The 57,671-nt window shown below is 38.9% G+C and carries 57 protein-coding genes, 1 pseudogene and 2 riboswitches (1 of these 60 running past the window's edge); of the genes and pseudogenes, 18 read left to right on the top strand and 40 right to left on the bottom strand.

Annotated elements, in window-relative coordinates; translation table 11 throughout:
• Positions 1–111: 111 nt before the first annotated feature.
• Genes LKW28_RS17775 through LKW28_RS17785 form a run of 3 tightly spaced genes read right to left on the bottom strand, consistent with a single transcriptional unit; the run spans position 112 to position 2,564 of the window.
• Positions 112–765, bottom strand: a complete 654-nt coding sequence (locus tag LKW28_RS17775; protein WP_229141788.1) for a TetR/AcrR family transcriptional regulator — start codon at positions 763–765, stop codon at positions 112–114.
• Between the two features lie 18 nt (positions 766–783).
• Positions 784–1,845 carry an ABC transporter permease gene (locus LKW28_RS17780; RefSeq protein WP_229141789.1) on the bottom strand — a complete coding sequence of 354 codons (1,062 nt, stop codon included), beginning with the start codon at positions 1,843–1,845 and terminating at the stop codon, positions 784–786.
• On the bottom strand, positions 1,842–2,564 hold the full coding sequence (locus LKW28_RS17785) for an ABC transporter ATP-binding protein (RefSeq protein ID WP_229141790.1): 723 nt from the start codon (positions 2,562–2,564) through the stop codon (positions 1,842–1,844). The genes LKW28_RS17780 and LKW28_RS17785 overlap by 4 nt, the downstream gene beginning before the upstream one ends.
• A 207-nt stretch (positions 2,565–2,771) precedes the next feature.
• Between LKW28_RS17785 and LKW28_RS17790 the strand changes: the two genes are divergently transcribed.
• The gene (locus LKW28_RS17790) at positions 2,772–3,035 is read left to right on the top strand and encodes a phage holin family protein (protein ID WP_229141791.1); all 264 of its coding nucleotides are present in this window, start codon (positions 2,772–2,774) and stop codon (positions 3,033–3,035) included.
• Positions 3,036–3,118: 83 nt separating this feature from the next.
• On the opposite strand, the gene LKW28_RS17795 is transcribed toward LKW28_RS17790, so the two are convergent.
• On the bottom strand, positions 3,119–3,535 hold the full coding sequence (locus tag LKW28_RS17795; protein ID WP_229141792.1) for a hypothetical protein: 417 nt from the start codon (positions 3,533–3,535) through the stop codon (positions 3,119–3,121).
• Positions 3,536–3,602: 67 nt separating this feature from the next.
• The gene (locus LKW28_RS17800) at positions 3,603–4,661 is read right to left on the bottom strand and encodes an LLM class flavin-dependent oxidoreductase (RefSeq protein WP_229141793.1); all 1,059 of its coding nucleotides are present in this window, start codon (positions 4,659–4,661) and stop codon (positions 3,603–3,605) included.
• A gap of 239 nt (positions 4,662–4,900) precedes the next feature.
• Here LKW28_RS17800 and LKW28_RS17805 point away from each other — a divergent pair, with 239 nt between their 5' ends.
• From LKW28_RS17805 to LKW28_RS17815, 3 genes are all read left to right on the top strand, one after another.
• The gene (locus LKW28_RS17805; protein ID WP_229141794.1) at positions 4,901–5,446 is read left to right on the top strand and encodes a sigma-70 family RNA polymerase sigma factor; all 546 of its coding nucleotides are present in this window, start codon (positions 4,901–4,903) and stop codon (positions 5,444–5,446) included.
• Positions 5,421–6,770 carry a DUF4179 domain-containing protein gene (locus tag LKW28_RS17810; protein ID WP_229141795.1) on the top strand — a complete coding sequence of 450 codons (1,350 nt, stop codon included), beginning with the start codon at positions 5,421–5,423 and terminating at the stop codon, positions 6,768–6,770. Before LKW28_RS17805 ends, LKW28_RS17810 begins: the two co-directional genes overlap by 26 nt.
• Before the next feature lie 167 nt (positions 6,771–6,937).
• Positions 6,938–7,300 (top strand): hypothetical protein, encoded by a 363-nt coding sequence (locus tag LKW28_RS17815; protein WP_229141796.1) that lies wholly within the window; start codon positions 6,938–6,940, stop codon positions 7,298–7,300.
• A 352-nt stretch (positions 7,301–7,652) separates the two neighbouring features.
• On the opposite strand, the gene LKW28_RS17820 is transcribed toward LKW28_RS17815, so the two are convergent.
• Complete coding sequence (locus LKW28_RS17820) at positions 7,653–8,726, bottom strand: branched-chain amino acid aminotransferase (protein ID WP_229141797.1); 1,074 nt, start codon at positions 8,724–8,726, stop codon at positions 7,653–7,655.
• A gap of 235 nt (positions 8,727–8,961) precedes the next feature.
• Positions 8,962–9,067: riboswitch (SAM riboswitch) on the top strand.
• 107 nt (positions 9,068–9,174) lie between these two features.
• Between LKW28_RS17820 and LKW28_RS17825 the strand changes: the two genes are divergently transcribed.
• Positions 9,175–9,627, top strand: a complete 453-nt coding sequence (locus LKW28_RS17825) for an OsmC family protein (protein ID WP_229141798.1) — start codon at positions 9,175–9,177, stop codon at positions 9,625–9,627.
• Positions 9,628–9,967: 340 nt separating this feature from the next.
• Here LKW28_RS17825 and LKW28_RS17830 read toward each other — a convergent pair whose 3' ends face one another.
• The gene (locus tag LKW28_RS17830) at positions 9,968–10,954 is read right to left on the bottom strand and encodes a Gfo/Idh/MocA family protein (protein ID WP_229141799.1); all 987 of its coding nucleotides are present in this window, start codon (positions 10,952–10,954) and stop codon (positions 9,968–9,970) included.
• A gap of 192 nt (positions 10,955–11,146) precedes the next feature.
• On the opposite strand from LKW28_RS17830, the gene LKW28_RS17835 reads away from it, so the two are divergent.
• Entirely contained in the window at positions 11,147–11,926 is a 780-nt protein-coding gene (locus tag LKW28_RS17835; protein ID WP_229141800.1) for an ABC transporter ATP-binding protein, read from the top strand.
• A gap of 37 nt (positions 11,927–11,963) precedes the next feature.
• Here the strand turns inward: LKW28_RS17835 and LKW28_RS17840 are convergent, their stop codons facing one another.
• Complete coding sequence (locus tag LKW28_RS17840) at positions 11,964–13,367, bottom strand: tyrosine phenol-lyase (protein WP_229141801.1); 1,404 nt, start codon at positions 13,365–13,367, stop codon at positions 11,964–11,966.
• A 336-nt stretch (positions 13,368–13,703) separates the two neighbouring features.
• The gene (locus LKW28_RS17845) at positions 13,704–14,204 is read right to left on the bottom strand and encodes a cupin domain-containing protein (RefSeq protein ID WP_229141802.1); all 501 of its coding nucleotides are present in this window, start codon (positions 14,202–14,204) and stop codon (positions 13,704–13,706) included.
• 151 nt (positions 14,205–14,355) lie between these two features.
• Between LKW28_RS17845 and LKW28_RS17850 the strand changes: the two genes are divergently transcribed.
• Positions 14,356–14,523 (top strand): hypothetical protein, encoded by a 168-nt coding sequence (locus LKW28_RS17850; RefSeq protein ID WP_229141803.1) that lies wholly within the window; start codon positions 14,356–14,358, stop codon positions 14,521–14,523.
• A gap of 47 nt (positions 14,524–14,570) precedes the next feature.
• On the opposite strand, the gene LKW28_RS17855 is transcribed toward LKW28_RS17850, so the two are convergent.
• Complete coding sequence (locus LKW28_RS17855; protein WP_229141804.1) at positions 14,571–15,773, bottom strand: ornithine--oxo-acid transaminase; 1,203 nt, start codon at positions 15,771–15,773, stop codon at positions 14,571–14,573.
• A gap of 342 nt (positions 15,774–16,115) precedes the next feature.
• Between LKW28_RS17855 and LKW28_RS17860 the strand changes: the two genes are divergently transcribed.
• The gene (locus LKW28_RS17860) at positions 16,116–17,543 is read left to right on the top strand and encodes a sigma-54 interaction domain-containing protein (protein WP_229141805.1); all 1,428 of its coding nucleotides are present in this window, start codon (positions 16,116–16,118) and stop codon (positions 17,541–17,543) included.
• A gap of 121 nt (positions 17,544–17,664) precedes the next feature.
• A complete protein-coding gene (locus tag LKW28_RS17865; protein WP_229141806.1) occupies positions 17,665–18,279 on the top strand; it encodes a hypothetical protein in 615 nt (204 codons plus the stop codon).
• 142 nt (positions 18,280–18,421) lie between these two features.
• Here the strand turns inward: LKW28_RS17865 and LKW28_RS17870 are convergent, their stop codons facing one another.
• From LKW28_RS17870 to cyoE, 8 genes are all read right to left on the bottom strand, one after another.
• Entirely contained in the window at positions 18,422–19,564 is a 1,143-nt protein-coding gene (locus LKW28_RS17870; protein WP_229141807.1) for a trans-sulfuration enzyme family protein, read from the bottom strand.
• A 133-nt stretch (positions 19,565–19,697) separates the two neighbouring features.
• Entirely contained in the window at positions 19,698–20,258 is a 561-nt protein-coding gene (locus LKW28_RS17875) for a hypothetical protein (RefSeq protein WP_229141808.1), read from the bottom strand.
• A gap of 3 nt (positions 20,259–20,261) precedes the next feature.
• Complete coding sequence (locus tag LKW28_RS17880; protein ID WP_229141809.1) at positions 20,262–20,894, bottom strand: SCO family protein; 633 nt, start codon at positions 20,892–20,894, stop codon at positions 20,262–20,264.
• A 95-nt stretch (positions 20,895–20,989) separates the two neighbouring features.
• A complete protein-coding gene (locus LKW28_RS17885) occupies positions 20,990–22,681 on the bottom strand; it encodes a cbb3-type cytochrome c oxidase subunit I (protein ID WP_229141810.1) in 1,692 nt (563 codons plus the stop codon).
• A 14-nt stretch (positions 22,682–22,695) separates the two neighbouring features.
• Positions 22,696–23,169 carry a cytochrome c oxidase subunit II gene (locus LKW28_RS17890; RefSeq protein WP_229141811.1) on the bottom strand — a complete coding sequence of 158 codons (474 nt, stop codon included), beginning with the start codon at positions 23,167–23,169 and terminating at the stop codon, positions 22,696–22,698.
• An 11-nt stretch (positions 23,170–23,180) separates the two neighbouring features.
• Positions 23,181–23,330, bottom strand: a complete 150-nt coding sequence (locus tag LKW28_RS17895; protein ID WP_229141812.1) for a hypothetical protein — start codon at positions 23,328–23,330, stop codon at positions 23,181–23,183.
• 290 nt (positions 23,331–23,620) lie between these two features.
• On the bottom strand, positions 23,621–24,226 hold the full coding sequence (locus LKW28_RS17900; protein ID WP_229141813.1) for a class I SAM-dependent methyltransferase: 606 nt from the start codon (positions 24,224–24,226) through the stop codon (positions 23,621–23,623).
• Positions 24,227–24,300: 74 nt separating this feature from the next.
• Positions 24,301–25,203 (bottom strand): heme o synthase, encoded by a 903-nt coding sequence (gene cyoE / locus LKW28_RS17905; RefSeq protein WP_229141814.1) that lies wholly within the window; start codon positions 25,201–25,203, stop codon positions 24,301–24,303.
• A gap of 315 nt (positions 25,204–25,518) precedes the next feature.
• Between cyoE and LKW28_RS17910 the strand changes: the two genes are divergently transcribed.
• Complete coding sequence (locus LKW28_RS17910) at positions 25,519–25,968, top strand: hypothetical protein (protein WP_229141815.1); 450 nt, start codon at positions 25,519–25,521, stop codon at positions 25,966–25,968.
• Positions 25,956–26,243: a YxcD family protein gene (locus LKW28_RS17915; protein ID WP_229141816.1), complete on the top strand. Its 288-nt coding sequence runs from the start codon at positions 25,956–25,958 to the stop codon at positions 26,241–26,243. The genes LKW28_RS17910 and LKW28_RS17915 overlap by 13 nt, the downstream gene beginning before the upstream one ends.
• Positions 26,244–26,464: 221 nt before the next feature.
• Here the strand turns inward: LKW28_RS17915 and LKW28_RS17920 are convergent, their stop codons facing one another.
• Positions 26,465–27,655, bottom strand: coding sequence for a sensor domain-containing diguanylate cyclase (locus LKW28_RS17920; protein ID WP_229141817.1), 1,191 nt, complete (start codon positions 27,653–27,655; stop codon positions 26,465–26,467).
• A gap of 124 nt (positions 27,656–27,779) precedes the next feature.
• A riboswitch (cyclic di-GMP riboswitch) is annotated at positions 27,780–27,864 on the bottom strand.
• Between the two features lie 405 nt (positions 27,865–28,269).
• On the opposite strand from LKW28_RS17920, the gene LKW28_RS17925 reads away from it, so the two are divergent.
• The 4 genes from LKW28_RS17925 to LKW28_RS17940 are packed head-to-tail and all read left to right on the top strand — an operon-like array spanning position 28,270 to position 32,050.
• Positions 28,270–29,379: an ABC transporter ATP-binding protein gene (locus tag LKW28_RS17925; protein WP_229141818.1), complete on the top strand. Its 1,110-nt coding sequence runs from the start codon at positions 28,270–28,272 to the stop codon at positions 29,377–29,379.
• On the top strand, positions 29,369–30,187 hold the full coding sequence (locus LKW28_RS17930) for an ABC transporter permease (RefSeq protein WP_229141819.1): 819 nt from the start codon (positions 29,369–29,371) through the stop codon (positions 30,185–30,187). The genes LKW28_RS17925 and LKW28_RS17930 overlap by 11 nt, the downstream gene beginning before the upstream one ends.
• Positions 30,177–30,980, top strand: coding sequence for an ABC transporter permease (locus tag LKW28_RS17935; protein ID WP_229141820.1), 804 nt, complete (start codon positions 30,177–30,179; stop codon positions 30,978–30,980). The genes LKW28_RS17930 and LKW28_RS17935 overlap by 11 nt, the downstream gene beginning before the upstream one ends.
• Complete coding sequence (locus tag LKW28_RS17940; RefSeq protein WP_229141821.1) at positions 30,977–32,050, top strand: ABC transporter substrate-binding protein; 1,074 nt, start codon at positions 30,977–30,979, stop codon at positions 32,048–32,050. The genes LKW28_RS17935 and LKW28_RS17940 overlap by 4 nt, the downstream gene beginning before the upstream one ends.
• A 71-nt stretch (positions 32,051–32,121) precedes the next feature.
• Here the strand turns inward: LKW28_RS17940 and LKW28_RS17945 are convergent, their stop codons facing one another.
• From LKW28_RS17945 to LKW28_RS18000, 12 genes and pseudogenes are all read right to left on the bottom strand, one after another.
• Entirely contained in the window at positions 32,122–34,230 is a 2,109-nt protein-coding gene (locus LKW28_RS17945) for an MMPL family transporter (RefSeq protein ID WP_229141822.1), read from the bottom strand.
• A gap of 115 nt (positions 34,231–34,345) precedes the next feature.
• Positions 34,346–34,921, bottom strand: a complete 576-nt coding sequence (locus LKW28_RS17950; protein ID WP_229141823.1) for a TetR/AcrR family transcriptional regulator — start codon at positions 34,919–34,921, stop codon at positions 34,346–34,348.
• 268 nt (positions 34,922–35,189) lie between these two features.
• Positions 35,190–35,354 (bottom strand): annotated as a pseudogene (locus LKW28_RS17955) (amidohydrolase); the annotation flags it as partial.
• A 226-nt stretch (positions 35,355–35,580) separates the two neighbouring features.
• The gene (locus LKW28_RS17960; protein WP_229141824.1) at positions 35,581–36,624 is read right to left on the bottom strand and encodes a sensor domain-containing diguanylate cyclase; all 1,044 of its coding nucleotides are present in this window, start codon (positions 36,622–36,624) and stop codon (positions 35,581–35,583) included.
• A 283-nt stretch (positions 36,625–36,907) separates the two neighbouring features.
• A complete protein-coding gene (locus tag LKW28_RS17965) occupies positions 36,908–37,150 on the bottom strand; it encodes a hypothetical protein (RefSeq protein WP_229141825.1) in 243 nt (80 codons plus the stop codon).
• Positions 37,151–37,173: 23 nt separating this feature from the next.
• On the bottom strand, positions 37,174–38,550 hold the full coding sequence (rlmD, locus tag LKW28_RS17970; protein WP_229141826.1) for a 23S rRNA (uracil(1939)-C(5))-methyltransferase RlmD: 1,377 nt from the start codon (positions 38,548–38,550) through the stop codon (positions 37,174–37,176).
• Between the two features lie 134 nt (positions 38,551–38,684).
• Positions 38,685–39,590, bottom strand: coding sequence for a diacylglycerol kinase (locus LKW28_RS17975; protein ID WP_229141827.1), 906 nt, complete (start codon positions 39,588–39,590; stop codon positions 38,685–38,687).
• 211 nt (positions 39,591–39,801) lie between these two features.
• On the bottom strand, positions 39,802–40,755 hold the full coding sequence (locus tag LKW28_RS17980) for a hypothetical protein (protein WP_229141828.1): 954 nt from the start codon (positions 40,753–40,755) through the stop codon (positions 39,802–39,804).
• A complete protein-coding gene (locus tag LKW28_RS17985) occupies positions 40,755–41,849 on the bottom strand; it encodes a hypothetical protein (protein ID WP_229141829.1) in 1,095 nt (364 codons plus the stop codon). The genes LKW28_RS17980 and LKW28_RS17985 overlap by 1 nt, the downstream gene beginning before the upstream one ends.
• Positions 41,846–42,289, bottom strand: coding sequence for an anti-sigma factor family protein (locus tag LKW28_RS17990; protein WP_229141830.1), 444 nt, complete (start codon positions 42,287–42,289; stop codon positions 41,846–41,848). The genes LKW28_RS17985 and LKW28_RS17990 overlap by 4 nt, the downstream gene beginning before the upstream one ends.
• Positions 42,290–42,832 carry a sigma-70 family RNA polymerase sigma factor gene (locus LKW28_RS17995; RefSeq protein WP_229141831.1) on the bottom strand — a complete coding sequence of 181 codons (543 nt, stop codon included), beginning with the start codon at positions 42,830–42,832 and terminating at the stop codon, positions 42,290–42,292.
• A gap of 141 nt (positions 42,833–42,973) precedes the next feature.
• Positions 42,974–43,231, bottom strand: a complete 258-nt coding sequence (locus LKW28_RS18000) for a DUF3949 domain-containing protein (RefSeq protein WP_229141832.1) — start codon at positions 43,229–43,231, stop codon at positions 42,974–42,976.
• A 206-nt stretch (positions 43,232–43,437) separates the two neighbouring features.
• On the opposite strand from LKW28_RS18000, the gene LKW28_RS18005 reads away from it, so the two are divergent.
• A complete protein-coding gene (locus LKW28_RS18005) occupies positions 43,438–44,061 on the top strand; it encodes a lysozyme inhibitor LprI family protein (RefSeq protein ID WP_229141833.1) in 624 nt (207 codons plus the stop codon).
• Between the two features lie 106 nt (positions 44,062–44,167).
• Here LKW28_RS18005 and LKW28_RS18010 read toward each other — a convergent pair whose 3' ends face one another.
• The 4 genes from LKW28_RS18010 to gatC all read right to left on the bottom strand — a co-directional run bounded on the left by LKW28_RS18010 (position 44,168) and on the right by gatC (position 48,197).
• The gene (locus LKW28_RS18010) at positions 44,168–44,728 is read right to left on the bottom strand and encodes a GNAT family N-acetyltransferase (protein WP_229141834.1); all 561 of its coding nucleotides are present in this window, start codon (positions 44,726–44,728) and stop codon (positions 44,168–44,170) included.
• Positions 44,729–44,989: 261 nt separating this feature from the next.
• On the bottom strand, positions 44,990–46,420 hold the full coding sequence (gene gatB, locus LKW28_RS18015) for an Asp-tRNA(Asn)/Glu-tRNA(Gln) amidotransferase subunit GatB (RefSeq protein ID WP_229141835.1): 1,431 nt from the start codon (positions 46,418–46,420) through the stop codon (positions 44,990–44,992).
• Positions 46,421–46,434: 14 nt separating this feature from the next.
• The gene (gene gatA / locus LKW28_RS18020) at positions 46,435–47,892 is read right to left on the bottom strand and encodes an Asp-tRNA(Asn)/Glu-tRNA(Gln) amidotransferase subunit GatA (RefSeq protein WP_229141836.1); all 1,458 of its coding nucleotides are present in this window, start codon (positions 47,890–47,892) and stop codon (positions 46,435–46,437) included.
• Between the two features lie 14 nt (positions 47,893–47,906).
• Positions 47,907–48,197, bottom strand: coding sequence for an Asp-tRNA(Asn)/Glu-tRNA(Gln) amidotransferase subunit GatC (gene gatC / locus LKW28_RS18025; protein WP_229141837.1), 291 nt, complete (start codon positions 48,195–48,197; stop codon positions 47,907–47,909).
• A 194-nt stretch (positions 48,198–48,391) separates the two neighbouring features.
• Here gatC and LKW28_RS18030 point away from each other — a divergent pair, with 194 nt between their 5' ends.
• Positions 48,392–48,709 (top strand): thioredoxin family protein, encoded by a 318-nt coding sequence (locus LKW28_RS18030; protein ID WP_229141838.1) that lies wholly within the window; start codon positions 48,392–48,394, stop codon positions 48,707–48,709.
• A 60-nt stretch (positions 48,710–48,769) separates the two neighbouring features.
• Here LKW28_RS18030 and putP read toward each other — a convergent pair whose 3' ends face one another.
• Positions 48,770–50,284, bottom strand: coding sequence for a sodium/proline symporter PutP (gene putP, locus LKW28_RS18035; RefSeq protein ID WP_267498058.1), 1,515 nt, complete (start codon positions 50,282–50,284; stop codon positions 48,770–48,772).
• A gap of 463 nt (positions 50,285–50,747) precedes the next feature.
• On the opposite strand from putP, the gene LKW28_RS18040 reads away from it, so the two are divergent.
• Complete coding sequence (locus LKW28_RS18040; RefSeq protein WP_229141839.1) at positions 50,748–51,050, top strand: iron-sulfur cluster assembly accessory protein; 303 nt, start codon at positions 50,748–50,750, stop codon at positions 51,048–51,050.
• 52 nt (positions 51,051–51,102) lie between these two features.
• On the opposite strand, the gene pruA is transcribed toward LKW28_RS18040, so the two are convergent.
• From pruA to pcrA, 4 genes are all read right to left on the bottom strand, one after another.
• The gene (gene pruA, locus LKW28_RS18045; RefSeq protein ID WP_229141840.1) at positions 51,103–52,650 is read right to left on the bottom strand and encodes an L-glutamate gamma-semialdehyde dehydrogenase; all 1,548 of its coding nucleotides are present in this window, start codon (positions 52,648–52,650) and stop codon (positions 51,103–51,105) included.
• A gap of 159 nt (positions 52,651–52,809) precedes the next feature.
• Positions 52,810–54,033 (bottom strand): CamS family sex pheromone protein, encoded by a 1,224-nt coding sequence (locus LKW28_RS18050; RefSeq protein ID WP_229141841.1) that lies wholly within the window; start codon positions 54,031–54,033, stop codon positions 52,810–52,812.
• A 13-nt stretch (positions 54,034–54,046) separates the two neighbouring features.
• Entirely contained in the window at positions 54,047–56,053 is a 2,007-nt protein-coding gene (gene ligA, locus LKW28_RS18055) for an NAD-dependent DNA ligase LigA (RefSeq protein WP_229141842.1), read from the bottom strand.
• Positions 56,054–56,099: 46 nt separating this feature from the next.
• On the bottom strand, positions 56,100–57,671 hold the 3' portion of the coding sequence (gene pcrA, locus LKW28_RS18060) for a DNA helicase PcrA (RefSeq protein WP_229141862.1). Its footprint extends 660 nt past the window's final position; only the last 1,572 of its 2,232 coding nucleotides appear in the window; its start codon lies beyond the right edge, outside the window; it ends in the stop codon at positions 56,100–56,102.

Consider the following 57,671-nt stretch of genomic DNA (forward strand, 5'->3'; position numbering starts at 1 on the left):
GAAAAAGTGTTAAATTTAATATGGATAGGTGTTTTATATATGTCTCATTTGGCTAGGTCAGTTCAGGGCAAGGCTTTGTTTATTGTCACGTTCATGCGCCTTGCGCTTTTCTTAATTTCGAATACCATCCATGACAAAACGGATAAGGTGATCTGCTTCTTGGTCAATATCCATCGTGCCTTGATATGGCAGCAGAACAAAATTCGTGACTAGGAAGCCACCGAATGTCGTCATTAGCATTTTTAACAATTTGTTTGTTGGGATGTCTTTTATTTCCCCTCGCTCCTTAAACAGCTCAATGGCTTGAGTAATTCGTTTTACCACACTACCAGCAAAAAATGGAGCAATTTCCTGCCGCAGTGAGTCATTATATAATAATTCCTTCACAATGATTTGAAAGATTTCTCTATTTTCAATAACGAATTCAATCCTGTTTTTAAAAAGACCCTTTAAGAAGTCTTCGAAATGAAGAGTTTCCTCAGTTAAAACTTCCTTAAACACATTCTCAGCCATTCCCGGTAATGCCCCTTTTAAAAAGGGAAGGATAACGGAAAGCAATAAATTATCCTTCGTACCATAATGACGAAAAATGGTGCCTTCTGCTACTCCAGCAGCTTTGGCAATCTCATTTGTTGAAGTGTTTGCATACCCTTTTTCTGCAAACATTTTGATCGCTGTTTCAATGATTTTCTGCTGTTTATCGGTTTGCTTTTTTGATAGTTTGGTTTGTTCAATTAGGGCATCTAATAGATTATCCTTAGACAAATTCTTTCACTTCCTTACCTACAATACACGGTATTTTTTCAGTGCAAATACGTTTAATATGATAAAGAGAGTAGCGAATATTACCAATGCCAGAAGGTTTAAACTAATATCAGCAAATCCTAAGCCTTGGTACATGACTCCCTTTAATGCATCTGCAGCATAATATAGTGGCATGACTTTCGCGATAGCTTGGAGCCAATTTGCCATTCCTTCGAGTGGGATGATTCCTGAAAAGAAGATCTGTGGAATGACAGCTACTGGAATGAATTGTACCATTTGGAATTCAGAAGCCGCAAAAGCAGACAGTAAAATTCCTAAGGATAACGCAACCAGCGCCAATAGCAGGTTGATCACGAGTACGTTCCAGATTGAACCGACTAAAGTCACGTCCAATACCGTAATAGCGAAAAAGACAACGATCATCGTTTGGATAATCGCGAAAACTCCGAATCCGACTAAATAGGCTGTGACAATTTCCCCTCTTCGAATCGGCGTTGACAATAAGCGCTCCAACGTTCCAGTGGTTCTCTCTTTTAACAACCCAATTCCAGAAATTAAAAAGACAAAGAAGAAGACAAAAAAGCCAATTAAAATGGGACTTAATACATCAAAAAAAACCGTTTCATCACTACCGTACACGTAGTTTGTTTCAAGTTCAATTTTTGGCAATTGGCCCAGGTTTGGTATTTGGCTAACTAACTTTTCCTGTGCCTGTGCAGCAAACACCCGATTCACCTTCATTTGTAAGGCTTTTGTTGATGATGGGTCACTGTTAGTTAGTGTAAGAACGATTTGTTCATTTTCCATTACCAGCAATCCATCAAGATCGTGTTCAAGAATAGTTTCCTCTGTTTTTGTGTCTTGCTCAAACTTTACGATATCAATATCATTTTCTTTCAGTGCTTCTATGAGCGACTCATCAACATTTACAACCCCCAAGACTGGTTCTGGTGAATCTCCGTTAAACATGACATACATAAGGGATAAGATAAGAAGTGGAGCAACAAATAATAAAGCCAGCGTCCGTTTGTCACGAAGAAGCTGCTGAAAGATTCTTTTTATGAGCGCAATGATTCTCATTGTTTCACTCTCCCCGCTTGTAAAAATACCTCATCAAAATTTCTTGCATGGTATGTTTCTTTCAATTCGGTTGGTGTGCCTCTTGTTAAAATTTGTCCATCCCGGACCATCGCAATATAATCGCAACGTTCTGCCTCTTCCATGACATGGGTTGTGACAATAATTGTTTTTCCTTCCTCTTTCAATCGAATTAATTCATTCCAAATATTTAGTCTTAGCTCAGGGTCAATTCCAACAGTTGGTTCATCTAAAATGAGCATTTTTGGATTTTGAATTAAGGCGATAGCTAGAGACAACCGGCGTTTCATCCCGCCAGAGTAAGCAGAGACCTTTTTATTTAAATCATCGGTCAGGTTCACAAGCTTTGCAGTATAAGCAATTCGTTCTTTTGTTTGAGCTCGATTTAATTTATAAAGTGAAGCAAAAAATGCGAGATTTTCCTTCCCTGTTAGCTCTGTGTAAAGGGCGTCGGATTGGGCCATATAACCAATATCCTGCATCAGCTCCAAATTAGGTATTTTCTTTCCTAACACTTGAATGGATCCTTCATCAGGTGAGTCCATCCCTACTATCATTTTGACTAATGTTGTTTTACCCGCTCCTGAAGGACCGATAAATCCATAAATGGTCCCTTCCTCGATAGTAAGGTCGATTTGATTTAATACGATTTTCTTTCCAAAGCTTTTACTAACCTTTTCAACTTCTACCGTATTGGCCATTAAAATGCCTCCCTTTTACATTCATTCCTATTAGGGAACTTCCGCATAAATAAATAAGTGAGTGAGTGATTACTCATATTATGATCCGGATTTTATCTCTAGTCAATATAAAATGAGTGCCCACTCACAATTTTTTTTGAATATTGGACATCCGAACACGCACTTTTTCTTCTCGTTCATACGATATACGAAAGGGAGGTGACATCGATGGACTTGCTGCAATTTTTAAATGAAAATTATTATATGTTAGTTCCTGTTCTTTGGGTGATTGGTTATTTCCTAAAGGCAACGCCTACTATTCCGAACTGGTCAATTGCATGGATTTTATTAGGGGTTTCTTTAGTGGGAGGCGCATTTTTTTATGGGTTTACAGCCGAAGCTCTCTATAATGGCGTGATTGCTGCTGGAGTTGCTGTATTCGGTCATCAATTATATAAACAAACGGCTGAGGCAAAGACTAAAAAAATATAAAACACACGAACGCACTAATCTATTTTCCACTCATAAAAAAAGCAAAACGCTTGGTGCTCCCAAGCGTTTGTTTTGTTTGCTATTTATTGATTTTTGTACCAGACAAACCAGCCTTTATCTTTGCTTTTGGATACAAAGATTTGGCCTTCTGATGCAACGTCACTTTTTCCTTCCCATCTAGGAAAATGCAATGTAACTAACCAGGACTTATCTGCCACTTCTTGTCCACAATAATTGGAGGACATTTGATATTCCTTCGCCACCTTATCATCTAACGGCTGTGCTGTAACGACTTCCCAATCAGCATAGTGATTTAAGTAATCACTATCTCCGAACGTACGAGGGATAATGGTTTCTAATGCCTTTAAGAGCTCATCTTTATAAACAATCGTAGCATTCTCTAACTGGCTCACATTAGGACATTCAACATTCGCTTGTGCACCGACATGGTATGGGAAAAAGATAACAAGAGTAAGCAGGGATATTACTATTTTTTTCATATTATTCACCTCAGAAGTAATATCCCAATTATTCTCATCACTTATTCATATTTTTTCCAATTAATTTTTACTTCGCTTTGTTTTCAGCTTCCCACTTTGCAACTTCTTCTCTGACGCGCGGTGCTACTTCTTTGCCCAAAAGTTCAATAGAGCGCATGACATCCTCATGCGGCATTGTGCCGACAGGGCAATGCAGCATAAACCGGGTCACCCCTACATTTTTACGTAAGTCTATAATTTTATTGGCAACATATTCAGGGTCACCCACATACAACGCCCCTTCAAAGCTGCGGGCAAAATCAAAGTTTTCACGTGTATAGGGTCCCCAGCCACGCTCTTTTCCTAATTTACTCATCGCTTGGGCGGTTGATGGGAAGAACTTATCCGCAGCTTCTTCCATCGTTTCCCCAACGAACCCGTGGGAATGAGAGGCCACTGCTAATTTTGAAAAATCATGCCCTGCATGAGCAACAGCCCTCTTATATAATTCAACAAGCGGGGCAAATTGAACTGGTCTCCCTCCGATGATCGCCAGCACTAGCGGCAATCCCAATAATCCTGCACGAACGACTGATTCCTGGTTTCCGCCACTTCCAATCCAGATTGGTAATGGATCTTGAACAGGGCGTGGATAGACCCCGCGGTTATTGATTGATGGTCGATGCTTCCCTTGCCAGGTTACTTTTTCAGACCTTTGAATGTGGAGCAAGAGATCTAATTTCTCTTCAAAGAGTTCATCGTAATCTTGTAAATCATAGCCAAACAGCGGGAATGATTCGATGAAGGAACCTCTTCCTGCCATAATTTCAGCGCGACCATTTGAAATGGCGTCAAGTGTTGAAAAATCCTGAAACACGCGAACTGGATCCGCAGAGGAAAGCACAGTAACCGCACTTGTTAAGCGAATTTTCTTCGTTTGTGATGCTGCCGCCGCAAGCACCATTGCTGGAGCAGAAGCTGCGTAATCCTCTCGATGATGTTCCCCTACCCCAAATATATCCAAGCCTACTTGATCCGCTAGCACAATTTCCTCGACTACATCAAGAATTCTCTGTGCATGACTGATGACCTCGCCTGTTTTCGGATCTGGTGTTGTCTCAACAAAAGTACTAATTCCTATTTCCAATGGTTGTACCCCCAATTTTGGATTTCTACTATATATTAACTACCTCCATTATTTATTAATGTTAGTTCTGATGCAAATTTTTAGGATTTGGGTGAGTGATCATTAAAAAATGAATGGAACGAAAGAGAATGATACCAAGTCTAATAAGTAGACAGTTGTTTAGATCCGGACTAGCAATAATGTCTATAAGGATAGATTCATAGTAAAATAAACCTAATGAAGGGGGGATTCCTGTCCAAATGTCTATTTTCAAATCATTTTATAAGCGGTCAAATTCAGATGAATATTCCTTTGAGGCACTCATCAAAAAGGAGCAGGAAAAACTCTATAAAGTTGCCTATTCCTATGTAAAAAATGAGCAAGACGCATTAGATATCGTACAAGATGCAATCATTAAGGGCTTGAAATCCTTTGATAGGTTGAAAGATATTGATTATTTTTCTACTTGGATTACTCGGATCCTAATAAATACAGCTATCGATCATATCAGAAAATCCAAAAAGGTTATTCCCCTCGAAACGGACTGGTTCGATTCTGGGCGGAATGAAGAAAATAATGCAATTATGACAATGGATATTGAACTTATATTTGAAAAGCTAAAGCCACAACAAAAAACATTAATTTTATTACGTTTTTATTATGGTTACTCCATCAACGAAATCTCTGAAATTCTCGGCAAACCCGAGGGTACCATTAAGTCCCAATTACATCGGACACTGCAATTGGTAAAAGATAAACTTGAAAACGGAGGAGATACATATGGAAAAGCTTCATCAAGATATTAAAAGTATGGTAGATCACGTTTCCGTCCCTACTGATAAGCTTAATGAAACTGTCCAAACAGCCCTATCATCTGGAAAAAGGCAGCGAAAACGCCATTTGCTTCAGGTGCCACATGTAATGGCTAGTATTGCTTCCTTATTTATTTTAGCAATTGGTGGGGTATTATTTGCTTCATATTATCTTGGAACAGTCGAAAAAGAAGTCCCTATGAGTGGTAATGAAGGAACTGCTCACACCGATAGTATTTTTTATAATGTTGGTGATGCTGGACTTAAACGAATGGCAACAGAAGGAAAAACAAAGAATCTTTCACTTGAATCGGAGGACCAGGGATTAAAAGTAATTCTTGAGGAAGGGTATCTGGATAGCCAACGAATGGCAATCTCCTATCGTTTAGATCTAACTGGTGCAATGGAATTCATTAAAGAAACTTCTATTTCGTTAGACCTGTATGTTAACGGAAAATATAAGGGTAACCATGGCTACAGTGGAATGCATACAAATACAATGTTCAATACAGGTGATATCTTCCATTTTGAAACATCAGAAGGGTTTCCCGAACATCCAGAAATCGAAATTCGGGTTACATCCATCAATAATGTTGAGGGAAATTGGGTTTTTACCTTTGATTTAGATAAGGAAGATGAGTATATTAAAAAATCGAATGTTGCTGAAAAAGGAGATAAAAAAGGCAACTACTTTACTGTCAACCAAGCACGTCTTACTCCATCTCATTTACAACTAAACGCAAGAACAACATTAATGTTAGAGAAATCCTATACTAATTTAAGTCATTTTGAATTATCAGTTGTTGCACTTGATCCGAACGGAACCAAATATTTAGAGGATTACAACAGAAGAAGCAGTAATGATTCATATCAACTAGAAGAACCTGAACTAACAATAAATGAAAAAGTCGAAATTCCGAGAAGAACAGACTCTTACTTTTATAAAATTGTTCCATATATAGTGACATATAAGGGAGAAAAGGTTAGTGACAACGGATATGTATGGGATGAGATTACTGCTCCTTTCAAACAGGGATCGATTCTGGAAACTGATTCTAAGATTATGGTGGTTGAAATTAAAGATAAGCCTGGTGAGACTATCGTTTATTATGAAATGAACAGCTTATTGCCGATTTTCCCAAAAATAATAGATTCCAATCATGATACAGAATATCGAGCAATTTCTTATCAACAACAAGATAGTCTTTATGAGGTAACCTATCAGAAAGTAAAGAATCCAGATTCCTTACAATTTCTAATGTATGATGCTGCCTATGAAGTATTTTCTGATTTAGAAGTTGAAATCGACTTAAAATAATATGAGGGCCAACTCACACGGGTTGGCCGCTAAATTTATTTGTTATAAAATCTATAAATTTGGAATATTATTGTATAATTGTAAAACCTTTTACTATATATTACGTATAAATATATAGAGAGTACTTTTTTCCTCCCCCAATAGCATTTCTAATAGGAGTGATGAAAATGCAATTAGTTCCTGAAAAGTTTCGTGAACCACTTTCACATTTTAAATTCAGCATATTTGAAACCGAAGCTCTTAGCACATTCTTCTCAGCTTTCCGGCTTAAAAGCTATTTCCTGCTTCTCCTCTCCCCCATTGGTTTAGGAGCATCAGCATACTTAGCTAAAATGTCTATTGAGGCTGGATCACTCGGTACTTCGATCGGATTGTTTTTACTAAGTCTATTAGTCTTACTACCTTGGACATTAGTACCTATCACATTCCTATTTACAACCTTCCAGACAAAGACATGGAAGCGTATACTATCGTGGGTATATGTCAGTCTGCTCATCGCATCTTATATTTATTGGCTGGTTTTCTTTTAAAATAAAAGATTGTAATCTTTATGTCTATTAAAATGGGTCAGTCCACTTTGGGCTGACCCTAAAATCTTTATGAAACATGGAAGTTTTCGAGGATGAAAGACTTTCCGTGTGGGCTTCGGTCCAGTCTGGTCCTTCATAACCCTGATGAAGGACTTTCCGCGGGGGCTTCGGCTCCGTTCGGTCCTTCATAACAACGATGAAGGACCTTGCGCGCGGGTTCCTGCCCCGTTCGGTCCTTCATAAACCAGATGACGAACTTTTCCTAAAATCATACGACTTCGATTTCGGGCTGGACCTGTCCTGAGATCAAAAAATAGTGTCTACCCAATCGGGTAAACACTATTTATTAATCCTATAGTTTTACAGTCCATCCAAACGGATCTTCTTTTGTACCATTTTGAATGCTAGTAATCGTATCATATAGCTTTTTAGATAAAGCACCCGTTTCACCATTGTTAATGATCATTCTTTCATTATTGTAGAAAAGCTCTCCAACTGGCGAAATAACAGCTGCTGTTCCAGTTCCAAAGACTTCCTCAAGAACACCATTATTGTAGGCCTCTTGGATTTCATGGATTGAAATTCTTCGTTCTGTTACAGGTGTGTTCCAATGTTTCAAGAGTTCAATAATTGACTTACGAGTGATTCCATCCAGAATACTACCGTTTAGTTCAGGAGTAATTACTTCTCCATTGATTTTAAAGAAGATATTCATGCTGCCCACTTCTTCAATATATTGTCTCTCTCTGCCGTCAAGCCATAATACTTGGGAATACCCGTTTTCTTCTGCGATTTCTGATGCCAATAAACTTGCAGCATAGTTTCCAGCGGTTTTTGCTTCGCCTGTTCCGCCTGATACTGTACGAACATATTGATGTTCTACCGCAATTTTTACAGGATTGATACCTTCTTTATAATAAGAGCCCACTGGGGATAAGATAATCATAAGTTTATAATTTTTAGCCGGATCGACGCCAAGATGTGCTTCCGTAGCAATCATGAATGGTCTGATATACAAGGAAGTACCTGGAAGGTTTGGAACCCAGTCTCTATCAATCTCAATTAGCTTCTTCAAGGCATGAAGTGCAAATTCTTCGTCAAACTGCGGCATGACTAAACGCTGGTTTGATTTATTGAATCGTTTCATGTTTTGATCCGGTCTGAATAATAAAATTTCCTCGTCCTTTGTACGATAGGCTTTTAATCCTTCAAATACGGATTGACCATAATGAAACACTGTCGCAGCAGGGTCTAAAGGAATTGATTGATATGGAAGAATTCGAGCATCATGCCAGCCCTTTCCTTCCGTGTAATCCCACATAAACATATGGTCTGTGAAGCTTGTTCCAAACACCAATTGGTCAAATGGAGGAATTTCCTTCTTCTGAGTTGCAAGGGTGATGTCTAGTTTAAGATCTGTCGTCATGTTAATCCCAGCTTTCATTTAAAATAAATCTTTAATTTAATAATAATCGAAATCTTATATTATTCTGATAATAATATCAACTATTTTATCACAATCCCGGTATAAATAGTGCAGGAAACATTCGTAATCTGTAAAATTATTTAAATAAAATTTTTGAAATTTAACAATTATCTTGCTTTATTGGAATTTCATGATATTATAATCATATATTTCCAATACGATTAATATGATTTTCTTCTTATTCAGAGAGAGGGAGGGACTGACCCTATGAACTCTCGGCAACCGACTAATGTACTGCACGGTGCCAATTTCAGAGGAATGAAAAATTCCGAAGATGAGAAGCTATACGAAATGTAAAACACTTACGTTTTGTTCACCCTTCTCTATTTTTGAGAAGGGTTTTTTATTTGTTAGAACAAAAAATATTAAAACAAAAGGAGAGATTCTCATGGCGGTAACAACATTTCATGCAAAAGCAGTTTTAAAGGAAAAGGTTTTGGTGGAAACAGAATCAAGGGGACATAAGGTGATTGTGGATGAGCCTGAAAGTTTAGGTGGCACTGACACTGGAATGAATCCCGTTGAACTACTTTTATCCTCATTAGGTGCTTGCCAATCGATTGTTGCTCGGGTCTATGCACAAAAATTTGGGATTGACCTTCAGGCATTTTGGGTTGATTTAGAGGGAGATATTGATTTGGACGGTTTTTTTGATAAATCCGATGTACGACCAGGCTTCCAGTCCATCAAATATACCTTCCATATCGAAACAGACGCACCTAGGGAAAAGGTGGAAGAGTTCAAGGCGTTTCTAGAGGCACACTGCCCAGTTGGGGATACAATTGCAAATCCGGTAAACATCGCTTCCTCTGAGGTGATAATTGAAAGTCCAGTGAAGTAGGTTTATTAAATAAAAATATAGAATTTTAAGGGTCATCACTTATCGGTAACGGTGATAGGTTAAGTAACTGGGCTGAAGAATAGACGGAAAAATTTCGCCTATCTAGTAATTATTATTAAATCTTTTATAGACGGAGAGATTCCGCTTATTGACTCAAAAAATGCAAAAATGGGGGATTTTTCTTTGCACAATCGGAAATTCTCCCCCTATTCACCTCTAAACGAGCTCCATTCTGCATCTACCCGGAAAATCTCCGCTTATCATACATTTGCTGGATTGGCACATATTTAAGAAGAGTACCTCAAAACGGAACCCTTTGATTAGAGCGCATTTCGTTATTTTAATGTTTTGCATAATATCCCTTTACCATTTCGCCCATTACCCAATTCGTTCGTGCGCCGGATTCCCCGTTGCTAGGGCAAACCCCGCTTTTACCTGTTAATTCAGCTACAATGGTTTCGACAAGTGGTTGGTGAACATGCTGAGGGCGTTCAAAGCTCCACTCTTCTGTTCCGTTCTCAGTTGTTAACAGGATTGGTTCATTTCCAAAAGTAGAGAACGTAATCTTCCCTTTGCTACCCACAATTTCATTGATATCTTCGTTTTGAAACGCGGTAAAACACCAATTGCCAGTACCATGAATTCCAGATTCAAATAAATAGGTACCAGTAACAATATCCTCCGCTTCGTAAACGCCTCCCTGATTTGAAGCAAAACCACGAACTTCCTTAATTGGTCCTAACAGGAAATCCAAGATATCAAGAGTATGGCTTGCTAAATCGTAGAATAGACCCCCACCTGATAACTCTGGCTGTACACGCCATGGAAGATTTGAAGGATCTTCTGTTGCTTTGCGATATTGTGTGGAGGACACATAACGTACTTCCCCTACTGCCCCACTTTCAAGCAACTCTTTTATTTTCAAAAATCGTTGTTGCCCTCTACGATAATATGCGACATATAATGGAACATTTGCCTCTTTACTGGCTTTAATCATTGCTACACATTCTTCATAATTTCGAGCCATTGGCTTTTCAACATACACGGGCTTGCCAGCCTGTGCAGCCTTCAATGTATATTCCTGATGTGATCCCGGCGGTGTCGCGATATAGATGGCATCCACTTCTCGATCTTGGATAAGCTCGTCCGCATTGTCATACCATTTCGGAACATGATGCCTTTGGGCATAATCCTTTGCTAATTCACCTGTTCTCCGCATTACCGCAACCAACTCGGAATTATCGATTTTCTGAAATGCCGGACCACTCTTCACTTCTGTTACATTCCCACAGCCAATAATTCCCCAACGAACCTTTTTATAAGCCATAACCGAACTCCCCTATCAAAATCTTTAAATAAAGTATACCTCAAAAAGTTCTGCTAGCACAAAAAGTCATTCAACAAGTGAATATGTTGAATGAACTGAAGGGAATATGTTTTGCTTCCATATTTTATTTAATCCTTCATGTTTATCCGAGTTTTTTGATACTATTGATTTATCAATCAAGGGGGGATAACTGTGGTTTTGGATTTGGTGAATGTTAGACTTCAGCGCGATGGTGTGCAAATTCTGCAGAACATTAATTGGAAAATTGAAAAAGGGGAACATTGGGTGCTTTACGGGCTGAATGGTGCTGGAAAAACGGCGCTATTGGACCTTATCAATGCCTATAATTTTCCTACAAGTGGTGATTGCACAGTACTTGGATTTAAATTTGGCAAGATGTATCTTGGTGAAGAGCTACGGAAGAATATTGGCTTTGTATCCTCTTCCTTGCAGCAGAAGTTTTATCCGACAGATAACGCGTTCGAGGTTGTCTTAAGCGGAGCATTCGCATCTATCGGCTTGTATGAAACACCCACAGATGAAATGCGGGGAAGAGCAATCGGATTACTTGAGGAGCTAGGGTGTATCGGTTATGCAAACAGAGATTACGCAACACTTTCCCAGGGCGAAAAACAACGGGTGCTAATTGCGCGCGCATTAATGGCCGACCCGTCAATTCTCATTTTGGATGAACCTACAAACGGGTTAGATTTTATCGCAAGAGAACAATTATTAGACTCCATCGAAAGGCTCGCCAATAAAGGAGATGCGCCAACGATTATTTACGTCACCCATCATGTTGAAGAAATCCTTCCCGTATTTACAAAAACATTGCTTTTGAAAAATGGAGAAGTATTTGCTTCAGGACAAACAGATCAAATCATTACTAGTGAGGCCCTTTCAAACTATTTCAATCTTCCCGTTCATGTTCATTGGGAAAATGACCGTCCTTATCTAGTAAAAGGAAAATAAAAAACAGCCAGCCATTTCAAAAAGGCTGGCTTTCATTCTATTCTTCCGTAATCAACTTTGAATCACCTGATAATGGTGAAAACCTGGCATTAAAGAATCGAAGTGTAGGCGGCTCGTAATCCATACGCAACCCACTTATCTGGTCTCTTTTTTCATACAGAGCTATCACCGAATCGGCTACAACATCCATATGATTGTTCGTATACACTCTTCTCGGAATTGTTAATCGAACAAGCTCAAGCCTTGGTTTATTGTGTTCACCGGTTTCCTTGTTACGACCCGCTGAAACAATCCCTCTTTCCATTGCCCTCACACCTGAATCCAAATAAAGTGCTGCTGCCAACGCTTGGGCAGGGAATTCCTCTTGGGACAAATGGGATAAAAATCGCCTTGCATCTAAATAGACAGCATGACCTCCAATCGGTTGAACAACCGGAATTCCTGCTTCTATCAGCTGCTGCCCGAGATAACGAACCTGTTGAATGCGATGTTGGATATAATGATCATCAATGGATTCATAAATTCCTTGTGCCATCGCTTCCATGTCACGCCCTGCCATTCCTCCGTAGGACGGCATCCCTTCATATACTACCACCAATTCACGTGATCTCGCGTAAAGCTCTTCATCATTCATTGCCAGGAATCCGCCAATATTGACCAAACAATCTTTTTTACCACTCATTGTACAGCCATCTGAATAGGAAAGCATCTCTTTTAAAATATCTTTGATTCGGTGATTTTCATATCCTGCTTCTCGTTCCTTGATAAAATAAGCATTCTCCACACAGCGTGTGGCATCTAGCATGACATCAATCCCATGATTTTTACAGAGATTATATACCTCTTTCATGTTCTCCATGCTAACCGGCTGCCCTCCTGCCATATTAACAGTCACTGCTACACATACATAAGGAATTTTCTCCGCCCCAACCTTCTTAATGAGACCCCGTAATTTTGATAAATCGACATTCCCTTTAAAAGGATGCTCTGTCCTTGAATCATGTGCTTCATCAATAATGATATCAACAAATCTCGCCCCATTTAGCTCCTGATGAGCACGAGTTGTTGTAAAATACATATTTCCAGGAACCACATCTCCCGGCTTTATTTTTAGCTGAGATAAAATATTTTCTGCGCCTCGCCCCTGATGCGTTGGCAAAACATATTTATACCCATAAATCTCCCTTACAGCCTGCTCAAGCCTTTTCCAGCTTTTACTCCCCGCATAGGCTTCATCTCCAACCATCAAGGCGCCCCATTGGCGATCACTCATAGCGCTCGTTCCGCTATCTGTTAGGAGATCGATATAGACATCTTGCGAATCAATCAAAAATGTATTATAGCCTGCTCTCCCCAATGCTTCTTTTCTTTCTTCATAGGTTAGCATTGCTAATGGTTCTACTGCCTTGATTTTATATGGCTCTGCCGTTCTTCTTTCCATCCGAACCCCTCCATTCATTTAGAAAATTCAATCTATCTATAATGTATGATATTATCGGCATTCTTCTCAAGAACCTCCGCTACACTTTAAACGCTTTAATCCATTGAAAAACGCCTTCCAATTGTCATATTGGAGGCGTCTTAAATATTATTGAAATATGGTTTCAAAACAATCTGTTTCATTTTGCAATCCTCATTTCAAACAAACGTTTGTTTAGCGTCCTAAGCTTACGGCCTTAAGCACTTCAAAATTCAATCAAGCGTTTGTTTGAACGGGTTTGGACAAGCAAAGTTTAAGCTGTTATATATCGATAAACGGCATTTTTACTATTCTAATCTATTTTTTCTCCAATGCGAGCTTGCGAATGACCCCTTCATGCTGAGGATAATCTTTTAGTAATTCCTCCTGGGTAAATAATTCAAAATCCTCAAATTCAAATCCTGGCGCAACCATACAGCCTACAAGTGAAAAGGTATTTTCTTCTTTAACTGAAGACCCGAATATTGAATTTTTAGGTACAATAACTTGTGGAACTTCACCTGATTCAAGATTGAGACCAAGCTTCAATTCTTTGTATTCTCCTAATTCGTCAATGATGTGGACGGTTAATGAGCTTCCGCCATGGTAATACCAGAGCTCGTCTGATTGTATTCTATGTAAATGGGAAATATCCTTAGAACCCAACAGAAAATATATACTTGTATACAATTTTCTTTGTTTATCTTGCTCCGTATTGACCATTATATCCGAAGCAAATATTTGATTATAATAACCTCCCTCCGGATGTGGCTCAAGCCCAAGATGTGTTATGTAAAACTGTGCATCTTTTTCGTTCAATGTTAAAACTCCTTTCTAAAAACTATTTTAACCTAAATTCGAAAAGAACTGTATGATTGTAAATTCCGCGATTTACCAATTAAAACGAAATACATACAAAACAAATGAATGCAAAAACTACGTAGGAAAGAATTTGAAAGGAGAGATGGATTTGGGTCGTGGAAAAAGCTTTAATCACAAAGAAAAAGGCCATCCTGGCAACTTTCCAAAGAACAGCGTAAGTGAAGAAAAAGACCATAGCCGACAATTTGAACAAATTGAAGGCATTGTCTCCCATGAAGCCTTTAAAAACCGAGTAAAAGAAGACGAAATGCCTTAAGAAAGCCAAAAAGGATCAAAACAAATTGTCTTGATCCTTTTTTTACCTTATCCTAACACCTTCTCAATACGTTCGATTGCCCAATCTAACTCATCTTTCGTAACGATTAATGGTGGAGCAAACCGGATCACCGTATCATGCGTCTCCTTACAAAGCAGTCCTTCTTGCTTCAAAGCCTCACAATATGGGCGAGCCTCCTCCGTCAGCTCAACCCCGATAAATAAACCACGGCCACGAACTTCTTTAATCTTTGGATTTTTAATCTCTTGTAATCGTTCTAGAAAATATTCACCTAATTCAAGAGAACGTTGTGCCAGATTTTCATCAATTAATACGTTCATCGATGCAATCGAAACCGCACAAGCCATTGGATTTCCACCAAATGTGGAACCATGTGAACCCGGATTAAACACCCCTAACACATCTTTGTTTGCTACTACACAGGATATCGGGAACACCCCACCTCCTAGCGCCTTACCTAATATATACATATCAGGCTCGACTTCATCCCATTCACAGGCAAACATTTTCCCGGAACGGCAAAGTCCAGCTTGAATTTCGTCTGCAACAAAAAGAACATTATTTTGTTTACATGTTTCATAAGCTTCCTTAAGGAAACCTTCTGGCGGAATGATAATTCCAGCCTCTCCTTGAATCGGTTCAATTAGAAATGCTGCTGTATTTTCAGTGATTGCATTCTTAAGTGCCTCAATATCGCCATAAGGAATAAGCTTTATTCCCGGCAGCATTGGACCAAACCCACGCTTATACTCGTCTTCAGATGATAAGGACACCGCAGTCATGGTACGACCATGGAAGTTTCCAATACAAGCGATGATTTCAGCCTGATTGTCCTGAACTCCTTTTACATCATATGCCCATCTGCGCGCCGCCTTAATAGCTGTTTCAACGGCTTCTGCCCCCGTATTCATCGGGAGAGCCATCTCTTTATTTGTTACGTTACAAATTAATTCATACCAAGGTCCAAGCTGGTCATTATGGAATGCGCGTGATGTTAAGGTGACACGATCCGCCTGATCCTTTAAGGCTTGAATAATTTTGGGATGGCGATGGCCCTGGTTAACTGCTGAATAAGCACTTAACATGTCCATGTATTTATTGCCTTCTGGATCTTCCACCCACACACACTCTGCTTTTGAAATCACAATTGGCAGTGGATGATAGTTATTTGCACCAAATTTTTCCGTTTGTTTAATAATTGTTTTTGAGTCGACTTTCGTTTGAGTCATCTATTTAACCTCCTGTCCTCATTCGGAATATAAATTCAACTTAAGAATTGCTTCCTGCATATTATCTTATGCAAGAATCATGCCAAATTCACGGAAAGCCAACTTTTTAGATTAATTAAATCATTTAAGGTATATTTCGATCGGTATTCATGTTAAATAGGTCGTATTAAAAAGGGATTTATCACTTAGTTTAGTTCATTCAAATCACATTGATGCAAAAATTACTTGCATTCAATCTTTTTTTGCGCAAAAAGTCTTTTCAACCTCCTTCAAAAACGCAAAAATTCTATGCGCTTTCATTTTCTTTCCCGTATAATAATAGTATGAAAAGGCGGCGATACCATGAAACAGGTTGATGTATTAAAAAACAAAGCAACTGAACAATTGGTACATGAAGTTGATGTGGGCATTCATGTTGTAGACGCAGAAGGCACCACCATTATCTATAATCAAAAAATGGTTCAAATTGAGGGGATGAATCAACATGATGTTCTAAACAAAAGGCTTGTTGACGTATTTTCGTTTCATAAAAATGAGGATAGTACATTGCTTCAGGTTCTTAAAAATGGTGAACCTATAAAAAATGCAAAACAGACCTACTATAATAATCGCGGGCAGGAAATCACCACCATTAATCATACCATTCCGATTATGGATGGCCGGAAGCGAATTGGGGCAATGGAAATTGCTCGGGATGTGACAAAACTAGAGAAACTGCTCCGTGAAAATATGAATCGAAGAAGCGACACACATTATACTTTTGATAGTATTATTGGGCAAAGTGCTGCTATTTCAGAGGTGGTTGAAGCGAGCAAGCGTGCAACCCGGACAAGCTCCTCCGTTCTCATTATTGGGGATACCGGTACAGGTAAAGAGCTTTTTGCCCAAAGTATTCACAATGGGAGCAACAGGTCTTCCGCTCCCTTTATATCACAAAATTGTGCTGCTTTTCCGGACACATTAATTGAAGGTCTCCTGTTTGGGACAAAAAAAGGTGCTTTCACTGGAGCAATTGACCGCCCCGGCTTATTTGAGCAGGCAAATGGCGGGACTCTGCTTTTAGACGAGATTAATTCATTAAACCCGGCATTACAAGCAAAGCTTCTGAGGGTGATTCAAGAAAAAACGGTCCGACGGGTTGGTGACACAAAGGATAAGAAAGTCGATGTTCGCATCCTAGCAACGATGAATGAGGATCCCATCGATGCCATTTCAGAAGGAAGGCTACGCAAGGACCTATATTACAGACTAAGTGTTGTAACGCTTTTTATCCCACCATTACGAAATCGTCGGGATGACATTCCTGAGCTTGCGTATGCATTTTTAGAGAAGTATGATCACCTGTTTGGGTTGAATGTATCAAAGATTGATGATCAGGTTTTACAGATTTTAATGCAATATGACTGGCCGGGAAATGTTCGTGAGTTAGAGCATATTATTGAGGGAGCACTAAATGTTATCACATACGAAGATACGATTTCCTATAATCATCTCCCCATGCATTTTAGAAAAAAGCTGCATGTAAAACCGGAAACAATAATTACCGTCAACCCACAAATCACAGAAATAACAGATATTCAACCATTAGACAAATACGTGGAGGAATCCGAAACCATATATTTAAAACAAGTTCTGCATCAGTTTAACTTTAATATCACAAAATCAGCCGAGGTACTGGGCATGAGTCGGCAAAACCTCCAATATCGCTTAAAAAAGTTTGGAATCAAAAGAACCCAAAGGGACGATTCTACTGGTTCAAAGGAGTCTTAATCTATATTTCTACAAACACTAACAATTTCCCGCATCCATTTACATTTATTGCTCGGGAAATGAGTAGAAATAAGTCGAATAACCAAAAATTGAAAGAATTTCGAAAGGCTGGTGTTTGTTAGTGACAAAATACGTATGGTATGCAAGCTATGGTTCGAATATTAATAGGGATCGTTTTCTTTGTTACATAAAGGGTGGCAGACCACTAGGTTCTAATGAAACTGAGAGTGGGTGTAAGGATCCTTCTCCTCCAATAGACGAAGAAATGTTTACAATTCCTTACCCCTTGTATTTTGCCAAGGAGGCTGGAAGATGGGATTCAAAGGGCGTTGCCTTTATTAATGGGACTAAAAATAATATCGAAACAACATTTAGCAAAAAGTATTTGATTACACCTGAACAGTTTTTGGATGTGTTGAAACAGGAAAACAGTGGGATCCAATTTGATATCGATTTAGAAAAGGTGAAAGAATCCGGATCTATGGTTTTCCGGAAAAAGGCGTGGTATGGAAGAATCCTTTATCTTGGTGATGACGGTGGCTATCCAATATATACATTTACGGCACCTTGGAATATGGATGAAATCACGTATAATAGACCTTCTTATGAGTATTTGACGACAATTATTACAGGGCTAAAAGAATATTATTCGAAGGATGAAATCTATCAATATTTAATAAACAAACCGGGAATAGAAGGCCTGTATACCCCGGAGGAACTCGCTAGTTTATTATAGTAATCATTTCTAAAGGTTATCCAATTTCACTTCAATCAAATGTTTGTTTGGATTTTAACCGTACGGCCCCAACTGGTCGCCAGTTCAATCAAACGATTGTTTAAAAACAGAGTATCCATTTTTATGGATACTCTGTTTTTTTTTATTTATGAGATTTTTCAATTGCTTGTTCAAAAACAGAAATAATGTCCTCGTAATGTTCGATTCCGACCGAGATTCGCACAAGCTCGTTTGTAATCCCCAATGCTTCCTGTGCCTCAGGCGGAAGTGCACGGTGTGAGGTTTTTAGTGGATGTGATACAGTGGTTTCCACTCCCGCTAAGGTTGGAACAAGCTTCACCCACCCAAGTGATTTGAAAAATTGGCTTACATCGACGGTTTTAGCAAGCTCTACGGATACCATTGCCCCAAATCCTAATGCTTCTTCCTCAAATGGATAATACACTCTCGTGATATTCGGGTTATTTCGTAAAGCATCTGCTAGCTTACGTGCGTTTGCGGATTGTACTTGCATTCGAACTGCTAGTGTTTTCAAGCCTCGGGTCGTTAACCACGCTTCAAAAGGACTCACATTAGCACCGAGATTAACAACCTTTGCACGTGCTTTTGCAACTAGATCCTCTCTCCCCACAACAACTCCAGCCGTAACATCACTATGTCCCCCAATATATTTTGTTGCACTATGGACCACTAGTTCTACACCAAGCTTATAAGGATTGCAATGGTATGGGGTAGCAAATGTGTTGTCTACTACTGTAATTACATTTTTTCGTTTTGCAAGTTCGACAACTGCTGGTAAGTTTTCTACCCGTAAAAGTGGATTCGTGATGGACTCCGTATAGAGTAATTTTGTATTTGACTGAAACGCACTCTCTACTTTTTCAAGATCTGCAAATGAAACAAAGGTTGTTTCAATCCCGAGCTGTTGAAGCTCCTCGTATAAAAGATGGAAGCTACCGCCATACACATCGTCTGCTGCAACAATATGGTCTCCACTCTTAACAACGGATAGGATTCCCGCGAAAATCGCAGATAGCCCAGAAGAAGTCGCAATACCTGCTGGAGCACCTTCGATGGCTGCTACCATTTGGCCAAGCTCATCCGGATTTGGATTTCCAGTACGGGAATATAAATAATTTCCTTCCCCTTGGAAATAGCCCTCTAAATCCTCAAGGTTATCGAAAGTAAAAGCAGATGTTTGATAAATTGGTGTAACTTTGCTTCGAATTGGGAGTTTTCCTTTTTTCACACTATGTATTAATTTTGTCTCAAACCTGTTTGCCAACTTTTCCACCTCTTTATTCTATATTGCTATTATTCTGAACCTTATTTCTAGTGATGTCAATTGTAATCCTTTAACTCAGAATGTCTGTCAGTCTTTAACAAAAAAGAAGCCACATCAGCAGCTTCTTTCCCATCTATTCCTTGTATATTGATTGGTCTGTAAAATTGTTATAAACCAAATAAATTACGATACATATCGCTGTTGTAATAAAACCCCAGCCCAATGTGATTTGGTCGATTACAAGGTAATTATTACATAATTGATTATTTATATTGATATACAATACGCCCATCCCTAAATACTTGACTGTAAAAAAGATGAACACAATGTTTTTTGCCCGGTCCGTCAGTTTCTTCCAGCTATCACGTAAAGGAACACCTGCTAATAAAGATAGACTCAAAAATTTCCATACTTCCATACTTGTAATGTTTAAAGTCTCGTCCATTGTTTTTGGTATTGTCCAATACACCATGATTACAATGAATAATAAAATTCCGGGTATGCCATCTTGATTCCATTTTTCAAAAAAACGCGGGAACCTCTGTTGAAATAATTTTCCCATAAAGAATCCCGCAATTATAATTGAAGGCATTTGCATATGCATATGGATAATCATGATGGACTCCAAGAGATTAGCAACTGGGGGAAGTGCTAATACGAATAAAAGTCCTAGTCCGATCAAAAATTGTTTCATAGCCTATTCCCCCTTTTCTTTGTCTAAGATGCTAATGACTTTGGTAGCCGCTTCATCAATTTCACGGTAATCCATAACATCCATTAAAGAGCCGTTTGGATCTACTAGATAAAAGGCTGAGTTATGTGCAAAATTTCCTCTTCCATCGGGGATGACAATTACACCGAATTCATCAAGAAGAGTTTGTAATTCAGTTTCGTTTGAAATCCTTGCCATTCTCCATGTTTCTCCGTCTGCTCCAAAGAATGTACGGTATTTACTTAGAGTTGCCGGGTCATCCCTAGTCGGATCAAAGCTTATGCTCAAAAAGACGATATCTCTTTCGAAGTATTCCTGCGGGATTTGTTCATAGACCTGTGCCATGTTCATTTCCAATTGCGGACAAACAGTAGTACATGATGTGTATAGAAATGTGATAAAAATATACTTATCTTGAAACTCAGAAATAGGATATGTTCGTCCCTCGCTATCTTCAAATGTTACATCTGGAAATGCTGGCTTTTCATCTATTAATTGATTGACTCTTGCTGTTTCTGCAGTAAATGCCTGAAATCCGTCAGTTCCTGTATAGAACAGTACACACCCAAATAGTAGTATGAACATACAAGCGAATGTCTTCCGATTCTTTTTGATCACGAAGATCACATCCTATTTCTTATATTTCTTTAATTATAGAAAGAGATAGCACTTTTACTTCGCTATCTCTTTCTAATAAGGTGCCTACTTCAGGATTACCAAGTCTTAAATGGTGGTGATCCTGGAGGTGCGTTTACAATCATATCTGTTAATGGTAATACATATGCCATTGCGATTACTAGAACCATAAGCACTACCCATAGTCCCCAACGCTCTGTCCACTTAGGAGTTGGTGAAGCATTTTCTTCTACTTCAGCGATTGGGAATTCTGTTAAGCCTTTTGGTGCAAAGAACATCATGTTAAATACTGCGTATACTTGGATGATTACACCGATTAGTAATAGTGTTGCACCGATACCCACTAGCATCATGAATGGTTCCCAGCTTGCCGCTTGTTCACTGCCGAAGTAATCAGAGAATGATGTTCTACGTGGTGATCCAAAAAGACCAACTGTATGCATTGAACCTGACATTATAATCATACCAATTGTCCAAATGATGGTTTGAACTACACCTAATTTATTCATTCCTTTTGTTAAAACGCGTCCTGAAATATGAGGAACTAACCAATAACTAATTCCGAAAAATGTCATCGCTGCTGTCATACCTAGTGTTAAGTGGAAATGTCCTACAATCCACATTGTATTGTGAACAACTTGGTCAAGATGGTTAGTTGTTTGTGCAATACCACCCGCACCAGCTGGGATGAAGGCCGCCATTGCGATGAATGGAGCTAGGAAGCGCACATCTCCCCATGGTAATTTCTTGATCCAACCTAATGCCCCTTTTGCACCTTTTGCTCTTCCAGTACGTTCAAATACTGCGAACATTGCCCATGCTGTCATTAATGATGGGAAACCAATTGCTAAACTCATGAATACGTGTAGGAATTTTACGGACAAGTTAATTCCTGGGTCAACGATTTGGTGGTGGAATCCACCCGTAATGTTCATGATAACAAGTGCAATTACAACTACACGAGTCAGTAAATCACTCCAGCGCTTTCCACCGATAATTTTCGGTATGATAACATACCACGCAGATACTGCTGTTAAATACCAGATGTTAACGGCTGTATGTCCGAATGCCCAGAATAGTGTTCTAGAAACCATTACATTAATTGTATCTACCCAGCCAAATGCCCAAGGTAGAATTAAGAATAATACTTCAACTGCTACAAATGCTGTTGCTCCAACTAATAAAATGAATACTCCAGTTGCAAAGAAAGAAAGGATTGGCAGATGCTGACCTTTATGATTCTTTCTCCAGTTTGCCACTTGCATAAATGCTCCAACTGATAAAATCCAAATACCAACCACCACTAGTGCTAACCCAATATAGAACACTGGGTGTGCTTTCATTGGTGGGTAGAAAGTATACATAACAGACGCTTCATTCATTAAGACAGGTATTACAACAAGCACGATACCAAGCATCTTCGTCCAGAAGCCGACCCACGCCATTTTTCTTACCTTAGGTAGTAATCCTCCTAAGTCATGTGAAAGACCTGCGTAGAAATAACCAATACAAACAAATGCTGAAAATACAACTACTAAAAGTAGACCGTGTGCTGTTAATACTTGATAATAATTTAACCAGCTTGGCAATTCTAAAAGACCTGCCCGGTTTAATCCTTGAAATAGTCCAAAAAGCCCACCTAATAATAATGCGATAAATGCTACTGATAAATAAGATTTTGAGATTTTTGCGTCCAGTGGATTTACACCTAGAACCTTGTTTGCTTTTTCCTTTAAGGTCAAATCTGAATTATTTAATACTGTTGCCAATGGTCTCCCCTCCTTTATTTCACAATAATTTTAGTTGCCATTAATTGGTGACCGGAACCGCAATATTCATTACATAGAACTAAATACTCACCAGGCTCATCAAATGTTTGAGTAATTTTTTGAATATGTCCTGGCATTACCATAGCGTTTAAGTTAGTACCTGCAACTTCAAATCCATGCACAACATCCTTCGATGTCATAATAAAAGTAACTTTTGAACCAGCAGGTATTTCGATATTCCCTGGATTAAAGGCGAATATTTCTAATGTCATGACAACTTCATATTCATTTTCTCCAGTTTGATATACACCTGGTTTATCAAATGGGGCTGTTTCGTCTACCTTTTGTGGATCGATTGTTTCCATTGTACTTGGTGGCCCCATTTCCAATGCAAACGTTTGGTAGCCCGTTACAAGCATGAATACTACGATCATCCCGAAACTTAATGTAAGCCATATTTTTTCATCAAGATGCATTTTTTGTTTCATCGTTTTCCCTCCTAAAATCTAGCCATGAATAGGCCGAATAGTGTTATATACGTAAAAAGAATGACTGCTCCAACAACCCCGACTGAAATCCAAGTTCCAACTAATCGTCCTTGGTATTCCCCGTCTGAATTTTTGTTTCGGTTAACTTTTGAAGCTCCCATCCAACTCAACCTCCTTATGTTCTTCTTACTTACATCATAGTTAGGAACCATTCTCAATGTTGTGAACTGAATCACACATAAAGTGTAATTTTTGATACACCCACAAAAAAAACAACAAGATAATAGGCTTTTTTCCGTCAGTTTGTTCTTGTACAAAACGCTTCAAAGGCGCGCCATTCTTGAGGTTTGCTTACTTTTCTTATTTTCCATCTTTAGCTCAAAAACAATAATGACAAATTGGTGAACTTACAGATCAAATAAAAAGGCAGCCTCCATCTGTTGGAGGCTGCCTATCCTAGCCGATAAACCATAAATCTTTCATATGTGTTTTTCGCAAACAATTCCGGAATGATAATCTCTTTCTTTAATTGAAAAGATGTGTTGTCTTCTAGAAAGCGGGTGTAATCTGTTGATCCATAATAAAGAATGATCTCCATCCCGCGCGGATTCCGCTCGTTAGATTGAAGAATATTAGAAACCGTATGCTTGAAAACTTGAATTGAAAAAGGATTAAAAAAGTAAAAATGATTATCGAATGGATTTATTTCATATTCTTGTGCTGCACAATGGTGGATTTCAATATCTTCTTTGAGGATACCCGGCTTCTTTACATAACGATTTCGATTTTGAACGGCATCGTGATACAGGCCCTTATCAACCTCAACCCCGATAACAGTTGCCTTAAAAAAATGATGAATATAAAAAAGAATCCGTCCCTTCCCACAACCAAAATCCACTACGCGGTCCGTCTTTTTCAATTGATAATGATTAAATAGTGAGTCAAGTCCTGCATATGGTGTTGGTTCATAACGGTTATTGTGAACAGACGAACTAAAGCCCTTTTGTCCTCCACCTGTTTTTACATTTAATAGCGCATCGAAATATTTATCATCCATAGGTAGACTCCTTGCTGTTTATATGTAAAAAACCCCCGCCACTTCAATATATAGCAGCGAGGTTTAATCCGTTCTTATCCGATATATTTCGGCAATGTAACAATGACCATTAATAGGAAGATAAGCAAAATGTAGTTTACGGAATATAGAAAATTCCAGCGAGACCATTTCATATCATCCTTAACTGAAAACCCTTTGATACTTAAGATAATCCATCCGATATTAAGTAATGTCGCAAGAACAACAAAAACCATTCCAAGGTCGTGTAAAAAGAAAGGCATTGGAAACAGACAAATCACCCAGAACAGAATATGTCTCTTCGTTACCACAAAACCGCGAACCACTGGAAGCATCGCAACATCTGCCGCCTTATACTCTTCATATTTTCTCATTGCGATTGCATACGTATGGGGCATTTGGAACACAAATAAAATTAAAAAGAGCATGATTGGGACAGTATGATGAATTGGTGCAACAGCGGCCCACCCCATCAGTGGCGAAACGGCGCCTGATACACTCCCAATCACGGTATTTATCGTAAATCTGCGCTTAGACCACATCGTGTACAGCACAACATACGTAAACCAGCCCACAAATGTGAAAAAGACGGCTTCAAATGTGGTGAAAAATAGGAAAATGAATCCCAATACTGTACAGATAATGCCCAAAGCCAATACAAATTTCATTGAAAAATGTCCTGTAACTGTTGGACGTTTTTTGGTTCGATCCATGACTGTATCGATATCAACATCGTACCAATTGTTAATGATCAAAGCTCCCGCCATAACGAGCGTACTTCCAATCATTGTGTATAGTAACAATCCAAAATTATCTTGAAATGATGCCCCCGTAAAATAGATGGCTAACCAAAATCCTGAAAACACAGGTAGAACATTTGCTAGTAAAACTCCTGCCTTAAAAAGGGATTTAAGATCAGCTATGAGGGAAGTTTTTTGTAATTGTATTTCTGTTTTCATTTCTATCCTCTCTCCTGCCTTCAAGTACAAGGTCAATATGCTTCAAATATACTATACCATTTTTATAGCACTTAGGATAAGAAAACCACTTTTTACCTACATCAATTGTGATAACGGCCCAAACGCAACCCTAACAATTCAGTTAGGACTTTGTTAGTATTTACCATCCCTCGTTTTTATCTAAAATGAAACCATCCTTTCTTTTCATCGTATATACAAGTAGAAAGATAGGAAGGTGATTTACAAGAGAATTTCGTGATAATAGGTTATAATAATTAAAAATATAGACACTAACTCATGGAGGTACACAAATTTATGAAAAAGGTTTTATCAGCTTTAGTAGCACTTACGTTGATTTTTTCGCCACTTGGAAGCTATGTTTTCCAAGATCAAACAACAACTGTTGAGGCGAGAGGCTATAAATCAGGAAAAAGAGGTTTCAATAATAATATTGGAAACACGAATAAATCCAACTTTAAACAGCAACAAAAGAAAAAAGAAGAAAATAATGTTACAAACAAATCGACTACTCCTACCAATCCTAAAGGCGGATTCATGTCCGGCGGTTTAATGAAAGGTTTAATGCTTGGCGGACTTGCAGGATTCCTATTTGGTGGCCTTTTGGGCGGAATGGGTATGCTTGGTTCATTTTTAGGACTATTGGTTAACGTTCTAGCGATTTATGTTCTGATTGCGGTTATTCGTAAAATCTTCGTAATGATCAAAGATCGTAAGAAAAATGAGACTGATCCATGGCGACGCTAATTCTTTCGGAACAAGAAATCATTAATGCCGTCTGCGTTTATATCGGCTTAAAAAAGCAAGTAAAACCGGAAGAAGTAGAAGTAGAGCTCATGTATGACGATGATTACGGGTTCTCCGCCGAGGTTTATGTGAACGATCGAAAACAAGTCCTTATCATGGCGAACTTAATTGAAGCGATTCGCTTATGGTTAGGCGAATTTCTAAACAGAGACCCATATGCCGGGATCAAACTTGTATTAGACGATGAAGAAGGCATTATCGCACATATTAACTGAGAAAAGTGCAAGCGTCTTAAAAGAGGAACATCGACTAACTACTGCCACGTCCTGTGGCAAACGTCGATGTCAGCACGTCCTGTGCAAGTCCGACAAGCATAAGAAAAGCCGGCGTGAAGGATGCCTTTTATCCTTCTTGACGGATTGGCTTATGACCTCGAGGGGCTAGACGCTGGAACTAGACAATGAATAGAAAGCTCATCCATTTGGATGAGCTTTCTTTAATTTGCCACGACTATGCGGTTTTTTCCACTTTCTTTTGCAGTATAAAGCGCTTGGTCCGCTGCCTTCTTCAATGAATCGACGGTTGTTCCATGATGAGGGAAAACACCGACACCTGTACTTATCGAAACAGTAACTTTTTCTTTTTCGAAAATGAGTGGGTGGTCAATGTAGTACTCTTTTAGCGTATTGTAGATCTCCTTCACACTCATATCGATTTGGGTTTTAATGAGAATCATGAACTCATCACCGGCATAACGATAACCATCAAGCTGACCATTACATACCGTTTTCATTCCATCCGCTAGTATCTTTAAATATAAATCACCTGCATCATGTCCGAAGCGGTCATTGACTTGCTTTAAATCATCAGAGTCAATCATCATAACTGTAATTTCGTCGTTCTCATTTTGTATTAATTGCGCTAAATCCTCATGGAAAGCGCGGTGGTTTTTTAAACCGGTTAATTCGTCAGTACGGGACATCGTATAAATTTTCTCATATAACCGCGCTGTTTCAATCGAGTTGATAACCTGTGCGCCAATCATTTGCAAGAGATCTTCATGTTCCTTCCGATAGGCAAAATCCCTAAAGCTTTGGGTCGAGATGACACCTTTTACCTGGTCATCAATGACAACTGGTACGAAAAGACAGGAGCTCGTGTCTTCGTCCCCTTCCCCCATTTTCGTATCATACTCAATGTTTTGGTTTTGATGCTTGAGGTGAACGATTTCACGGGTTTTAATAACCTTTGATGTGTAATTTTCACCAAAATCCACGATGCTTGGTGGTGCAGGCTCTCCATTATCTATAATAAAGATGAATTGAATATACTTATCACCTGGATTATGCAAGGCGATGTAAAATGCATCTGCTGGCATAACTCGTGAAACCATTTCATAGGACTTTTGGAGAAGAACACTTTCATTAAGGGTTTTACTGCAGATTTGAGCAAATTCATGAAGGATACGGTAATGCTTGTTCATCCAATGCATATTTTCCATTTGTTCGTTCATTTGTTGGAGTTGGGTTAATAAAGTGCCGGTAATCTCTTGTTCTTCTTTTTCCTGACCTGTCTCGTCAAAAAAGCTGCGAACCTCTTTAGAAATCAGATTCTTCTCGGAACCAACCTTTTCAATTAGTTCACTTAGTTTTTTAAGTACGTTCAGATTCTGGATGGTTTTCTCCATGCATAATCACTTCCAAAATTTTTCTATCCAAAAATCTAGTAAAATAGTAGGTACTAAAATTAATTGGTACAAAAAAAGACTAATCAAATACCGATTAATCTTCGTTCATACGATACGAGTTATACTCGGCAACTGGCTGGCATGTCCCATTTGACGTAGCCCCTATAGTTTTGCGTCTTCATCTTTCAATGAATTTGCCTTTCCTTTATTCAATTATTACACATTAAAGATAGATTATTTTAAATTGTACTATAATTATATTTCTATTTTCACTCTAGGTCAATGAAATTGACGTAGTCTTTTTCTAAAAATGTGAATTTTTTCCTACTACTATTTACCTAGTTTTGTGTTTCATTACTTATTTAGATTATACACTCCATACTTTTCAACCTTGACTATTATGAATGTTATTGAATTTTTGGCCGATTCGTGTATAATTATGCCGGATTGATAAGAAATGCGTAAGGCACCCGCCTATCGGCGACAAGCATAAGAAAAGCGCTGACAGAAGGTGTATTTTACCTTCCGAAGCGATTGGCTAGACCATAGAGCCGATGGTGCCTGAAGCTAGACACCAAAAATATAATAGCTTAAATAGAAAGAAGGGGGTTGCTATGAACAGTATACCTATTATCCAATTTAAAAATGTGACGAAACAATATGACAATGATCCGGCTGTCCTTAACAATGTCAGCTTTGAAATAGAAAGAGGAAAGTTTTATACCCTTCTTGGTCCATCGGGATGTGGAAAAACAACGATATTGCGTTTAATTGCAGGATTTATTGAACCCTCAGATGGAGAGGTTTATTTTAATGGAAAAAAAGTAAACACCACACCTGCTAATAAGCGTCAAGTGAATACCGTGTTTCAGGATTATGCCTTATTTCCGCATCTAAATGTATATGAAAATGTTGCCTTTGGTTTACGTATAAAAAAATTGAAGCAATCTGAAATCGATAAAAAGGTGAAAGAAGCTTTAAGCTTCGTCAATCTTACTGGCTATGAAAACCGTGAAATTAAAGAAATGTCCGGTGGTCAAAGACAGCGTGTTGCGATTGCTCGTGCGATAGTGAATGAACCAGAGATTATTTTATTGGATGAGCCATTATCTGCGCTTGATTTAAAGCTTCGTACAGAAATGCAGTATGAGCTTCGCGACCTTCAGAAACGCCTTGGTATTACATTTATCTTTGTCACGCACGACCAAGAGGAAGCCCTAGCAATGTCTGATGAAATTTTTGTCCTAAATAAAGGAAAAATCCAACAAAGCGGCAGCCCGATTGATATTTATGATGAACCAATTAACCGATTTGTCGCAGATTTTATTGGTGAATCAAATATCGTAACTGGAAAAATGCATAAAGACTTTTTGGTTGAATTTGTTGGGAAAACATTCGATTGTGTTGACCAAGGTTTTTCAAATAATGAACCAGTTGAAATTGTCATCCGTCCTGAGGATCTACAAATAACTTCTATTGAAAATGGAAAACTTCAGGTTGTTGTTGATTCTCAGCTTTTCAGAGGTGTTCACTATGAAATTTGCGGCTTTGATAAAGACGGAAATGAGTGGCTTGTACACTCAACGAAGAAAGCTATGGTTGGCGATGAAATTGGACTTTACTTTGATCCTGAGGCGATTCATGTTATGCGTATTGGTGAAACGGAAGAAGAATATGATCGTCGCCTAGAGGCATATGTGGACGGGGAAAGCCATGGAAAATAAGCTAACCCGCAAAATATATTTTATCCCTTATGCATTATGGATTCTCATATTTGTTATTGCACCGATTACGCTAGTGCTCTATTATTCCTTTTTTGATATAGAGGGAAATCTATCTTTCGTTAACTATAAAACGTTTTTCACGCCGATATACTTAAAAATGACGTTAAGCTCATTTTGGTATGCCTTTTTAATCACAGCTGTCACCTTATTGGTCGCATACCCTACTGCTTATTTAATCACAAGAACGAAGCATAAGCATCTTTGGCTGCTTCTCATCATTGCTCCGTCGTGGATCAATCTACTATTAAAGGCATATGCTTTTATCGGGATATTTGGTGCATATGGAACAGCTAATGCGATTCTTGAAGTTCTTGGTATCGGCTCTAAACAGCTATTATTTACGGATTTCAGTTTTGTGTTTGTATCGGTTTATATTTTTATTCCATTTATGATATTACCAATCTTCAACTCATTAAATGAGTTAAACCCGAGTCTATTGGATGCTTCTCTCGACTTAGGCGCATCTAAATGGACAACGTTTCGTCGTGTGATTTTTCCGCTAACGATTCAAGGGGTAAAATCAGGATGCCAGGTTGTTTTTATTCCTGCCCTTTCATTGTTCATGCTAACACGATTAATTGCAGGAAACAAAGTGATTACACTTGGTACTGCTATTGAACAACAGTTTCTTGTCACACAGGATTGGGGCATGGGTTCAACCATCGCTGTCTTCCTTATAATTTTCATGGTCTTAATAATGGTGGCAACTGGAAACCGCAAGAAACGAGGTGCTAAAAATGAGAGATAAACTAGCTATTTCTTCAAAATTATATCTATTTATTATTTTCTTCATTTTATATGCACCGATTATCTATTTAGTGTACTACTCCTTCAATAGCGGCGGCACGATGAACAATTTCGAGGACTTCACCTTGGATTGGTATAAAGAGTTATTCGGGGATACAAGATTACTTATCATTGTCTTAAATACATTTGTGATTGCCTTGCTTTCAGCCCTTGTCTCGACAATTATTGGGGTATTTGGTGCAATCGGAATACACTCTATGAAACAAAGACAAACTCAAAATACATTATTATCACTGAACAACGTTTTAATTGTTAGTCCAGACGTAATCATTGGTGCGTCTTTCTTAATCTTATTAACAATGGTTGGAATTAAATTAGGCTTTTATTCTGTGTTACTTTCACATATCGCCTTCTGTATTCCTATTGTCGTTCTAATGGTATTGCCAAAATTAAAGGAAATGAGCCCAACTTTGATCGACGCTGCAAAGGACCTTGGAGCAAGTCAGTGGCAGGTCTTGTCAAAGGTCATTATTCCTTATATTACACCTGGAATTTTTGCGGGATTTTTCATGGCGCTTACCTATTCCTTTGATGATTTCGCTGTTACATTTTTCGTGACAGGTAATGGTTTCTCAACACTATCCGTTGAAATCTATTCCCTTGCACGCCGCGGAATCTCCTTAAATATTAATGCATTATCAGCTTTATTGTTTATTTTTACAATGCTGCTTGCTGTTGGTTATTACTTTATCGCACAACGTGACAGCACACGTGGATTGGGGGTTCGGAAATGACCAAACTCGTCCGTGCTTTCTTGGCAATCGTTATTGTCTCTGGTGGTCTCCTTTATCTTATCCACCATTTAAATTCGTCTCAGGGCCTTGCAGGTGGGAATACGCTGACCATTTATAACTGGGGAGATTATATTGACGAAGAATTAATTGACCGCTTTGAAGAGGAAACGGGAATCAAGGTTATATATGAAACATTTGACTCTAACGAAGCGATGATTACAAAAATCGAACAGGGTGGAACAACTTATGATATCGCGGTTCCATCTGAATATATGATTGATAAAATGCGACAAGAGGACTTGCTCGTCCCCCTTGACCATTCGAAGCTGCCAAATTTAAAAAACATTGATGAACGTTTCATGGATCTTCCCTTTGATCCGGGTAATAAATTCTCTGTTCCGTATTTCTGGGGAACGGTTGGAATCGTGTATAACCCAACAATGCTCGACGGAAAAGAATTTACAAGCTGGAATGACCTTTGGGATCCTTCCTTAAAAAATGAAATTATCTTTGTCGACGGAGCTAGAGAAATCATCGGGATGGGGCTTAACTCTCTTGGCTATTCACTAAATGACACAAACCTGGACCACTTATTAGAAGCAAAAGAAAAACTCATCAAGCTTACACCGAATGTCAAAGCCATCGTTGGTGATGAAGGAAAAGTCCTTATTCAAAATGGCGAAGCGGCAATTGGGATCTTATGGTCTGGAGATGCTGCTGATATTATGTGGGAAAATGAGGACTTAGACTATGTGGTACCAAGCGAAGGATCAAACTTATGGTTCGATAATATGGTTATTCCTAAAACCGCAAAAAATATTGACGGTGCTCACCAATTTATTAATTTTATCTTGGATGCGGAAATCGCTGCCCAAAACACAGAGTATGTCAGTTATTCCACTCCAAACAAAGAGGCACTTCAGTATATGCCTGAGGAAATGGTAACGGATGAGCGATTCTATCCATCACCTGAATTAACAGATAGACTTGAGGTTTATGAAAACCTAGGTAAAAAGAATCTATCCAAATACAATCAGCTTTTCCTTGAATTTAAAATGGGGCAAAATTAAAACAAAAAGCGCTGGAGCTAGACATAGTTAAAGAAGGCCTGTATCCCAACCGATACAGGCCTTTTCTATGTTTAGTTTTCTTTACTTACTGCTTTATCCTTTTCTAATAATACAATTAATCCTGGGAGTAATACTCCGCGAATCAAGAATGTATCTAACAGAATCCCAACCGCTACAATAAAACCGAAGACAAATAATAATTGTACAGGCTGTGTCATCAGAACAGCAAATGTTGCCGCTAATATAATACCTGCTGACGAAATCACTCCACCTGTTTTTGATACAGCGATTTGTACGGCTTCTTTAACAGAATGAGTTCTTCGCTCCTCCTGATACCTTGAAATAAGCATAATATTATAATCAATTCCAAGTGCTACAAGGAACACGAACGCATACAATGGCACGCGATTAGCAATCGTATCAATACCAAAGAACAGGTTTGTTAAGAACATCCCTAATCCCAATGCCGCTAAAAATGACACTAAAATCGTTCCCATCATGTAGATTGGCATTTTAATTGATTTAGTCAGAACGATTAACATACCAAAGATTAAAATCGTTTCAAGTATGACAATCAAAATAACATCTCGATTATTTGTTGAACGGTCATCCACTTTAGAAGCGGTTTCTCCAGCAAAGTAGAGATTTCCTTTTAGATTTGCATTTTCTAATAGGGTATCAGAGTTATTGATTATCTGCTCCATTGAATCAATTGTTTTGACGCTATATGGACCTTCTTCAAACGTTAAGCTAAAGTTTAATACTCTATTTTCATCAGCAGTTCCGTTGATTCTTACATTACTTACAAGATCTTGCTCCAATAACGCTTCACGCAATGTATTCTGTTCTTCTTTGGTGACCGCTTGCTTCCCTTCAAACAATACAGTTGAAGGTGCAAGCTCACCTTTTTCAAATTTTTCTTCAATCAATTCATACCCTTGCCTTGATGGCATATCCTTAGGGAAAGATTTCATCGTATCAAATTCATAAGTGAGGTTAAACATATTCGCTGCCGAGATAAGCAGGATAATACCTACAATTCCTGCGGATAGCCCAGGCTTTTTGACTACCAGTCTTCCAACTCTACTCCAGATTGAATGATCTTTGACTTTTTCCTCGCCCACCTTTGGTACCTTTGGCCAGAATGATTTTCGCCCGAAAAGTGTAAATAAGGCAGGGACTAGCGTAATTGAAGCAATCATGATGACAACCATCGTAGTAGCAAAGGTTGGAGCAAAATTACGATAATCTCCCAGGTTTGCAAAGAACAACACGAGCATCGCTGCCAAAACCGTACCACCTGAGAAAAAAACGGGCATTCCTACCTCTTTCATTGCAGCTCTCATCGCATCATATTTACTATCATAACTCTTAAGCTCTTCTTGAAAACGAGAGAATACAAATAACGAATAATCAATAACTGCCGCAAATAAAAGAATCGAAGCGATTGAAATGGTTTGGTTACTTAATTGCAGACCCGCCTTCCCGAGTATACCCAGCATTTGCATAACTACTTCATATACAAAAACTGCCGCTAACAATGGTATTAATGCGAGCAGTGGTGAACGGTAAATCACAATTAATAAAATCAAGATTAAGCCAACTGTAGAAAAAATTAATACAAGATCTGCCCTTGAGAATAAATCAAGCGAATCAGTCGCGATTCCCGCTGGTCCTGTTACATACAGCGTTAAATCTGTATTTTCCTCAACTACCTTTAAGATTTTATCCTTTGAATCTTGGATTTCCTTTGTTTCCAGTGACTCATCAAAGACCATTGGAAGTAATGCGGTTGTTTGATCTTCTGAGAAAAATCCTGCTGCAGCCTGTGGCGGTAAGGAAGTTAGTGGAACAACTTGTTCTACACCTGGAATCTTCGCCACTTCAATTTGTTCAAATACATTTATAAGGTCAGAAAATTCTATTTTGCCTTCCTTCGCTTTGAAGACTAATATTCCGGGAGTACCATTACTATCCTCGAAATACTCATCTACCTTACTTTGGGCAATGACAGATTGTGCATCTTCAGGCAAAGATACAATCCTAGAAACCTCATAATCCTTTGCATTCGGCGCAAAAACAGCCAAGACAATAGTAATGATAAGCCAGGAAACTAACGTAATCCACATACCCTTTTTTGTGGTGACTTTATCTGTAATAGCCCGTAGCATTTGTTTCATTTCGTTCTCAACTCCCTCGTTTTCAAAAATAAAGTGACACTGTTGTCACTTTGGATAAAAAAATTGACACCATGCCATAATTATAATTATCTTTTATTAGTGACACCTGTGTCAATTATAAATTTTTGAAGATTCCACGACAAATCATTTCCTTAATCGACCCGACCCACACATCATGCGGAATCCCAAAATGATTTGGAATGGCGATTGATTGAAAAATGTATCCTGAAATCAAAGGTTCCGGGATGTTTGTGTTAAGTATCTTTTCACTCTTCCCCGTCCTAATAAAGCCTTGCACATAATGGTACATCTCTATATGGTAGCTTTCCAGTTTCCTTACATTTTCTTCTACCTTTTCGTTTATATGGACTGGGACACGTTTTCCTATTTCTATTAATTGATGAAGCTCCGGATTCTTAAACATCAGATTCAACAGAAAATCAAATTGAGCATAAAACCCTTCAATTGAATTGATTCCCTTCAACTCTTGGAGAAATTGCTCCATCTTAAAAAGCATATATTCCGTAATCAGTTCTTCTTTATTTTCGAAGTACTTATAAATCGCCCCACGAGAAACCTTTAAATGATCTGCAACCAAACCAAACTGGAACCCTTCGTAATGATGATCCAGAAGCAATTCCTCAGTGATCTGAAATAATTCCTCAGTAGTAAATTTACGTTCACGAGCCATACTCTTCACCCCACCTCATTATAGAACAAGTTTTTCAAAAAGAGAATGAGTTAACTTGGAATGGACATTTCATCGTCAATTTAAGACTGGTACAGTACGAGTTTAGCCCGACTTAACACTGCCCATTTTATTCAAACAAACGTTTGTTTGAATTTGCAAACCGTTGCTACAATTGGAAATACCTATTGTACAAACGTTTGTTTGAAAATGGTTTTTTGCAGAAATGGCAGATTAGTACAGATTGCTTTTCAACTAACTTCTTCACTTTCTAAGCTAATTCATAATACCCGCAAACAACATGTCCTACTGCTTTTGCTGCGACGAGAAGCGCATCTTCATCGATATCGAATTTAGGATGATGATTAAAAAATGGATCCTTTTCTCCCTTTGGCGTACATCCTATGTAAAAGAAACAAGATGGAAATTTTTTTGCATTACTATAATTCCCGTACAAAATGACTTAATTCATCCCGAAATATGAAATATAAAAAAGGACCTGTATCCGCATTGGATACAGGTCCGCTCCTGCTAATATGATATGCTTCCTGAAACAGTTTTTTATTATTTAGGGGCTTATTAACGGAATCTGTTTTTTATTGTTTTTAGGGGATAAATACCTAAGCAAGGATTTCTATTTTTTTGATACTAGCCTGTTAAAGTTAATCCATTTGGCACACTTGATTTCTTCCATTTTGTTTTGATAAGTAAAGCCCCTTATCCGCACGATTTAATAGGGAATCAAAACTTTCTCCCTGGTGGAATTCGGTTACTCCAAAGCTTGCAGTTACATAATTCACAGTTGTGAACGAATGTATTTCCACCCTTTTTCTAAGTTGTTCTGCAAACTCAAAAGCCTCTTTCCTCCCACGATTCGTCAGAATGATGAATTCCTCGCCACCCCAGCGTGCAAAGGAATCAATGTCTGAAAGGGCTCCCTTTACCGTATTTGCAAATTCAATAAGTACTAAATCTCCAACTGTATGTCCATAGGTATCATTAATCTTTTTAAAATGATCAATGTCAATAAAAATAATGGAGAAGGTTGTGTTTTGTTTTTTTGCAATTGTTATTTGTTTTTCCATCCAATCGTTGAACTGCAACCGATTTGCAATGCCTGTCAGCGCATCAGTATATGCTCCTTTATAAAGGATCTCTCTTTCAACAAAAGCTTTCAAAACATATTGAATAAAATATAAAACAATGACGTACACAACTTCAGCCACGATATATTGAATGATGGAAGGAAAGGCTTCTGCCGGGAGATCCACTCGATAATATAATGCAATACATATTGTGATCCCGATAAATCCTGCTGAAAAAAACAAACGTTGCCAATTACTTAACGTAATAAAAATAACAATGAAATATAATGGCAGCCAAACAATGAAAACACCAAAGTCATAATCATTCCCCGGAATCATTTGACTAACAATCGATCCGTTAAACACCAATAAATGATAAAAACCAATGAAAAATAAATTAATATACTCAATTAGAGACATAAAATGACGCTTATATAACAAGAACCAACATATTGTAAACCAAATAAATAGTGGGACAGTGAGCACTAACATATCCTTATTGATTTGACCTAACCGATACCCAATTACCAAACTAAATAGTATGGTCAAAAGAAAAAACGGCAAAATCCATAGATAGATTGCCCTTCTTAATTGTGTTAAGTTCTCATAAGGATTTTTCATTGTTGTCCCATTCCTATCGTGAATTTTCTTTGTTAGGATATTTTTTCTAACTGAAATATACCCAAGAAATTCAGGGAATCTATGGAGAAGACCATAAATTTGCAACTAGTACAGAGCACATTTCTTCACCTTCCATTTTTCCAAATACATTCAAACAAACGTTTGTTTGAATTTGCAAACCGTTGCTACAATTGGAAATACCCATTGTACAAACGTTTGTTTGAAAATGGGTTTTTGGGAAAAGTGCGGATTAGTACAGATTGTTTTTTATCCATTTTGTCTGTTACGCTTCCGGAAGCATCGATAATTTTTCGGCATAACGTTTTTCATTAAATGGTACCTGATTTTTTAACAGATCATACATTTCTTCAACAAGCACTCTACCTATCATTTCCTTAGACTCTATTTCTGAGTAACCTAAGTCGACAAGTCGTTCCAAGGTCTCTTTCGTACAACTTGGATCATTTATTTTGATTTGGTTATCTACAATTTCTAGTATTTTTGATTTTAATTTTAAGTTTGCCATTCCTGATACACCTCCAAATTTTCCTATGGTGCTAATAATAGCTTCGCAACTGCCTCACAGTGAACTGTGTGCGGGAACATATCTACTGGTTGGATTTCAACCGTTGCATAGCCACCATCTTCTAATATCCGCAAGTCCCTAGCTAAGGTTGCTGGGTTACAGGATACATAAACGACTTTCTTCGGCTTCATTTTTAAAATGGTCTGTAATAGGGCCTCATCACAGCCCTTACGGGGAGGGTCGACTACGATCACATCTGCTTTAACCCCATTCTTATACCAGTTCGGAATTACCACTTCAGCCTCACCTACCGCGAACTCTGCGTTATGGATATTATTTAAAGCAGCATTTCGCTTCGCATCCTCAATCGCTTCGGGAACAATTTCTACACCGTAGACTTTCTTTGCATTCTGCGCGAGAAAAAGCGAGATTGTCCCGATTCCACAATACGCATCAATGACGGTTTCTTCACCTGTTAATTCTGCGTATTCCAATGCCTTATCATAGAGCACCTTTGTTTGCTCAGGGTTAACCTGATAAAATGACCTTGCTGAGATGGCAAACCGAATATCACCAATATTATCGTAAATATATTCTTCGCCCCAAAGAACATTTGTCTCATTCCCAAAAATCACATTTGTTTGTTTTGGGTTGATATTTTGTACGATGGATTTTACGCCAGGTAACTGGGTCGTAATATCTGTGATAATTTTATTTTTATGTGGAAGTTCATTTGTTCTTGTGATCAGAACAACCATAATTTCGCCTGAGATTAGGCCATAGCGTGCCATGATATGGCGAAGGGTACCTTTGTCGTTTTTTTCATTATAAGCTTTAATTCCATAATTCTCACAGATGGCTTTAACTGTTTGCACGACCAAATCGTTCTTTTCTTGCTGTATGAGACACGCTTCCATATCAATGATTTCGTGGCTCCGCTGTTGGTAAAACCCTGCTACAAGCCCACCCTCTCTATCCTGCACAGGCACCTGTGCCTTGTTCCGGTAACGCCATGGATTCACCATTCCAAGAACAGGATGAACCTTGATGTTTTGAAGTTTGCCGATTCGAGCTAACACTTGCTGGACCTGCTTTTGTTTAGATGCTAATTGCCCTTCATAACTAAGATGCTGGAGTTGGCATCCGCCGCATTCTTTATAAATCGGACATGGAGCCTCGACTCGATACTTGCTTTTTTCAAAGAGCTCAATTATCCGCCCATAGCCATAGCTTTTTTGAACCTTTGTGATTTTGATTTTCGCCTTCTCGTCAGGTAGACCGTTCGGTACGAAAATCGGAAATCCTTCGATTTTCGCCACTCCCGCTCCATCATGGGTAAGATCCTCAAATGTGACATCATAGTATGTATTCTTTTCAACTGGAGGTTTCAGTTTTGTCATTGTGTATTCTTCCTTTTCGTTCAAAATGCTGAACTGATTGTAACATATTGGAGGAGTAATGTGCCAATGTGGGTTAACCTGTTACGATACTCCATAAACAAAAAAATCCGGCCTTAGCGCCAGATTTTTCCCATTTATTCCATCTTCTCTGCTTTTTCCTTTGATACCAACACATTAATATGCTGATACAAATTCACAAACTCACCAGGGAGCAACCCACCGTATTCTCCATCCAGGTTGATCTGCATTTTTTCAGTAGGGTTTACCTTAACACGATTTGCTTTTGTGTAAATGACATGCGGGTCATTGATATGCTCACCGCGTATCGCAAGTGTCGCCACCTTTATAAAATCCGCTAAGTTAGCCTTTTTTAAAATTAACAAATCAAATAAGCCGTCATTGAGCGATGAATCTGGCGCAAGCTTTTCGAAGCCTCCGACAGAATTCGTTAAAGAAACGAGAAATAGCATGATTTCACCCTCATACAGCTTTCCATCATACTCAATGCTAACCTCGGTTGGACGAATCGATGGTAACATCTCAATCCCCTTTAAATAGTACGCAAGCTGCCCAATCATCGTTTTTAGCTTACTTGGTACTTCATAGGTCAGCTCAGTTAACCTTCCACCGCCAGCAATATTGATAAAATAATTATCGTTAACCCGTCCAATATCTATTGGAACAGAATTTCCCTCAATAATTACATCACATGCACCATCAATATTTCGCGGTACCCCGATTGCACGTGCAAAGTCGTTTGTTGTTCCCACTGGTATAATTCCAAGAGTCGGGCGATATTCCTGTTCAGCTATGCCATTCACAACCTCGTTGATGGTCCCATCGCCACCTGCTGCTACCACAAGGTCATATTTTCTTTCAACCGCAATACGCGCAGCATTTGTTGCGTCTCCCGCTCCGGTAGTTGCATGGCATGACGTTTCATACCCTGCTCTTTCTAATTTCTCCAACACCTCAGACAGATGCCGTTTAAATATCTCTCTCCCAGAGGTTGGGTTATATATAATTCGAGCCCTTTTCATTTTCATCATCCTAAAATATGATAATCAATTATCTATGTTCCATCATATCTTATCCAATTGATTTAATCAATTTAGATACATGCAAAAAAATCCATTTTTTCACATATTGTATTTTTCCGAAATACCTTTATTAGCTTGTCCATCTTGCTTCAAACCTTGCAGTTAAAAAATGCGCTTGGCCAAAACCAAAGCGCACATTTCGTATCGTTTTCTACATTTTTTCAACAAGATTCACTGTTACAAGGTCACTATTGAAAATCGACAGCTTATAGGTGCCTTCTCCTAGCTTTATCGTACCCTTGAATAACTTCTCCGTGGTGCTCTCTTTATATACCTCATCAACACCACCCCGTTCAGTCTTATCGATGTTATCCCATTCCATATTGCCATTTTCTAGTTCATTATTGGAAACCGCAGATAACAGAATATTACTCTTATCATTAATATGAACCGAAACATTAGATGCTCCGTCTACCACCCAGTTATTTTCTAGGGATCCAGGATAAAGGGAAACATGATTATGCTGGCCACGAACCTCTAATTGAACCGAACTTGGGACGATAATCGTAGGCTCAATTGTCGCGTATGTAGAAAATGGTCCCGCTTGGTCTGCTGGTTCTTTCAATGTCACGTACATCGTATCGCCAACAATCTTTGTAAATACATAGTCCTTTGCTTCCGAAATGACCGGATCTGCTTTCGGATGTATCGTTGCCCGATACACGCCAAACACATGTAATTCTTTTACGCTCCCGCCTTCAATTTTACTTGTTACTCCATTTGTTTCAAGGACCACTCGTTTAATGTCGTCTGTCAAATTTTCCTCAACAGTCGGCAAATCCATGGAACGATGCTCTGCTCCAATCACACCTTGAACCTCATCCACAAGCCCGACAGATGACAACAGAGTAAAGCCAATCCCAATCGTCCCAATAATCCCTACAAATATAATACTTAAAAAGTCATATTTTACAATCGGGTTTTCCTGTTTTGATAAAAAGAGGTAAACGACTATCTCAATTCCTAAGACAATCAAAATGAGCGGCCACCACACAAGGAGTGGCTCGATCATTTGCATTCCTTTTATTTGTGATACAAATAGGAGAACTCCAAGTAAAATTAAAGACAAGCCCATCGAAACAGAACCTACACGCCATTTTCTCATTATGCATTCTCCTTCCGTTTTTTACTGCCTACCATAAGCTTCAAGCCACCGCCGATTAATAGAATACAGATGATTGTGCCCTGGAAGTATGTGTAGTAGAAGCGTTGAATATCAAAGTGGAACATTCTCGCAACCATTGGGCCAACTGTTGGAAGTACAACATTCACTAGTAAATAGTACAGTCCTAATGCAATTAGCCCAAATCCAACCCATTTTTGATGGTTTACAATATAGGAAACAACAGGAACATCCTCAAGCTCCTTTTCACCATGCTTTGAAACCTTCTGAAGGGCATCGAAAAAGCTGTAAAACCAAATAATCGGGATTAAAAATAGGAATAATGACAACCGAAGCACATCTAAAATATAGATAGCGAATAAGAAGGCCGCCATCAGCTGTATACCCCGTTTTTGCAAGCCAAGATACAAGTGCCCTGCCCCTGGGAATATTGCTAGAACCGTTGCTAACGTTTTGCTTTTACGTCCTTGCTCGCGTCTTGTTTCCTCAAAATCCTCTAAAATGGTCCTATCGACCAATTCTTCCCCACGCTGTTTTTTACCGACAAGCTGAACTGCATCAAATATGTTGTATACCCAAATTACAGGGAGAATTCCTAGAAACACCATGAATGCCCCTTGATTCGTAAACACCGAAATAAACACAACCATCGTTCCTAATCCAAAAAATCCAATAAGGAACGTCAAACCGCGGTTAATCAAACCAAGCTGAAAATGACCTAAGCCTGGGATAAATGACAGAATAATGGTATAGAAACGATCTGAATCATCCGTCCGAACTGACACAACCTGCCCTTCTTCGGTTTGGACCACGTGCTGGCTTTGATGATGTTTGTTATTTCGCAGCAGGAAGATGATCATATCTAAAACATTAATAACCCCCACAAAAAATGCAAAGATGAGCCCAATGAAAAATGGGTCCTCATACCCTACCATAAACGTTCCGAAGATTCCTATTAAAATGGAGCCAACTGCCCCCATTCCATAGATAAATCCTCTTATTTTTCGATTCACATAAAAATGTCCAACACCTGGAATAAATGATAGAAAAAATGCTAGCACTGGATTATAACTCATTTTTCTCCCTCCTCTTGATTTGCTCCAATGATGTCAAAAAACGATAACGTCTTTTCCATCAAACTATTTGAAACAGATTGTTTTTGCTCTGAAAAATTAGATGCCTCCACAGTACCAATAATACCTGTCATACTTTGGAATACCCCAGTCGACATCAGCGTCAATGTCACAGCTGCAGCAACCCCGTAATGGAAAATGGGACTTTGCAGAAACGATTTCCCTTGCTTTTCCTTTTTCTTTGGAAGCTTTGTGACTACCCCGTCGGTAAAGCCCTCATTTTCAAGGCAAGGTAACTCCTCAGCTTGTGCTTCCACTAGCTCCATATAGATTTCTAAACATTGGTCACAGGTAAACAGGTGATTTTCGAGTTCTTCCCGCTTTGATTCTTCTAGCTCATCCTTTATATATAACAACCAGTCTTCATTGCTGAAATGCCTCATCTAAAAATCATCCTCCTTCCAATGTTTCTTCATCCAATTTCGGGCCCGGTACAGCTTTGTTTCAACTGTTTTTACCTCGACCTGCTGTTCATCCGCAATTTGTTTATAGCTTTTTTCCGCTATGTAATAGGCTTCGATCACTTTGCGATAATTCGCTGGCATATTGTGTATCCGGTTCTTAACCAGTTCTCTTTGTTCTTTTCGTAAAAGTGGGATAACCACCGTTTCCTTCGACGAAGAGAGTGCTGGAAGGTCATTCGTCTCTAAAATCATCTCATTTTGCCGCTGTTTTTTGCGCTTCACATCGATTGCATGATTTACCGCGATGCGAGTAATCCAAGTCTTAAAGCCCTGTGCACTGTATTGGGGGAGTGCATAATAGATTTTTAGAAATACTTCCTGCGAAGCATCCTCAGCATCCTTTTCATGACGCAAAACCGGATAAATGGCCTTGAATACTAGATTCTTATATTTTTCAACGAGTAAGCGAAAGGCATGCTCATCTCCTGCTTTCGCCTTCTCAATCAGAACCTCATCCGACAATCCTGCTCTCCCCCTTTCTCTCTTGTCTACCCTTATAGACGAACTAACACCTACTATACCCTACACTTTTTATAAAAAAATAATAAAAAAGTTTTTGCACGAAAAAAGACCCTCAACAAATGAAGGTCTGTTTGGTCTAGTTTATTTATTTCGATGAACGATTTTATAAATTAAGGTTGCGATTAATGTTGATGGTAAATTTATAAGGCTTCCTTGAAGGTTGTATTGTAATTGCTGCTCTTCAAAGGACATATCTTCGTACGTTTCATTGTGAGTCTTATTAGTTTTCCGGAATTCTTCCTTCGTCGCCGCTATGTTTCTGTACTGAATCGGAATCATAATTAAAACATAAAGAAGAAGGACACCGCCGATTACATACCAAATAACACTTTCACCCATCATCATTTCCCCCCTGGTGATTAAACCTTATACCTACATTACGAATTGCCCCCCGGTAAGGTTCCGTGTGTGCGGAAATTTTTTTCTTGCCATCCTTCCATTCCTTTAGAAAGCTTGTGTAATCGTATTTTCATAGAAGAATGTCGAAATTTAGCGAGGAAAAATTAAGTTATTATGTTAAAATATGTATGGAGGAGGGCTACATAATGAAAAACAACAGAAAATATTTGATCGTAATACTTACTGTATCATTGGTTTTTTTATTGGCAGCTTGTAAAAATTCAACTGACAAATCAAATGCTGCGGCAGATGACCTGTCACAAAATAACAGTTCATCTCAAAGCACAGATGATGATTCTTCTAACGGTAATTCAAAAGAAGATCCTGCAAACACAGACAACGATAATACTAAAGAAAAAGTAGATACAGCACAAAATGAACCCGCAAAAACAGAAGACACATCTACAAATACTACCGGTGATTTGAAGGAAGAGTATTTCAAGAAGTTAAATGATACAAAAGCTGAAGCAGATAAAATGGAGGCCACAGATACATCAACATACGCTTTGAAGAAAGTGGAGGATGACCGATGGGATCTTTGGGATGCCCTGTTAAATGAATTGTACGGGGTCTTAAACGAGCAACTTCCGGCTGACGAAATGGAGCAATTGAGACAAGAGCAACGAGACTGGATAAAATTTAGGGATGACACCGCACTAGAAGCATCGCATAAATTTAAAGGTGGTACACAGGAACATTTAGAATATTCAGCTGTGTCAGCAAACCTTACAGAAGAAAGATGCTATGAATTGGTTGAAGGTTATATGTGATGATGAGAATCGCATGAATGTTTAAGGCATTGCTGATTAGCAATGCCTTTTTAATTAACGTGAATATTATTTTCACTTAACCTTAAGTAGATTGTATAGTGTATAACTAAACTATTTTTGCATATATGCAAGTATTCCGTAATTCGTTGGTATCAGGTGATACATCATCGTTTTTTAGTATAGCTTCCAAAGTAAACCCTAATTTTTGCGGAATGGCTCTGCTCTTGATATTTTTTTCATCGCACCTAATTTCAACTCTTCTAGCACTTAACTCTTGGAAAGCAAAATCAGCAATGCCTTTAACCGCTTCTGTCATATATCCTTTTCCACTAAAACGGCTATCAATCCAGTACCCTATTTCAAACTTTGGCACAGCCCAATCGATTCTATGCAATCCTGAGGATGCAATGAATTCCCCTGTTTCCTTTAAAAATACTAGCAATCTTAGATCCTCTCTTTTTAAAAAGGATATATGTGCTAACCTTATATTCAATTCAACATCCTGTTCAGATTGCTCACTTTGAGCAAATGGCATCCAAGGCTTAAGTTCATTTATGGAAGCCATTATTGCGTCATATACAACCTTTCCATCTCCTGGCTTTGGCATTCGGATTATTAATCTTTCAGTCGTGAATTCTTCAGGAAACTCTTTAAGTATTGGATTCATTCAACTCTCCCCTATTCCAAAAATACCCTATTTTTTCAATCATAAGTTTTTTACTCTTTAAAATCAATCAACAAAAGTGTCATTGAAGCAGATTAACTTTCTTCGGCAGCTTATTGACGGCGTTCGGTAATGGGGTATATGTACAAACTATGTTTGCGGTACATAATCCGCGCTATTTTCACCCAACCGTGTACCGGTAGCCTTCATTTTTGTCGTAGCAAGCGAAAAAGGGACCTACTCTAGATAGGTCCCTTTCACCAATTATAGCTTGTTCATTTCCTCAGCAAGAATTTTGTTAACCATTTGTGGGTTGGCTTGTCCTTTTGTTTGTTTCATGACCTGGCCAACTAGGAAGCCGATTGCTTTTCCTTTACCACTCTTGAAATCTTCTACTGATTGTGGGTTGTTTCCAATAACTTCAACGATAATCTTCGTTAGGGCACCCTCATCAGAGATTTGAACAAGTCCTTTTTCCTTCACGATAGTTTCTGCGTCTCCACCTTTTTCAATTAGCTCTTTAAAGACGGTTTTCGCAATCTTAGAGGAAATCGTTCCGTTCTCAATTAACTTGATCATTCCTGCAAGACCTGCTGGAGTTAAGGCAATTTCATGTAATTCCTTTTGCTCCGCATTTAGGTAACCAGAAACGTCACCCATAATCCAGTTGGAGGCTTGCTTTGCATCTGCACCGTTCGCTACTGTTTCCTCAAAGAAGTCTGAGGTTTCTTTCGTAACCGTTAGTACAGCTGCATCATATTCAGGCAGGCCAAGTTCTTCAATATACCGCTTTTTACGAGCATCTGGAAGCTCAGGGATTTCTGCACGAACTCTTTCCATCCACTCATCATCAATATACAGCTCGACTAAGTCTGGCTCTGGGAAGTAGCGGTAGTCATCTGAACCTTCCTTCACACGCATTAAAATAGTTGATTTCGAAGACTCATCATAGCGACGAGTTTCCTGATCGATCACTCCACCTGCTGATAACACTTCAGCTTGGCGAATCTCTTCATATTCAAGGCCATTCTTAACAAAAGCAAATGAGTTAAGGTTCTTTAATTCTGTCTTTGTACCAAATTCTTCTTGGCCGACTGGACGTAAAGAGATGTTTGCATCACAACGAAGTGAGCCTTCCTCCATTTTACAGTCAGATACTCCCGTATATTGGACGATTGATTTTAATTTTTCTAAGTAAGCATATGCTTCTTCAGGTGTGCGAATATCGGGCTCTGATACGATTTCAATCAATGGTGTTCCTTGACGGTTTAAGTCAACCAGTGAATAGCCTCTGCCAGAGTGAGTCAGTTTACCTGCATCTTCTTCTAAGTGAAGACGAGTAATCCCGATTCTCTTCTTTTCCCCGTTCACTTCAATTTCAATCCAGCCATGCTCACCGATTGGCTTATCAAATTGAGAGATTTGGTAGGCCTTTGGATTATCCGGATAAAAATAGTTTTTACGGTCGAATTTTGTTTCCTGGTTAATTTCACAGTTTAAAGCCATCGCGGCCTTCATTGCCCACTCAACGGCTTTTTTATTAACCACTGGAAGAACACCTGGGTAACCTAATTCAACGACACTTGTGTTTGTATTTGGAGCAGCCCCGAATTCGTTCGGCGCGCTTGAAAATATTTTGGATTCGGTTTTAAGTTCGACGTGAACCTCCAACCCGATAACTGTTTCAAACTTCATTTTGTTTCCCCCCCTTACAGTTGTGGTTTTTGTTTATGATGATCGGTTGCTTTTTCATATGCATCTGCAACACGATAAATGGTGCTTTCATCAAAATGCTTTCCGATAATTTGAAGTCCAAGCGGTAATCCTTCCACGAATCCGCACGGAACTGATATTCCTGGTACGCCTGCTAAGTTCACTGGGATGGTCAGAATATCATTCGCATACATTGTAAGTGGATCTTCCATGTTTTCACCAATTTTAAATGCTGGTGTTGGTGTAGTAGGTCCAATAATCACATCGTATTTTTCAAATACATCTTCAAAATCTTTCTTGATCAATGTACGAACTTTTTGTGCTTTTTTATAATACGCGTCGTAATAACCTGAGCTTAATGCAAACGTTCCAAGCATTATACGACGTTTTACCTCGTCACCGAAGCCTTCGCTTCTTGATTGCTTGTACATTTCAATGAGGTTTTCAGCATTGTCAGTACGGTATCCGTAACGAACACCATCAAAACGTGAAAGGTTTGCTGATGCCTCTGATGATGATAGTAAGTAATAAGTTGCAAGTGCATATTTGGAATGTGGAAGCGAAACCTCTTCCCATGTTGCACCAAGCCCCTCAAGAACTTTTAACGCATCAAGAACAGATTGACGAACTTCCTCGTTCACACCTTCACCAAGATATTCCTTTGGTACGGCAATTTTTAGACCCTTAACATCACCAGTCAAGGCTGATACATAGTTTGGTACGTCCACATTTGCTGATGTTGAATCCATTGGGTCAACACCTGAAATGGCTTGTAATAGGTAGGCATTGTCCTCAACAGTGCGAGTAACTGGCCCAATTTGGTCCAAAGATGACGCAAATGCGATTAAGCCAAATCGTGATACTCTTCCGTACGTTGGCTTAAGTCCAACCACTCCGCAAAAGGCTGCGGGCTGGCGAATGGAACCGCCTGTATCTGAACCAAGTGAGAATAAGACTTCTCCAGCTGCAACTGCTGCTGCCGAGCCACCACTAGATCCTCCTGGAACACGTTCGAGATCCCATGGATTTTTTACTGCCTTGAAACCAGAGTTCTCATTTGATGAACCCATCGCAAACTCGTCCATGTTTAACTTACCAACCGTAACCGTTTGAGCTGACTTAAGCTTTTGGACAACAGTTGCATCATAAATTGGATCAAAGTTTTCGAGGATTTTACTTGCCGCAGTTGTGCGAAGACCTTTTGTAACGATATTGTCTTTAACGCCAATCGGCATCCCAAATAATAGTCCTAGCTCATCCCTGTTTCCAACTGCTTCATCTAATTGCTTTGCATACTCTTTTGCATTTTCTTCATTTAATGTTAAAAAAGCTTGTACCTTATCATCAACTGTATTGATTCTCTTAAATGATTCCTCAACAAGATCTGATACTGAGATTTCTTTTTTATGTAAAAGCGAATGTAATTCTGAGACTTTGTGATCAAAAAGTGACAACCTTTCTCCCCCCTTTATTCAATAATAGATGGTACTCGGAATTGACCATCTTTCGCATCTGGTGCGTTTTTCAATACTTCTTCAACAGGTAATCCTTCTTTTGCAATATCCTCACGCATGACATTTTTCATGGAAAGAACATGTGAAGTTGGCTCCACGTTTTCTGTATCTAGTTCATTTAATTGCTCCGCAAATGAAATAATCCCGTCTAATTGTTGTTGGAACATCTTTGCTTCATCCTCTGTTACTGCTAGACGTGCTAAATTCGCAACATGTTTTACTTCCTCTATCGAAATCCTCGACATTTCCCTTCACCTCCACCGTCCATACAATATACTGATAATATCAAAAATTACTCTATTTCGGCAACAATTCCTCCCTCATTCTTCCCGAATTCAACAAGAACCAACGCGAAAGTTTCGACGGGGCAGATTATTTTTCTTTTAGATAGGGAATTTGTTATAGTAAGATTGCAATTATAGGATGTGGAGGGATAGGAATGGAAAGGATTACTTCTGTTGAGCAGTTTAATGAAATTATTCAATCTGAAGGGGCAATTGTAAAATTTGATACAACTTGGTGTCCGGATTGTCGACGCCTTGAAGCGTTCATTGGTGAGATTCTAGAAACTCACAATAGTGTTCCCTGGTACAGCATGGACAAGGACGAGTTCCCAGAAATCGTTGAAAAATATAATGTCATGGGAATCCCAAGTCTTCTTTATTATAAAGGCGGAGAAAAGCTTGGCCACTTACACAGTGCAAATGCAAAAACTCCTGAACAAGTCAATGAATACCTTGAAGGATTAGGGATCTAATATCGTAAAAGAAATGCCGTTACTGCAAAACAGTAACGGCTTCTTTTTAAATCGATAACATTAGGCTTTTTTCAGTTTATCTTTAACCGTGTCAAATTCATCCTGGATTTCTTGGGATGGTGCTTTTGTAAGTAAGCTGACGACGATAATCGAAACTAAGGCAAGTAGGAAACCTGGAACAATTTCATACAGGCTAAATGGAATGACAGCTTCTTTAATAACTTCTCCAGCATCATTCAATGTAGGTGTAGAAAGAATACTCCAGACAACGACTGTAACTGCTCCTACGATCATTCCGGCTAACGCTCCCCAACGATTCATCCGTTTCCAGAACAGGGAGAGAATGATAACAGGACCAAATGCAGCTCCAAATCCTGCCCAAGCATAACCCACAAGATCTAAAACCTTACTATCACGATCATAACCTAGTAAAATAGCAACTACTGCAATCACAAGAACCGCAATTCTGCCAACCCACATTTCTTCTCTTGGACCAGCATTCTTTTTAAAGATTGCTTTATAGAAATCCTGTGTCAATGCACTTGAAGATACAAGCAATTGGGAATCTACCGTACTCATGATGGCCGCGAGAATCGCTGCTAATAAGAATCCAGCAACCCATGGATTAAATAGTACTTGTGAAAATACAATGAATACTGTCTCTGGATTGCCTAATGGAGCATCTGCAAAGTACGCAATACCTGTAAAACCAATAAAAATTGCACCAAATAGTGATAACACCATCCATGTCATCCCAATAAAACGGGCTTTAGGAATTTCCTTTGTTGACTTAATTCCCATAAATCGAACAATAATATGTGGCTGACCAAAATAACCTAGGCCCCATGCTAATAGTGAAATAACACCTAATGTCGTTGCACCGGACATGACATCTAAATAAGTTGGATCAATGGCGCCAATCTTATTAATAGTCTCACCCCAGCCACCTAATTCATAGATGGTTACAATCGGAATAATGATTAATGCCAAAAACATCAGGATTCCTTGAACAAAGTCGGTCCAGCTTGCAGCAAGGAAACCACCAAAGAAGGTATAGGATAAAATAACGGCAGCTCCAACCCAAAGGGCGAGTTCATAGTCCATTTTAAATGAACTTTCTAAAAGAATTGCTCCACCTACAAGACTTGCAGAGGTATAGAAGGTAAAAAACACCAAGATAACAACCGCGGAAATAACACGTAGAAGCTTTGACCCGTCACGGAATCGATTCTCAAAATAATCTGGAACCGTTATCGAATCTTTTGAAACCTCAGTATACACACGAAACGGCTTCGCAATATATTGCCAGTTCAGATAAGCACCAATCGACAAGCCTACCGCTAGCCAAATTTCACCCATTCCACCGGCATACAATGCACCAGGCAAACCAAGCATGAGCCAGCTGCTCATATCAGAAGATCCAGCACTTAATGCAGCTACTCCTGCACCTAATCGCCTTCCTCCTAAAACATAGTCTGTTAGATTTTTTGTCATTTTTGCAGCCATGATTCCGATTACTAACATTCCGATTAGATAAATTATAATTGCTGTCAACGTTTGTGGATTAATATCCATGTCTAGACATCCTCTCCTCTTTCAGTAAATAATGTAATAGCTGATAGTACGATTAACGAAAGCATTGGCACGAACAACCAAAACCACGTGGCACCTGTTAAACTATATTCCACACTTCCACCCCCTTAAAAACTTCGTTATTCCTATCCCTATGCAGTCATATACAATTTCATGATAATTCCTATTTTTCGATAATAACTGCACGTCAGGAAAAACACCATTCAATCGTAACATATGATAATTTACAGAACAGGGGGAATATTCACATAATATATTGTCTATGTATAATTATTCATATATTTTGATTAAATTTACAATATAAAACTAATAATCTAATATCTATTCATTAAAACTAATAAAATTAAGTTGAACTTTTTTCGGTATAGGGCTATATATTTGTTATTTTTCAGAAATACTGAGAAAATAAGTAGTATAAATTTTTATGGAAATGGGAGATATGAGTATGAACGTAAAAATTAATCGTAATGCAGCAAAAATAATGAAGAATATGCTCGAAAGTGAAGAATCCGAAGGAAAAATGCTTCGTGTCGTGATCACAGAACATCACGGCAACCATGCCCACTATGCCCTTCAATTCGATAACCCAACAGAGCATGACGAAATTGTAAAAACCGATAAAGACGTTGAGGTCCTTCTTGATACAAGGGATGCGGAATTTTTAGACGGCATTTGGATCCAATTTTTCTATGTTCCTGAAGAACAATTCGTGATCACAAACCCGAAAAAGGGTCACCACCACCATTAATAATGAATAACGCCCTCTCATTTGGATTGAGAGGGCGTCTATTTTTAAATGTTTATAGCATTTCTGAAGTTGTTTTTGCTTGCATATGCAGGAGCAGATAGTCCGGGCCGCCCGCTTTGGAGTCCGTTCCAGACATATTGAAGCCGCCAAATGGCTGATAGCCAACAATTGCTCCTGTGCATCCACGATTAAAGTATAGATTACCTACGTGGAAGTCTTCCTTGGCTTTTTCGATATTTGCACGGTTGTTAGAAATCACCGCACCTGTTAATCCATACTCCGTGTTATTGGCAATGTCAATGGCATGATCAAAATCACGCGCCTTACTGAATGCCACCACGGGACCAAAGATTTCTTCTTTCATGATACGTGCATTTTCCGCTACATCAGCGAAGATTGTTGGTTGGATGAACCAGCCTCTGGAATCATCACCTTCTCCACCATGAAGAAGTTTTCCTTCCTGCTTTCCAATCTCCACATAGCCCATTATTTTATCATAAGCACCTTGGTCATTTACTGGTCCCATATAGATTGCCTTTTGTGTAGGGTCACCCACTGTTAATTCTTTTGTTAATTCAACAGCACGGTTTAAAACCTCATCATATACATCTTCAACTACAACCGCTCGCGAACAGGCTGAACATTTTTGTCCAGAGAATCCAAATGCAGATGCAACAATTGATTTAGCCGCTAATTCTAAATCTGCTTCTTTATCTACAACAATTGTATCCTTACCGCCCATCTCCGCAATGACACGTTTTAACCAGATTTGGCCTTCATTTAGCTTGGAAGCACGTTCATAGATTCGTAGACCTACATCACGTGAACCTGTAAAACTAATAAAACGAGTTCTCGCGTGATCGACTAGGTAGTCACCTACTTCAGAGCCACTTCCCGGGATATAGTTAACAACTCCTGCTGGCAGTCCCGCTTCTTCAAGAACTTCCATGAATTTAGCAGCAATTACCGGGGTTGTACTAGCTGGCTTTAGTAATACTGTATTACCTGAAACTAAGGCAGCTGTTGTCATTCCTGCCATAATCGCAAACGCGAAATTCCAAGGAGAAATGACTACCCCGACACCTAATGGGATATAGGTAAAACGATTATGTTCAATTGGGCGGCTTTCTACCGGAATTCCATCTTTTAATTTTAACATTTGACGCCCATAGTACTCCATGAAATCAATCGCTTCTGCAGTATCTGCATCCGCCTCATTCCATGGCTTACCTGCTTCTTTTACAAGTAATGCAGAAAATTCGTGCTTACGGCGACGAACAATTGCGGCAGATCTAAAAAGAATATCTGTTCGCATTTCTGGGCTTGATTTTCTCCATGTTTGGAAGGTTTCATGTGCAACCTGCATGGCCTTTTCAGCTAATTCACGACTAGCTTTCGATACATGGCCCACCACTTCCTCTTTATTTGCAGGGTTAACAGAGACGATTTTATCTTCGGTTGAGATGCGTTCACCACCAATGATCAGGTCGTAATCATTACCTAAATAAGCTTCAACTGTTTTCAAGCCGGCCTCAAACGCTCTCCTATTTTCTTCAATTGAAAAATCCGTAAATGGTTCATGTTTATAAGGTACTACCATTCTACTTCGCCTCCCTGTATAGTCGTTAAACTCAACAATATCATTCTACTAAAATAAAACGCTTACATCAAACGAAAAAGGTTTTTCGCAATATTCTATATTTTTGACTCCACAAAAAAACAAGACCTACCCTCAGATGGTGAGATCTTGTTTCAGTGTTTAATTATAGACATGAACGGTTGGTTCATTTTCTCCTGCATCCCGTACAATGACACTTTCTGCACCACTTTCAGATTCTATATATACCTGAAGTGAAATATAGTTATCAAAATGCTCCATAATTAGTCCTGTTACATATTGAGTAAAGCCAATTACTTCGGCTTTACCATAGAATTGCATTGGAATGGTCAACGTAAGCTCCTGTAATTCATCATTCTTGTAAAAACCTTTTCCAACAACTGCTGTGAAATTCGGGAAAAAATCAGCAATCGCATCGGAAAAGTTTTGTACCATTAACGAGTCCTCCCGATAATTGTTTTTTGCATCATTTGATGGGAAGAAATAATATTTTTCATTAATGGTTTCCCATTTCCCTATTTTCGAGGAGTTGGGGTCTACTTTTGCCTTCATAATAAAATTCCCAGGGGCAACAGAACTAGCAGCCTCCTGTCTAAATAAAGCGACAACGATTGGAATATCACGTATACTCGAATATTCTTTTTGGGTTCGAATTCGGTTAATGATTTCCTCAGCCGCCTTTTTACCTTCACTCTCAATATCGGCATTGGAAATCTTTACATCTCGCGGATAGCCACCCATCGAATCAGGAAGATTATAATAGTGATGGGAGTTCATGCCAATCCCAATGACAATCCCTCCAAGCTCCAATTTATCCTCATTATTCTTAATTAAATAATTCTGCTCTGTAATGGCTCCAATATATATCGGGCTCTTTTGCATGGCAGCCTCATATCCCGGGTCCTCATTTGAGGTGTCAAAAACCGGGTTTAACCCTTCATTTGGCAATTCTTTTTCTTTTGAATTTTTCGCTTTCGCTACCGCCACTTCATATGCTTTTTGCTGAGCATCGGATCTTTTTCTCTTTAACCAATCTTGAACCGTATCTTTTTCTAAATACTGCCCTTCCTGGAAAAAGTATTTATTCGACGGGTATGAATCCTGTGCAATTCGCATCAATCCCGTCTCAAATTCATCAATATCTAAACGGTTATTAATATAAGCTGAGACAATCCCCCGCGCTTTTCCTGTTTTATAAGGGATGACCGCTTTATAATAGGAATCTGAAATATTATATCTAGGTATGATCGCTTTTTCCGCTTTTTTATCTGAATCCTGAACGACCTCTGTCTCTTGGTCAAAATCCGGGGCACATCCAGATAAGAGAAGCAACATCACCAAACCCAGAATGTATAGGTTTCTCAAGATTGAACACCTCTTACTTCCTTAGTTCTTGTACCAGTCTATCCTCATCCCAAATCTCAATTTTCAAATCTTGCGCCTTTGTAAGCTTTGAACCTGCTGCTTCCCCCGCAATTAGAAGATCTGTGCTTTTACTAACACTTCCTGTAACTTTTCCCCCAAGTGCCTCAATCTCTGCTTTTGCCTCATTTCTGGATAATTGCTCAAGCTTGCCTGTGAGGACAATCGTCTTTCCGGCAAAGTAGGAATCACTATCTTCCACTGTTACAAGCTTAGGACCCTTGTATTCCATATTTACCCCATATTCACGCAGTTCATTTAAAAGGTCATGAACCTCTGGCAGCTCAAAATAGGTGACAACTGCATCCGCCATTTTTTCACCGATTTCATTGATTGCCGTAAGTTCTTCCCTGGAAGCAGCTTGCAGCTTATCCATTGTTTCAAAATGCTGAGCTAAGGTCTTAGCAGCCTTTGCACCTACATGGCGAATACCTAAGCCAAATAATAGCTTTTCTAAGGAATTCGATTTCGATGCCTCAATTGCAGTTATCAAATTATCAGTTGATTTTTCACCCATTCGTTCAAGATTGATGAGCTGTTCCTTTGTCAATGTGTATATATCAGCCACATCTTCAATCAGCTTTTCATCGAATAATTGTGAAATTACCTTTTCTCCAAGGCCGTCAATATTCATCGCATTTCGAGAAACAAAATGAATCAAGCCTTCCCTGATCTGTGCCGGACATTTCGGATTGATGCAACGTAAGGCTACCTCTCCGTCTAAGCGGACTAACTCACTGTCACAGTCAGGGCAATGTGTCGGCATGAAGAACTCTGATTCATCACCAGTCCGTTTTTCAACTAAAACATTCACAACCTCTGGAATGATGTCCCCTGCCTTTTTCACAACAACCGAATCACCAATTCGGATGTCTTTTTCACGGATTAAATCTTCGTTATGAAGGGATGCACGCTGTACAGTCGTACCCGCAACTCGGACTGGCTCAAGGATTGCTGTTGGCGTGATGACTCCAGTTCTTCCGACACTTAGCTCGATATCAATTAGCTTTGTAACGACCTCTTCTGCCGGAAATTTATAAGCAATCGCCCAACGTGGACTTTTCGCTGTAAAACCAAGCTCGTCCTGTTGGTCGAATGAATCGACCTTTATCACAATTCCATCAATATCATACGCAAGAGATGGGCGCTTTTCTGTCCATTCCTTAATATAATCGAGGATTTCCTCAACGTTGGTACATTTTCTGCGTTCCGGGTTTGTTTTGAAACCAGCTTCATCAAGCATATTAAGGCCTTCACTATGTGAATCAACACCTAAATTTGTTGTATCAGCAATGGCATATAAAAAGATATCAAGATTGCGATTCGCTGCAATTTTCGGGTCAAGCTGACGCAATGAACCCGCTGCGGCATTCCGTGGATTCGCAAACGGTTCTTCTTCATTTTCAAATCTTGCGGCATTTAGCTTTTCAAATGACTTTCTTGGCATAAATGCTTCACCGCGCACTTCGATATCAATCGTCTGCTTTAAGCGAAGCGGAATGGAACGGATTGTTTTTAAGTTAACGGTAATATCCTCTCCAATTTCCCCATCACCACGAGTTGAGCCTTGAACAAAACGCCCTTGTTCATAACGAAGGGACACAGCAAGACCATCTATTTTTAGCTCACACACATAGGATATAGATTCACCAACCGCCTGACGTGCACGGCGGTCAAAATCACGCAAATCCTGTTCATTGAATGCATTTCCCAGACTTAGCATTGGAATTCGATGCTCTACTTTTTGAAAGGATTCAAGAACCTGCCCACCAACACGGACAGTAGGAGAATCATCCGTCTTTAATTCTGGATAATCCTCCTCAAGTTTGATCAGCTCCCGCATTAATTGATCATATTCAGCATCTGGTACAGAAGGCTTATCCAACACATGGTATTCATAATTGTACTTATTTAAAAGCTCATGCAGCTCCTGAACTCTTTCTTGTACTGCCACTTTGTCCATAAACCCAATCCTCTCTTTCCTTTTTAAGGGACTCTACTGAATAAAGTTAATTCCCTTTAGTGATTGGAGCAAATTTTGCAAGTAATCGTTTGATTCCGGTTGGACTTGGGAACGCAATATCCAATTCCTTCGATTCCCCTTCACCTTTCACACTTACGACCGTACCAATTCCCCATTTTTTATGCTCTGCCTTATCGCCAACCTTCCAGCCAATTTCATCTCCACCAGTTGATTGTGTAATTGGTTTTGAGAAAACTCTACGTTCAGGTTGTTGGCGTGAAGGTGAAGATGATGAAGAAAATGGAGTACGCATTTGCTGCCTGCGTTGTTCCCCTAAATCTTCAAGAAGATCATCAGGAATTTCCGCAATAAAGCGTGATACTGGATTCATTGAAGTCCGACCATATAAAGTTCTCATTTGGGCATTTGATAAATATAGCTCTTCCTCTGCCCTTGTAATCCCCACATAAGCTAGTCGGCGCTCTTCCTCCATTTCAGCCTCTTCCATTAGTGAACGGCTATGCGGGAAGACTCCTTCTTCCATTCCCATCAAAAAGACAACCGGGAACTCAAGTCCTTTTGCCGAGTGCAAGGTCATGAGGACAACCGCATTATTTTTATCATTTTCATCCTCATCAAGCTTATCAATGTCTGCTACCAATGCTAAATCTGTCAAAAATGCAACTAGACTCTTATCATCATTTGCCTTTTCAAAGTTTTGTGTAACAGATAAAAATTCTTCAATATTTTCGATTCGGCTTTGGGATTCCAACGTTTTTTCAGTCTTTAACACTTCTAGGTATCCTGTCTTCTCCAACACATTCTCAACCAATTCAGTAACCGATAAATAATCCTGCATTTTGTCCCAATTCGTGATTAAATCGCGAAACTCACGTAACGAATTGGTGATTTTCGCACTTAAACCAATTTGTTCAACCTCTTGCAATGCTTGGAAGACTGAAAGATCCTGAGCAATCGCATAGTTTGCAATTTTATCGATAGAAGTCGCACCAATCCCACGCTTCGGAACATTAATAATTCTCGTTAAACTAATATCGTCGTCAGGATTTGCTATCACACGCAGGTAAGCCAATATGTCCTTGATTTCTTTTCGGTCATAGAACTTAATGCCTCCGACAATTTGGTAGTTAATATTCGATTTCAGTAAAACTTCCTCCATGACACGGGATTGTGCATTTGTTCGATATAAAATCGCGATATCTTTATAGGAACGTTTTCCTCCATCTACGAGCTCGCGAATTTTTCCGGCTACAAATTGGGCTTCTCCGGACTCACTGTCAGCACGGTAGTAGAAAAGCTTATTACCTTCATCATTTTCCGTCCAAAGATTCTTTGCTTTACGATTCGAATTGTTCTGGATCACTCGGTTCGCTGCATTCAGGATTCTTTGTGTTGAACGGTAGTTTTGTTCAAGTAGTATCACTTTTGCATTTTTATAGTCTTTTTCAAATGAAAGGATATTGGCGATATCAGCTCCACGCCAACGATAGATGGACTGATCGGAATCACCTACAACACATATATTCTTAAACCGCGATGCTAGGAGCTGAACTAAGATATACTGAGCACGGTTTGTATCCTGGTACTCGTCCACATG

It is taken from the genome of Bacillus sp. REN16 (assembly GCF_020731355.1).
GTDB lineage: Bacteria > Bacillota > Bacilli > Bacillales > Bacillaceae_L > Ferdinandcohnia.

What these genes read in the sequence shown, in the direction of transcription:
- LKW28_RS17815 (WP_229141796.1), top strand. Translation starts at nt 6,938, where the DNA reads ATGCAATTAGTTCCTGAAAAGTTTCGTGAACCACTTTCACATTTTAAA.
- LKW28_RS17945 (WP_229141822.1), bottom strand. Translation starts at nt 34,230, where the DNA reads ATGAAACAAATGCTACGGGCTATTACAGATAAAGTCACCACAAAAAAG.
- LKW28_RS17840 (WP_229141801.1), bottom strand. Translation starts at nt 13,367, where the DNA reads ATGGAAAGAAGAACGGCAGAGCCATATAAAATCAAGGCAGTAGAACCA.
- pruA (WP_229141840.1), bottom strand. Translation starts at nt 52,650, where the DNA reads ATGGTAGTACCTTATAAACATGAACCATTTACGGATTTTTCAATTGAA.
- LKW28_RS17900 (WP_229141813.1), bottom strand. Translation starts at nt 24,226, where the DNA reads ATGGATGATAAATATTTCGATGCGCTATTAAATGTAAAAACAGGTGGA.
- LKW28_RS18030 (WP_229141838.1), top strand. Translation starts at nt 48,392, where the DNA reads ATGGAAAGGATTACTTCTGTTGAGCAGTTTAATGAAATTATTCAATCT.
- LKW28_RS17940 (WP_229141821.1), top strand. Translation starts at nt 30,977, where the DNA reads ATGACCAAACTCGTCCGTGCTTTCTTGGCAATCGTTATTGTCTCTGGT.
- LKW28_RS17795 (WP_229141792.1), bottom strand. Translation starts at nt 3,535, where the DNA reads ATGAAAAAAATAGTAATATCCCTGCTTACTCTTGTTATCTTTTTCCCA.
- gatC (WP_229141837.1), bottom strand. Translation starts at nt 48,197, where the DNA reads ATGTCGAGGATTTCGATAGAGGAAGTAAAACATGTTGCGAATTTAGCA.
- LKW28_RS17820 (WP_229141797.1), bottom strand. Translation starts at nt 8,726, where the DNA reads ATGACGACAGATCTTAAACTAGACATCACCCTTGCAACTCAGAAGAAG.
- LKW28_RS17805 (WP_229141794.1), top strand. Translation starts at nt 4,901, where the DNA reads ATGTCTATTTTCAAATCATTTTATAAGCGGTCAAATTCAGATGAATAT.
- LKW28_RS17935 (WP_229141820.1), top strand. Translation starts at nt 30,177, where the DNA reads ATGAGAGATAAACTAGCTATTTCTTCAAAATTATATCTATTTATTATT.
- LKW28_RS17895 (WP_229141812.1), bottom strand. Translation starts at nt 23,330, where the DNA reads ATGGGAGCTTCAAAAGTTAACCGAAACAAAAATTCAGACGGGGAATAC.
- rlmD (WP_229141826.1), bottom strand. Translation starts at nt 38,550, where the DNA reads ATGACAAAACTGAAACCTCCAGTTGAAAAGAATACATACTATGATGTC.
- LKW28_RS17920 (WP_229141817.1), bottom strand. Translation starts at nt 27,655, where the DNA reads ATGGAGAAAACCATCCAGAATCTGAACGTACTTAAAAAACTAAGTGAA.
- LKW28_RS17930 (WP_229141819.1), top strand. Translation starts at nt 29,369, where the DNA reads ATGGAAAATAAGCTAACCCGCAAAATATATTTTATCCCTTATGCATTA.
- LKW28_RS17965 (WP_229141825.1), bottom strand. Translation starts at nt 37,150, where the DNA reads ATGGCAAACTTAAAATTAAAATCAAAAATACTAGAAATTGTAGATAAC.
- LKW28_RS18010 (WP_229141834.1), bottom strand. Translation starts at nt 44,728, where the DNA reads ATGAATCCAATACTTAAAGAGTTTCCTGAAGAATTCACGACTGAAAGA.
- LKW28_RS17980 (WP_229141828.1), bottom strand. Translation starts at nt 40,755, where the DNA reads ATGAGAAAATGGCGTGTAGGTTCTGTTTCGATGGGCTTGTCTTTAATT.
- LKW28_RS17890 (WP_229141811.1), bottom strand. Translation starts at nt 23,169, where the DNA reads ATGAAACAAAAAATGCATCTTGATGAAAAAATATGGCTTACATTAAGT.
- ligA (WP_229141842.1), bottom strand. Translation starts at nt 56,053, where the DNA reads ATGGACAAAGTGGCAGTACAAGAAAGAGTTCAGGAGCTGCATGAGCTT.
- LKW28_RS17990 (WP_229141830.1), bottom strand. Translation starts at nt 42,289, where the DNA reads ATGAGGCATTTCAGCAATGAAGACTGGTTGTTATATATAAAGGATGAG.
- LKW28_RS18000 (WP_229141832.1), bottom strand. Translation starts at nt 43,231, where the DNA reads ATGGGTGAAAGTGTTATTTGGTATGTAATCGGCGGTGTCCTTCTTCTT.
- LKW28_RS17975 (WP_229141827.1), bottom strand. Translation starts at nt 39,590, where the DNA reads ATGAAAAGGGCTCGAATTATATATAACCCAACCTCTGGGAGAGAGATA.
- putP (WP_267498058.1), bottom strand. Translation starts at nt 50,284, where the DNA reads ATGGATATTAATCCACAAACGTTGACAGCAATTATAATTTATCTAATC.
- LKW28_RS18005 (WP_229141833.1), top strand. Translation starts at nt 43,438, where the DNA reads ATGAAAAACAACAGAAAATATTTGATCGTAATACTTACTGTATCATTG.
- LKW28_RS17785 (WP_229141790.1), bottom strand. Translation starts at nt 2,564, where the DNA reads ATGGCCAATACGGTAGAAGTTGAAAAGGTTAGTAAAAGCTTTGGAAAG.
- LKW28_RS18040 (WP_229141839.1), top strand. Translation starts at nt 50,748, where the DNA reads ATGAACGTAAAAATTAATCGTAATGCAGCAAAAATAATGAAGAATATG.
- LKW28_RS17860 (WP_229141805.1), top strand. Translation starts at nt 16,116, where the DNA reads ATGAAACAGGTTGATGTATTAAAAAACAAAGCAACTGAACAATTGGTA.
- gatB (WP_229141835.1), bottom strand. Translation starts at nt 46,420, where the DNA reads ATGAAGTTTGAAACAGTTATCGGGTTGGAGGTTCACGTCGAACTTAAA.
- LKW28_RS17855 (WP_229141804.1), bottom strand. Translation starts at nt 15,773, where the DNA reads ATGACTCAAACGAAAGTCGACTCAAAAACAATTATTAAACAAACGGAA.
- LKW28_RS17780 (WP_229141789.1), bottom strand. Translation starts at nt 1,845, where the DNA reads ATGAGAATCATTGCGCTCATAAAAAGAATCTTTCAGCAGCTTCTTCGT.
- LKW28_RS17875 (WP_229141808.1), bottom strand. Translation starts at nt 20,258, where the DNA reads ATGAAACAATTTTTGATCGGACTAGGACTTTTATTCGTATTAGCACTT.
- LKW28_RS17825 (WP_229141798.1), top strand. Translation starts at nt 9,175, where the DNA reads ATGGCGGTAACAACATTTCATGCAAAAGCAGTTTTAAAGGAAAAGGTT.
- LKW28_RS17810 (WP_229141795.1), top strand. Translation starts at nt 5,421, where the DNA reads ATGGAAAAGCTTCATCAAGATATTAAAAGTATGGTAGATCACGTTTCC.
- LKW28_RS17985 (WP_229141829.1), bottom strand. Translation starts at nt 41,849, where the DNA reads ATGAGTTATAATCCAGTGCTAGCATTTTTTCTATCATTTATTCCAGGT.
- LKW28_RS17950 (WP_229141823.1), bottom strand. Translation starts at nt 34,921, where the DNA reads ATGGCTCGTGAACGTAAATTTACTACTGAGGAATTATTTCAGATCACT.
- LKW28_RS17910 (WP_229141815.1), top strand. Translation starts at nt 25,519, where the DNA reads ATGAAAAAGGTTTTATCAGCTTTAGTAGCACTTACGTTGATTTTTTCG.
- LKW28_RS17915 (WP_229141816.1), top strand. Translation starts at nt 25,956, where the DNA reads ATGGCGACGCTAATTCTTTCGGAACAAGAAATCATTAATGCCGTCTGC.
- cyoE (WP_229141814.1), bottom strand. Translation starts at nt 25,203, where the DNA reads ATGAAAACAGAAATACAATTACAAAAAACTTCCCTCATAGCTGATCTT.
- LKW28_RS17960 (WP_229141824.1), bottom strand. Translation starts at nt 36,624, where the DNA reads ATGAAAAATCCTTATGAGAACTTAACACAATTAAGAAGGGCAATCTAT.
- LKW28_RS17830 (WP_229141799.1), bottom strand. Translation starts at nt 10,954, where the DNA reads ATGGCTTATAAAAAGGTTCGTTGGGGAATTATTGGCTGTGGGAATGTA.
- LKW28_RS17925 (WP_229141818.1), top strand. Translation starts at nt 28,270, where the DNA reads ATGAACAGTATACCTATTATCCAATTTAAAAATGTGACGAAACAATAT.
- LKW28_RS17790 (WP_229141791.1), top strand. Translation starts at nt 2,772, where the DNA reads ATGGACTTGCTGCAATTTTTAAATGAAAATTATTATATGTTAGTTCCT.